Genomic DNA, 55,113 nt, shown 5'->3' with positions numbered 1-55,113 from the left:
CGACATCGGCGTGCAGGGCAACGTCGTGCTCGGCTTCCGCGCGATCTTCGCGCTGGGGCACGAGCACCGCAGCCGCCTCAACGGCCTCTACATGGCGACGTTCTTCACCGCGGGCGCGGCAGGCTCGGCGGTCGGCGCCTGGGCGTTTGCGCAAGGCGGCTGGACGCTCGCATCGGCCATTGGCCTCGCGCTGCCCGTCGCAGGCCTCGTCTATGCGGCCACCGAGTAGGGCCGGGGTGGCCCAAATTGTGCGATTCGGCCCGTTTACCAAGGCCGTCCGCAAGGAAACCTGGACGGCAATTTCCACCTCGCAGTTTCCCTGCCGCTGTAGTACTTTGGTCGCAAGCGAGCCTGGTTAACGGGCGGCAGGGGGAGGCTGATGAGGCGTGCGGGGCTGTTTGGCGTGCCGCGGGTACGACCATGGTCGTGGCAGGCGTTTCTGCTTGGATTCGTCGTTGTCGTAACGTCGGCTGCGCTCCAGGGCGTCTGTGTCGCGCTCGGCGCAAAACTCTATTTCGCGGCGTTCCTGCCCAGCCTGTTCGTGCTCGGCTTTGTCGCGGGCGCACCGGCGGCGGCGTTCGCCGCGCTGCTCACCATTCCGCTGGTGTGGTGGGCGTTCATTCCGCCCTTCTTCGAGTTCAATTCGCTGACCAGCGCGCATGCCGATTCGATCAAGCTGTTCTGCCTGCTCGCCGTGCTGCTGATCGGCCTTGCCGATCTCTGCCGCGAGACGATGGCGATCATCAGCGGCGGTGGGTTGAAGCCGCGGAGCGAGAGCGCGGCAACGAATTCGCAATAAATCGGCATTGCGCGGCCGCGCACGTTGCGCGCGGGCAACAGTCCGGAAACCATTCGCGCCCTTGTCGCGCGGCGCTAACTTTTCGAAAAAGATTTGGCCGCAATTTCTCCCCCGGGAATGACGAGGGAGTTTTCGGACATGAACGGCCAAATAACCGGTCACGCCATCTTGGAGAACGTGCGCCGCTACCGCGGTATCGCATCGCTCTATCGCCAGACCGCTGCATTCCGCCCGGGCCAGAGCTGGTCGCTGCTCGAGCAGGCGAGGGATTGGGAAGCGCGGGCGCTGACGGAGCTGGAGACCTATTTCGCCGCGCGTGCGGATTATGCCGGCCGGCTCGCGGCCTGATCGTTAACGATGGGCGCGGCCTTGGGCCGGCCCGCCGAACGCCCGGTCGTCGGATCGTGCACGGACACCACGTGGCGACTACGGAGTTGTCTCGAAGCCCGCGTGTGCTAGCAACGTCCGGATCGAGACATCCCAATTCGGCCGGGGCAAGTGATGACCACCTTCAACCGCATCTTCACGACCGAGCGCCTGCTCCAGATCATCGTCATTCTGGCGGCAACGGTCGCGATGAAGCTGATGGGCTGAATGTCGGCCGGCTATCGCGCGTCGAATTCGGGCAATTCGGGCAGGTAGTTCGACCCCTCCGAGCCCAGAAAATCGAACATTGCCTGGGCGGGTGGCAGCAGCACCTTGTCGCTGCGGCGGATCACGTACCATTGCCGCACGATCGGCAGGCCCGCGACGTCGAGCACGATGAGCCGGCCCTCGGTGAGCTCGTGCGCCACGGTGTGGGCCGAGATGAAGGCGATGCCGAGCCCGGCGATCACCGCCTGCTTGATGGTCTCGTTGCTGCTCATCTCCATGCCGATGATCGGCTCGAGATCCGACTTCTGGAACATGCCTTCCATCAGTGTCCGCGTGCCCGAGCCGGGCTCGCGCGTGAGGAAGGTCTCGTGCACGAGGTCGGTCAGGTTGAGGCCGGAATCCTTCTCCAGCCAGTGCCCCTTGCGCGCGACGATGATGTGCGGATTACGCCCGAGCTGACGCACGTCGACGCTGACGTCGGCCGGTGGCCGACCCATGACCGCGAAGTCGAGGTCGTAGCCGTGCATGGCTCCGCGAATCTCCTCGCGATTGCCGACGGTGAGCTTGATCTCGATCTTCGGATGCCGCTTCGAGAATGCCGCGATCGCGTGCGGCACGAAATATTTCGCGGTCGAGACCGCGCCGAGATGCACCGTGCCGCCGGTTCGCCCCGCAAGCAGGTCGAGCGAACCCTGGCAGTCGGCGATTGCGGCTTCGACGCGCTCGGCGAGCGCCAGCACCTCCTTGCCCGCCTCCGTCAGCAGCATGCCGTCACCGGTCCGCTGCACCAGCGGCAGTCCGGCGAGATCCTGAAGCTGGCGCAGCTGCTGGGTCACGGCCGGCTGCGTCAGGCCGAGCTGGCTCGAGGCTGCCGTGACGCTGCCCTTGGCCGAGAGCGCCGCGAGCGAGCGAAGCTGCCGGATCGTCAGATGCCGGAGCTTCGCTGCTGAATGGGCATTATAAGATAATTCTTTGGCACTCATTATGAATAGAAATTTTCCTTATTAAGCAGCCCCTGTCAATCTCATCGTTGTTGGCACTGACCGCACCGACCTCCAGCGGGGAGGGAACTGGATCCGGCACCAGCAAAGGGATGGACGCAGATGACCGGGCAAATCAGGCTGGACGACCACCTTCAACGGTATTCCGAGACGGCGCCGCATGCGCTGGCCGTGGCGGCCGCGGTCGACGCCATCGCGGCGGCCGCCATCGAGATCGCCGATCTGATCACCACCGGAGATCTCGCGGACGCATCGGGCCTGACCACCGGCCGCAACAGCGACGGCGACGTCCAGCGCAATCTCGACGTGCAGGCGGATGCGATCCTGCGCCGCTGTCTCGGCAAGCTGCCGATCGCGGCACTGGCGTCAGAGGAGATGCGCGAACCGCAGATCGGTGACCGCGCGGCGAAGATCTGCGTCGCGATCGATCCGCTCGATGGCTCTTCCAACATAGACATCAACATGACCGTGGGCACGATTTTCTCGATCCTGCCCGCGCCGGACGATCTCGCGCTCGCCTTCCATCAGCGCGGCTCGGCGCAGCTCGCGGCGGGGTTCGTCACCTACGGCCCGCAGACCTCGCTGGTGCTGACGCTCGGCGACGGCGTCGACATCTTCACGCTCGACCGCAAGTCCGGTTGCTTCCGTCTCGCGCGCAGCGCCGTGCAGATATCGGAGACGTGCGAGGAGTTCGCGATCAACGCCTCGAACCGCCGGCATTGGGAACAGCCGGTGCGCGCCTTCGTCGATGAATGCCTCGCCGGTGTGGAAGGGCCGGCCAACCACAATTTCAACATGCGCTGGGTCGGATCGCTGGTTGCCGAGGCCTATCGCATCCTCACCCGCGGCGGCGTGTTCCTCTATCCCTCCGATGCACGGCCCGGCTATGGCGACGGCCGCCTGCGCCTCACCTATGAAGCGCACCCGATGGCTTACATCATCGAGCAGGCCGGCGGGTCGGCTTCGACCGGGCGCGAGCGCATCCTCGAACTCTCAGCGCAGAGCTTGCATCAGCGCGTGCCGCTGATCATGGGCTCGAGCAACGAGGTGCAGCGCGTCGAGCAACTGCATTGCGATCCGCTGCTGGTCGCCAGCGTCTCCGCACCGCTGTTCGCGCGGCGCGGCTTCTTCCGGCTGTGAGCGAGGCATTCCATGTCCAGGAAGTATCCGATCATCTCCATCACCGGCTCCTCCGGCGCCGGCACCACGTCGGTCAAGAAGACCTTTGAGCAGATATTCTTCCGCGAGAAGGTCAACGCGGCCTACATCGAAGGCGATGCCTTCCATCGCTACGATCGCGCGCAAATGCGCACGCAGATGGCCAAGGAGGCCGAGCGCGGCAACAGGCATTTCAGCCATTTCAGCCCCGAGACCAATCTGTTCGAGGAGCTGGAGCGGGCGTTCCGCGACTATGGCGAGACCGGCACGGCGACGACGCGGCACTATGTCCACGATGCCGAAGAATCCGCGCTGCATGGCACCGCACCCGGCACCTTCACCGAATGGAAACGGCTGCCGGAGAGCTCCGACCTGCTGTTCTACGAGGGCCTGCACGGCGCCGTCGTTACCGACAAGGTCAATGTCGCGCGTTATGCCGACCTCAAGATCGGCGTCGTGCCCGTCATCAATCTCGAATGGATCCAGAAGCTGCACCGCGACCGCAGTGCGCGAGGCTATTCGACCGAGGCCGTCACCGACACCGTTCTGCGGCGGATGCCGGATTACATCCACTACATCTGCCCGCAATTCTCCGAGACCGACATCAACTTCCAGCGCGTGCCGACTGTGGACACCTCCAATCCGTTCATCGCGCGCTGGATCCCGACGCCGGACGAATCGATGGTCGTGATCCGCTTCAAGAACCCGCGCGGCATCGACTTCCCCTATCTGCTCTCGATGCTGCCGCAAAGCTGGATGTCTCGCGCCAATTCGATCGTGTGTCCCGGCGCGAAGCTCGATCTTGCCATGCAGCTCATCCTGACGCCGCTGATCATGCAGCTGATCGAGCGCAAGCGAAACCTGAAGTGAACAAGGGGAGTATCCGATGAACATCTCGGTTCACGCCGACGCCGACCTCTCGGCGGTCGCGCACAACGATCTCGCCAATGCCGTCCGCTTCCTCGCGGTCGATGCCATCGAGACCTCGCAATCCGGCCATCCCGGCCTGCCCATGGGGATGGCCGATGTCGCGACCGTGCTGTTCTCGCGGTTTCTGAAATTCGACTCGGCTCACCCCAATTGGCCGGACCGCGATCGCTTCGTGCTGTCGGCGGGCCATGGCTCGATGCTGCTCTATGCATTGCTCCATCTCACCGGCGGCGACGTCAGCCTCGATGACATCAAGGCGTTCCGGCAATGGGGCTCGAAGACGCCGGGCCATCCGGAATATGGCCATACGCCGGGCGTCGAGACCACGACCGGTCCGCTGGGGCAGGGGATTGCGACCGCGGTCGGCATGGCACTTGCCGAGCGGATGGGCAATGCGCGGCATGGCGACGGCCTCGTCGATCACTTCACGTATGTGATCGTCGGCGACGGATGCCTGATGGAAGGCATCAGCCAGGAGGCGATCTCGCTCGCCGGCCATCTGCAATTGTCCCGCCTGATCGTGCTGTTCGACGACAACGGCATATCCATTGACGGCCCGACCTCGCTCGCGACCTCCGACGACCAGCTCGCGCGCTTCGCCGCTTCCGGCTGGTCGGTGCGCCGTGTCGACGGGCACGATCCCGAAGCGGTTGCGCAGGCGATCGCCGAAGAGCGCGAGAACGCAAGGCCGTCGCTGATCGCCTGCCGCACCATCATCGGCTATGGCGCGCCGGATCGTCAGGGCACCGAGAAGGCGCATGGCGCGCCGCTCGGCACCGAGCAGACCGCGGCGGCGCGGCGAACGCTCGGCTGGGACTATCAGCCCTTCGTGGTGCCGATCCCGATCCTGAAAGCATGGCGGATGATCGGGCAGCGCGGGCAGGTCGAGCGGCTCGCCTGGCTCGATCGCTATGAATGCGCGACGGCCGAGCAGCGCGATCTGTTTGTCGAGGGCAGGGCGGTTGCCCTGCCGACCGCCTATGCCCAGGCCTCGGCGAAATTGCGCGAGCGCTTTGCCACCGAGCGTCCGAAGCTCGCGACGCGGCAGGCTTCGCAACAGGTGCTCGAGGCCATCGCTGGGACGATTCCCGGATTTGTCGGTGGCTCGGCGGACCTGACGCATTCGAACCTGACGCATGCCAAGGCGCAGACCCCGGTCAAGCGCGACGCGTTCGCCGGCGATTACATCCATTACGGCATCCGCGAGCATGGCATGGCAGCCGCGATGAACGGCCTCGCGCTGCACGGCGGCTTCATTCCCTATGGCGGTACCTTCCTCGCCTTCTCCGATTACAGCCGGCCGGCAATCCGCCTTGCGGCCTTGATGCGGATCCGCGTCATTCATGTGATGACCCATGACTCCATCGGCCTGGGTGAGGACGGCCCCACGCACCAACCGGTCGAGCATCTCGCAGCGCTCCGCGTCATTCCGAACTTGCTTGTGTTCCGTCCGGCCGACGCGGTTGAGACGCTGGAGGCATGGGATTGCGCGCTCGAAGCCGAAAATCGTCCCTCCGTGCTGTGCCTGTCCCGTCAGGCGCTGCCGACCTTCCGCAGCGATGTCCGCGGCAGGAACCGCGTCGCACGGGGCGCCTATCTCATCGTTTCGCCGGACGGCGGTCGCGACGTGACGCTCATCGCAACGGGTTCGGAAGTGTCTATTGCGCTGGAAGCGGCCCGCCTGCTCGCCACCGAGCACATCCGCGCGGCCGTGGTCTCCGCACCCTGCTTCGCGTTGTTCGAGGAGCAGCCGGAGGACTACCGCGCTGCCGTGCTCGGCACTGTGCCACGGGTGGGCATCGAGGCGGCAGTAGCTGGCGATTGGCATCGCTGGATCGGCACTGACGGCGAATTCGTCGGCATGCGCGGCTTCGGTGCTTCGGCGCCGGCCCCGGTGCTCTACCGCGAATTCGGAATCACGCCGCAAAGCGTTGCGGAAGCCGCCCGGCGGGCGATTGCCCGCACAAGCAAGCAATAACAGGAGGATTTGTCGTGGCCCGTATCACCCTTCGTCAGCTGCTCGATCACGCCGCCAGTCACGGCTACGCGGTGCCGGCGTTCAACATCAACAACATGGAGCAGGGCATCGCGATCATGCAGGCGGCGGCGGAGGTCGATGCGCCCGTGATCATCCAGGCCTCGCGCGGTGCGCGCAGCTATGCCGGCGACCTCATGCTCTCGCACATGATCGACGCGCTGGAGCGGACCTATCCGGACATCCCGCTCTGCATGCACCAGGACCACGGCAACGACGAGGCGACCTGCGCGTCCGCGATCGCCCATGGCTTCACCTCGGTGATGATGGACGGCTCGCTCAAGGCCGATGCCAAGACTGCGGCCGATTACGACTACAATGTCGCGATCACCAGCCGCGTCGTCGATCTCGCCCATTGGGTCGGCGCCTCCGTCGAAGGCGAACTCGGTGTGCTCGGTTCGCTCGAGCATGGCGGCGGCGAGCAGGAGGATGGCCACGGCGTCGAGGGCAAGGTCAGCCACGACCAGTTGCTGACCGATCCCGGCCAGGCGGTCGACTTCGTCCGCGCCACCAAGGTCGATGCGCTCGCGATCGCGATGGGCACCTCGCACGGCGCCTACAAGTTCAGCCGCAAGCCGGATGGCGACATTCTGGCGATGCGGGTGGTCGAGGAGATTCATCGCCGGCTGCCGAACACGCATCTCGTGATGCACGGCTCTTCCTCGGTGCCGCAGCCGCTCCAGGACATGTTCAACCAGTTCGGCGGCGAGATGCCGCAGACCTGGGGCGTGCCGGTCGAGGAGATCGTCCGCGGCATCAAGAGCGGCGTGCGCAAGGTGAATATCGACACCGACTGCCGGCTGGCAATGACCGCGGTGTTCCGCAAGGTCGCCGCGCAAACCCGCTCAGAGTTCGATCCGCGCAAATTCCTCAAGCCCGCGATGGATGCGATGCGCGAGCTCTGCCGCGAGCGCTTCGAGCAGTTCGGCACCGCAGGCCATGCAAGCCGGATCAAGGTCGTTCCCATGAGCGAGATGGCGCGGCGCTACCGCGCCGGCGAACTCGATCCGCGCATCGATGCCCGAGAGCCCGTCGCGGCCTAATCATTCAGAGAGAGAAGAGCAGGAGAGAGCCATGAACGCACATGCAGGAACCGTCCGCGGCAAGGAAAGATATCGTTCGGGCGTGATGGAATACAAGCGCATGGGCTATTGGGAGCCCGACTATGTGCCAAAGGACACCGACGTCATCGCGCTGTTCCGCGTCACGCCGCAAGAGGGCGTCGACCCGATCGAGGCGTCGGCCGCAGTCGCCGGTGAATCCTCGACCGCGACCTGGACGGTGGTGTGGACCGATCGCCTGACCGCCGCCGAGAAGTATCGCGCAAAATGCTACCGCGTCGATCCGGTGCCGGGCACGCCGGGCTCGTATTTCGCCTACATCGCCTATGACCTCGACCTGTTCGAGCCGGGCTCGATCGCCAACCTCTCGGCCTCGATCATCGGCAACGTGTTCGGCTTCAAGCCGCTCAAGGCCTTGCGTCTGGAAGACATGCGTTTCCCGGTCGCTTATGTGAAGACATTCCAGGGACCGGCGACAGGCATCGTGGTCGAGCGCGAGCGGCTCGACAAGTTCGGCCGGCCGCTGCTCGGCGCGACCGTGAAGCCGAAGCTCGGGCTTTCGGGCCGCAATTACGGCCGCGTCGTCTACGAGGCGCTGAAGGGCGGGCTCGACTTCACCAAGGACGACGAGAACATCAACTCGCAGCCCTTCATGCACTGGCGCGACCGCTTCCTCTATTGCATGGAGGCGGTGAACCGCGCACAGGCGGCCTCCGGTGAGGCGAAGGGCACCTACCTGAACATCACCGCGGGGACGATGGAGGACATGTACGAGCGTGCCGAGTTCGCGAAGGAGCTCGGGTCGTGCATCGTCATGATCGACCTCGTGATCGGCTACACCGCGATCCAGTCGATGGCGAAATGGGCGCGGCGCAACGACATGATCCTGCATCTGCATCGCGCCGGTCACTCGACCTACACACGGCAGAAGAGCCACGGCGTGTCGTTCCGCGTCATCGCCAAGTGGATGCGGCTCGCCGGCGTCGACCACATCCATGCCGGCACGGTGGTTGGCAAGCTCGAAGGCGATCCGAACACCACGCGCGGCTATTACGATGTCTGCCGCGAGGACTTCAACCCGACCAAGCTCGAACACGGCCTGTTCTTCGACCAGTCATGGGCGAGCCTGAACAAGATGATGCCGGTCGCCTCCGGCGGCATCCATGCCGGGCAGATGCACCAGCTGCTCGATCTCCTCGGTGAGGACGTCGTGCTGCAGTTCGGCGGCGGCACGATCGGCCATCCCATGGGCATCGCGGCCGGCGCGATCGCCAACCGCGTGGCGCTGGAGGCGATGATCCTCGCCCGCAACGAGGGGCGCGACTACGTCCATGAAGGTCCCGAGATCCTGGCCAGGGCGGCCGAGACCTGCACGCCGCTGAAAGCTGCGCTCGAGGTCTGGAAGGACGTCTCTTTCAATTATGAATCCACCGACACGCCGGACTTCGTGCCGACCGCGCTCGAAACCGTTTGAGGAGATTTGACATGAAGCTGACCCAAGGCTGCTTCTCGTTCCTGCCCGATCTGACCGACGACCAGATCACCAAACAGGTGCAGTATTGCCTGACCAATGGCTGGGCGGTGAACATCGAGTTCACCGACGATCCGCATCCCCGCAACACCTATTGGGAGATGTGGGGCCTGCCGATGTTCGATCTCCAGGACGCCGCCGGCGTGATGATGGAGCTCGCCGAATGCCGCAGAGTGTATGGCGACCGCTACATCCGCCTCAGCGGCTTCGACTCCAGCCATGGCTGGGAATCGGTGCGGATCTCGTTCATCGTCAACCGTCCACCGCAGGAGGCCGAGTTCGAGCTGGTGCGGCAGGAGGTGGGCGGGCGCGCGATCCGGTACAGCACCGTGCGCCGGCAGCCCGCGCACGCGCCAACCTAAGTCATCCTCCTCCGCGCGGAGCACTCCCTGCTCCGTTTCCTTGGCGGACCACTGCTTCGCCGCTCCCCCGCGGCGAAGCCCTTTTCTTCGAGGTGCCGATGCTGGATGTTCCCCACGCCATGACCACTGAGTCCGGCGAGACCAGTTTCGATCTCCGCAAGGAGGCCGAAGAAGCCGGTATCACCGGCACGCTGCACCAGCTCGAGCGGGAGCTGATCGGATTGAAGCCGGTGAAGAGCCGCGTGCGCCAGATCGCGTCGCTCTTACTGATCGAACGTATCCGGCAGCGTGCGGGATTGGCTTCGTCGCCGCCGACGCTGCACATGTCGTTCACCGGCAATCCCGGCACCGGCAAGACGACCGTCGCGCTGCGCATGGCAAAGATCCTGCACGGCCTCGGCTTCGTGCGGCGCGGGCAGGTGATCTCGGTGACGCGCGACGATCTCGTCGGCCAGTATATCGGCCACACCGCGCCGAAGACCAAGGAGATCCTGAAGAAGGCGATGGGCGGCGTGCTGTTCATCGACGAGGCCTATTATCTGCACCGGCCGGACAACGAACGCGACTACGGCCAGGAGGCGATCGAGATTCTGCTCCAGGTGATGGAGAACCAGCGCGAGGACCTCGTCGTGATCCTTGCCGGCTATGGCGAGCGGATGACGAACTTCTTCGCCTCCAATCCCGGCTTCCGCTCGCGGATCGCGCACCACATCGACTTTCCGGACTATGCGGAAGCCGAGCTGCTCGTCATCGCCGAGTTGATGCTGACGGAGCGGGGCTATCGCTTCTCGGCGGCGGCGCGCGAGGCTTTCGAGAAATACATCGCGCTGCGCCGGACCCAGCCGTTCTTCTCGAATGCGCGCTCGATCCGCAACGCCGTCGACCGCATCCGGCTGCGGCAGGCCGATCGCCTGGTGTCCGATCTCGACCGCATGCTCGATATCGCCGATCTCGAAACCATCGATCCCATGGACGTCCTGGCGAGCCGCGTCTTCAGCGGCGGTGCGGACGCGCAGAGGAGTGCGAAGCCATGACGAGAGAAATCCTCATCGCGCCTTCGATCCTGGCTGCGGATTTCGCGCGTCTCGGCGAGGAGATCGTGGCGATCGACGCGGCGGGCGCCGACTGGATTCATTGCGACGTCATGGACGGGCATTTCGTCCCGAACATCAGTTATGGCGCAGACGTCATCAAGGCGATCCGGCCGCTGACGAAGAGAATGTTCGACGTGCATCTCATGATCGCGCCGGCCGATCCCTATCTCGAAGCGTTCGCGAAGGCCGGCGCGGATCTCATCACGGTTCATGCCGAAGCCGGTCCGCACCTCGATCGCTCGCTTCAGGCCATCCGCGCTCTCGGCAAGAAAGCCGGTGTCAGCCTGTGTCCCGCTACTCCCGCAAGCGCGATCGAATACGTGCTCGATCGTCTCGACCTCGTCCTGGTGATGACGGTCAATCCGGGCTTTGGCGGCCAGTCCTTCCTCGAGTCCCAGCTCGAGAAGATCGGGCGCATTCGAAGCATGATCGGCGACCGGCCGATCCGGCTCGAGGTTGACGGCGGCATCACGCGCGACAATGCCGCTGCCGTGGCCGCTGCGGGCGCCGATACGCTCGTGGCGGGTTCCGCGGTGTTTCGTGGCAAGAGCAGCGCGGATTATGCCGGCAACATCGCGGCCATCCGCGCTGCTGCGGAAGCCGGCAGGGTTCCGAAGCTGCAACATAGTTCAGCGCATACGATGCGAGCCGGCGAGCCCGCGCTCATCCGGTAGACTACGGGGGTCATCGCGCGTGTGCAATTTACCTCCGGGGACTTACGGAGAATCGGGCGCAAACCGGCGAGCTATTTCATGCCGGGGTAACCAACGGTGGTGAAGCCGGCTCCCGGTTAACGGCGAGGCAATGCGCCGCGCCACAATCTGTGGTTCAAAGACCGCAGAAGGCGTGTGGGATGCAGATTCAATATCTCCACTGGAATGCTGCCCAGGGCTGGCGCGGAGCGAACGCTCTGCGCGAGCCTGCCCAGGTCGTGCTTTATTTCGGCAGCCGCGATGGATTGGCGGACGGTGGGCGTTATCGCGAGCTGCGCGGTCTCTATCCCGACAGCCATATCGTCGGTTGCAGCACCGGCGGTCAGATCCACGGAGACGATATCTCCGACGAAGAAATCGTCGCCGTCGCCCTGCGGTTCGCGCATACGCAGGTGCGCCTCGTCCACGAGACGCTCGAATCCCGCGATGCCTCGCGAGCCTGCGGCGTGCGTCTCGCGCGCCAGGTGGCGGCCGCGGATCTTGCGGGTGTGTTCGTCCTCTCCGACGGATTGAACGTGAACGGCAACGAGCTGATTGCCGGGATCACGGAGGTGCTGGGGCCGGACTTGCTGGTGACCGGCGGATTGGCCGGCGACGGCACCAGGCTGGAGCAGACATTGGTCGGGGCCGACGGCGAGCCGTCACCAAACCGAGTTGCCGCAATCGGATTCTACGGCGCCTCCTTCCGCATCGCGCATGGCTGCGCGGGTGGCTGGGATGTATTCGGCCCGCGGCGCAAGGTGACGAAGTCGAATGGTTCTGTGGTGGCGGAACTCGACGGCGAGCCGCCGCTGGACCTCTACACCCGCTATCTCGGTGAGGAGGAGGCCGCGGCGATGCCGAGCTCGGGTCTCGCATTTCCTTTGCGCATTCACGACGAAGCCGAGCCGGATCGGCAGATCGTGCGCTCCGTCTTTGCGGTGGACCACAGCACCCGCGCACTGACGTTTGCAGCGGACATTCCTGAAGGATGCACCGCGCAGCTGATGCGCGCCAATTTCGACAGCCTCGCCGCCGGCGCTGGCGAGGCCGGCAGGCAGGCGCGCAATGCGCTTTCCGGTGGGATTGGGGGCGACAAGCTCGCGATCCTGGTCAGCTGCACCGGACGCCGCAAGGTCATGGGGCAGCGCACGCAGGATGAGCTGGATGCCGTTGCCGCCGAGCTCGGCGAGGACGTCGTCCGGATTGGCTTCTACTCCTATGGCGAGATCGCGCCGCCCGCGGCGTCCGGCCGCTCCGAGCTGCACAATCAGACCATGACCGTCACGATGATCGCGGAGGCGGCCGTTTGACCATGCATCGCCTCTTGGCACGACAGATTCGCCAGGCGACGGACGAGTCCGGGCAGGTCGATCTGACCAGGCTCGGCGAGCTCGTCAGCGCTGCTTATGACGAGGGCGACAGCGATCGCCGGCGCACCGACCGTGCAATCACGCTGATGATCGATGAGCTCGAGCAGACGCACCAGCGCGCCGAGCAGGATCTGCTGCGGGCGCGCGAATTCCTCGACAGCATCATCGAAAACATCCCGATCGCGGTGTTCGCCAAGGATGCGAAGGACTCCCGCTACGTCCTGCTCAACCGTGCCGGTGAAGAATATTACGGAATGCCCCGCGAAGAGATGCTGGGCAAGATTCCCGAGCAGATTTTCCCGGAGGGGATCGCTCGCGTCGTCAGCGAGCAGGATCGCCGCGTCGTGGATAGCGGCACGCCGATGTTCCTGGAAGGGCATCTGCTCGAAGTCGGAGTCAAGGGACACGATCGTGTCGTCAATTCGCGCAAGCTGCTGATCAGGGACGGCAACGGCGCGCCGCAATATTTGGTCGGCGTGATCGAGGACGTCACGGAGCGGATCACGAACCAGGAGCGGATCAGTCATCTAGCGCATCATGATGCGTTGACCGATCTGCCGAACCGCAGCGCCTTCAACGCGGAGCTGAGCGAGCGGCTGGAGCGGGCGCAGAAAGCGCCGACCAGTTTTGCGGTACTGAGCCTCGATCTCGACCGCTTCAAGGAGGTCAACGACGTGTTCGGTCATCCCGTCGGCGACATGCTGATGCGGGCTGCGGCCGAGCGGCTTGCCGCGGAATCCGATGGCGCTTTCGTCGCCCGCATCGGCGGTGACGAGTTCATGATCCTGATGCCGGACGATGTCTGCCGCGAAGAGGTGCTGGGGCTCGGTGAACGCCTGGTCGAGGCGATCGGCAACGAGCTCGCGGTCGACGATTATCTCTCACGTGTCGGCCTGAGCGTCGGCATCGCACTCTATCCGGATGACGGCGCGGATGCGGCAACGCTGCTCGCAAACGCCGATTCCGCGCTCTATCGCGCCAAGCGCGAGGGCCGGGGCAGGGTGTGTTTCTTCGAATCCGAGATGGACCAGGAGCTCCGCGACCGCAGGTTGCTGGTGCACGATCTGCGGCAGGCGCTGGAGCAGAACCAGCTCCTGGTCTACTTCCAGCCGCAGGCGCGGATGGACGGCGAGGTCATCGGCTTCGAGGCGCTGCTGCGCTGGAACCACCCGACGCGGGGCTTCGTGCCGCCCGACCAGTTCATTCCGCTGGCCGAGGAGAACGGTCTGATCATTGAGATTGGCGAGTGGGTCCTGCGCGAAGCGTGCCGCGAGGCGGCGTCGTGGCCGCGGCCGTTGCAGGTGGCGGTCAATCTGTCGCCGGTCCAGTTCCAGGCTGGCGACCTCGAAGGCTCGATCCACCAGATCCTGCTGGAGACGGGGCTTGCCCCGACGCGGCTCGAGGTCGAGATTACCGAGGGCGTGCTGATCGGCGATTTCACCCGCGCGCTCAATCTGCTGCGGCGGCTGAAGGCGCTCGGCATCCGCATTGCGATGGACGATTTCGGCACCGGCTACTCATCGCTGTCCTATCTCCAGTCGTTCCCGTTCGACAAGATCAAGATCGATCGCAGCTTTATCTCCAATCTCGAGGCGAGCCCGCAATCGGCCGAGATCGTTCGCGCGGTTCTGAGCCTCGCGCACGCCCTGAATATGCCGGTCGTCGCCGAGGGGGTGGAAACGGAAGCTCAGCGTGCCTTCCTGGCGCGCGAGGCCTGCGAGGAGATGCAGGGCTATCTCATCGGCCGGCCCGACCTGATCGGGCGCTATCTCGATCTCGTCGGCGTCACCGTGGAGCGGCGCCTCTACGCCTAGCCATTGGCCCGCGGTAGGGTTCCGAAGCGTCGAGTCCGCGCGGATTGGAACTTTCGCCTGAATACCTACTTCCTAGAAACAACCGAGCAGGCGCGCTGCGGTCGCAGCAAATCTTTTGCACAACCGCCATCGCCCTGACGCAAAGAAGAGCAATAAGCTCTGTGAATGCGAGGGAGGGTCTCATGGAGAACGTACGTCGCTACCGCGCGCTGGCGTCCCTCTGTCGTCAGCAGGCCGCCTACCGGCCGCTCCAGAACTGGGAACTGCTCGGCCAGGCCGAACATTTCGAATATCTCGCCGAGATCGCGCTGAAGGCGCATTTCGACGCGTGCAATGCGCAACACGACGAGGACGCCATCGCAGCCGCGGCATGGGAGACTCCCGCCGCGGCGTGAAGACGTCCAACTTGCCGGCGGGTCATCGACGGACAACCTTTGGCACCGCTCAAGGACGCGGTTGCCAGCCCGAACGACAAGGGCTTGTGATGGCCCGACGTGGATCATCCCTCGATTAGTGCGACATCAGCGTCGGGACCGTCATGGCTTCGAGCATGGCGCGGGTGACGCCGCCGAGGACCCGCTCCTGCAATCGCGAATGGCCGTAGCCGCCCATGACCAGAAGATCGAGGCTCTCATCGGCTGCCAGCGACAGCATGGTCGGCTGAATGTCGGAGCGCGCCGCCGACAGGTTGACCGTGCGGGTCGACAGTCCGCGGCGGCCGAGATGCCTTGCCAGATTGCGCGTCGAGACTTCGTCGGGAACGGCATCTGTTTCGTTGATCGTGATGATCACGATCTCCTCGGCGCGGGCCAGGAACGGTGCGGCGTCGCGCATGGCGCGCGCGGCGAGGCGGCTACCGTCCCAGCAGATTCCGATCCGTTTCGCCTTGAATGTCCCATGGAAGGTGTAGGGCAGGAAAAGCACCGGGCCGCCCGCCTGGAACAGGATTTCCCGGGGCACGTCGTTGTCGAATGAGCTTTGCGCCGGATCAGGCTGGAGCACGATGCTGAGATCGTGTAGCCGCGCCATCTCGCCGAGCAAGCCGGCCGCGTCCGCGGGCATCGTCGCGAGCGGGTGGCATGTGTAGGAAATGCCGGCGTTCACAGCTTCGCTCTTGAACACCGCGAGCGCCGCCTCGGCCCGCGCCACTGCGCTTTCGCGCTCCATCTCGAACACCGCCGCCACGGCGGCGCCGCCCTCCATGACGTAGGCTGCACTGGTTGCCACATAACCAGCTGCGACTGCGTCGAGATGGGCGTTGAGGCCCGCTGCGAGCGAGATCGAGCCGTCGATCACCGGGCGCATCGGGCGCTCGGTGGGAATGTGGACGAGAATGTCTTTGTACATGACGCGCCTCCGATGGACATCATCCGGTGACCGCAATCTTTCACGGCGGGCAGGACCCGCGTTGAGCTACGTCAAATGTGCAGCCTCGACTTTTGGCCGTGTCGCCGGCTCCCGCCACTTTGCCAAGATTTAATCGCGTGGACGGGACGCCGTAAGGTGGCGACCGCCATGTTGGGGGCAAGGCGACTTACCCAACATGGACATATCGACATGAACGATCGCGTCAATTCCGACCCCACCGCGTCCCGCAAGATCCTGAGGCCGCGCCGGCTTGCGCTGCTCGGCACCGTGGCCGCGCTTGGCGTGGCCGTGCTGGCGACTGCTCCCGGCTCCTCGCCGTTCAGCGCGACCTCCTTCATCGCGACCGCCCAGGCCGCGGAGACTGCCGCGACACCGCCGGGCTTCGGCGATCTCGTCAGCAAGGTCAAACCCGCCGTCATCTCGGTGCGGGTCAAGATCGACCAGGACAGCGACAAGAGCGCGATGCTGCAACAGAACCGGATGGATTCGGACGAGGACGCGCCGTCCGACCAGTTCTTGCGGCAATTCGGCTTCCGTGGCCAGGGTGGCATGAACAGCATGCCGCGCCAGCGTCATCAGGTCATCACCGGTGAGGGCTCCGGCTTCTTCATCTCCGCCGACGGTTATGCCGTGACCAACAACCATGTCGTCGACCACGCCGAGTCGGTGCAGGTGACGATGGACGATGGTACGACCTACACCGCAAAGGTCGTCGGTACCGATCCGAAGACCGATCTCGCGCTGATCAAGGTCGAAGGCAAGAAGGATTTTCCGTTCGTCAAATTCTCCGACCAGAAGCCTCGCATCGGCGACTGGGTGGTCGCGGTCGGCAATCCCTTCGGCCTCGGCGGCACCGTGACCGCCGGCATCGTGTCGGCCAGCGGTCGCGACATTGGCAACGGTCCCTATGACGATTTCATCCAGATCGACGCGCCGATCAACAAGGGCAATTCCGGCGGTCCGGCCTTCGACATGAACGGCAACGTGATCGGGGTGAACACCGCGATCTTCTCGCCCTCCGGCGGCTCGGTCGGCATCGGCTTCGACATTCCGGCCTCGACCGCAAGGCTCGTCGTCGCACAGTTGAAGGACAAGGGCGCGGTGACGCGCGGCTGGCTCGGCGTGCAGGTGCAGCCGGTGACATCGGATATCGCCGACAGCCTCGGCCTCAAGGAAGCGCGCGGCGCGATCGTCGACAATCCGCAGGACGGCAGCCCGGCGGCCAAGGCTGGCATCGAGGCGGGCGACGTCATCACCGCCGTCAACGGCACCGCGATCAAGGATTCCCGCGATCTCGCCCGCACCATCGCCACCCAGGCGCCGGGCACGTCCGTGAAGCTCGATGTCGTCCACAAGGGCGACCGCAAGACGGTGACGCTGGCGCTCGGCGAGTTGCCGAACGAGAGGCAGGCCAAAGCCGACGAGGGCAAGACGCAGCCAGATGCCGGCACGCCGCGTCTCGGGCTCAGCCTTGCTCCGGCCGGCGACGTCCAGGGCGCCGGCCAGAAAGGCGTCGTCGTCACGGAAGTCGATCCGGAAGGTCCGGCCGGGCAGCGCGGCATCCAGACCGGCGATGTCATCCTCAATGTCGGCGGCAAGGCCGTCGCCAATATCGGCGACGTCCGTTCGGAGCTGGCGCAGGCGAAATCGTCCGGCAAGCGCAGCGTGCTGCTGCAGGTCAGAAGCGCGCAGGCGACCCGGTTCGTCGCGGTGCCGCTCGCATAAGGCGAACGTCGATCTGCGCAAATCCAAAAAGGCGGCCCTCGGGCCGCCTTTCCTGTTCGCCTTCAGGATTTCCACAGACCGCCGATAACATTCTCGTTAACGGCAGGGAGGATGACCCGGTTCGTCCGAAAAAGCCGTGTTCGCTCATCACAGTTCCGAGTCTCGTATGTACCCGGGGCAACGAAGCCGCCGGGATGTTTGCAAGCGTGGAACTTCGAACTTGCCGCTACTTGGCGCGGCTGGCCGGTAGTTCGCATTTGATCGGTGCCGATATGGATCGATTGAAGCTATCGCTGAGACGTGCGCTGCTGGTGGCGCCGTTCGTGCTGTGGGGCGGAAACGCTCTCGGGCGTGACGACGGCCGCTACGCGGACTCTCCCCTCAAGCCATGGTTCGACAGCCTGCGCAGCCATCTCGGTCCGTGCTGTTCGGATGCGGATGGGTTTGCCGTCGCCGATCCCGACTGGGACTCGCACAACGGACATTATCGCGTGCGTCTCGACGGCGAGTGGGTCGAGGTGCCGGACGAAGCCGTGATCACCGAGCCGAACCGGGCCGGCCGCACCATGGTGTGGCCGGTGAAGACCGCGTTCGGCGTCTCGATCCGCTGCTTCATGCCGGGCAGCATGATCTGACGGAGGTCAGCGCCACTATTTGGAAGATTTCCGTTTCGATGTTTTCTTCGAAGTCTTCTTGGACGCCTTCTTGCCAGTCTTCTTGGCAGACTTCCGCTTCGCGGCTTTCTTCGGGACCTTCTTGCCCTTCTTGCGCGCTTTCGACAGGCCGATCGCGATCGCCTGCTTGCGGCTCTTCACGCGTCCGCCTCGACCGCCAGGTCCGCTTTTCGCGGTACCCTTCTTGTAGCGTTTCATCTCGCTTTCGACGTCGCTGCCGGAGCTGCGCGAGTAGCGGCGCTTCTTTGCCTTGCGTGCCATGCATGCTCTCCCTTGGCCGGGGAAAACCATTCGATACAGGCATAGTTCCGAAAGCGGGCACGCAACGTCTGGATACGCAACGTCCTGGATACGCGAGTAGCCTAGAAGGAATCCGCCAGCTCGATCTCCGCTTCCAGCACCTGGATGCGTCGTGCTGCCTCGCTCGAGGACAGATCTCGCGCATATTGCGCGGGTTGATACGCCTCTTCGCTCAGCCGTTTCAACCGCAGGCCCTGCGCCCGCGTCATCTGCTCGGTGAGGAAAGCCTTGGCGTCGTATTTACCCTGAACCTGCATGTCGCTTCTCCGTCCTGAAATCATGGCTTGACTATATGTTCTTATTTTGTTCTAACAAGCAATGGACAATAGAATTAATGAAATTCGACGTAAAATCAGTGCCTTGAGGCTAGAAATGGCCGATGTCGAGGTGTCGGTGCGCGAGCTCGTCGACCGCGATCGCGACTGCACAGAGAAGGCCTTGGCGCAGATGGATCTGCGCCGAAAAATCAATCTGCTGATCGGTGAATGGAAGGCTGCAGGTGGCGGCGATGTCCTGCCGGATGTCCGCGACAGGATGCGTCTTCGTCCCGCGAAGAAAGTCGGGAATCCCGTGCGCGCTATCGCGCGCCATTGAGAGCTGTGGGAGCGTGCCGTGGAAGAAGACCCGGCACCGTATCGGATCTTGAGACTACGCGCCGAGATTCTCGAACTGGGCTCTGCCATCCGGCAGCTGCAACGCGAGGGGCTCGACGACGCCGCGGCCCAGCTCCTGATCGCGCGCAAGCGTGCACAACTCGATCATCTGGTGAAATCAGATCCTGCAGGCGTTCATCACGACATCACGGGCGGCCATCGTAGCTGAAGCGTGCGCGACACGACTTGCGGGGCTCGTCGATGCCGGATGTTGACGAAGCGGTCTGAGAAAGAGTTCGCTCGAACATCCAAAGCAAAAGGCCCCGCGATGGCGGGGCCCTCCGTGATTTCGGCGATCACCTACTTGGTGTTGCTCGTGCCGCTCTTGTTGTTCGTCATGGTTCCACCCTGGTCGGAGCCGGGGCCAGAGCCGCCCTGACCGGAGGGGTCAGCACCCTTGGAGGACTTGGTGTTGGCGCCCGTGGTGGTCTGCGTCGACGACGTCGAGGATTCGTGTTTCGCCTTGTGCGACTTGGCCTGCACGGCGAACGGTGCGGCGGCGAGGCCGGTTGTCAACATCACGGCAAGAGCGAGCTTGGTGGTCTTCATATACGGGAACTCCCTGAGTTGAATTGACGCAGGCAGCCAACCGCCATTCGTGGCGGGAGTTCCGAACAAAGCAGTTCCGGCGCATCACGCATGCTTCAAGATTGCTTGTCCTCTGCAAGGATGAATACGATGCCGGTGAGAGTCGCGCCGATCGCGAACGTCGTCACCAATGTGAGGGCGAAGACGACAACGGCCTGCTTTCCGCCGTGACTCAGCAGGTTGGCCACGGCAGGATTGGACAGCACGAGCAAGAGGCTGAAAGCGAGCCCGAGGGCTGCGCCCATCATCGCGTGCGTCATCAGCTTGACGAGCCCGCTGGGAGAGATCAGGTCCGACGACTTTTTCGCGCGCATGGAACTCTATCCCGATCTGCCATGCAACGTGTGCGACACGCGCCGGTTCCATCCGGATGAAGGATTTGTCATCGCCCGCTTCATCCAGCGTTCATGCCGGGCTTGCGAAAATGCACTTCACAACGGGAACCACACGGGAACATTCGATATGGGTAAGGTGGTCTTTCTTTACCGCTCGCTGGCTTATCGCAACGCCGCCGCGGATATCCTGAGCAAAGCGCGCAAGCTGCCCCGCGGCGCGGAGCGAAGCGCGGCGCGCCGCTATGCGAAGGCGCTGCGCGATCTCGCCCAAACGGAAGCCTGGCTCGAAGGGCGCGTCGCGCGCGAACCGCGGACGGCGCAACGCATGAAGAGTGCGGCGTCCGCTTAACCGGATGCCCGCTGCAATTCGGCGGAGCTGGCGGCTTCAAATTTTTCCGGTGCGGCCGTCGCGGCAGTCTTGCGGACCAACGGCACCTCCAGGCGGCACAACAGGCCCTCGGCGCGCCAATCGAAATGCGCCTGTCCACCGAGCTGGGACTCGACGCTCGCAAGCAGGCTGCGCGTACCGAAGCCGCGGGATTTCGGCGTCCCGACAAGCGGGCCGCCGGACTCCTCCCAGGTCAACGTGAGCAGCTCGTCCTCGACCTGCCAGCCGATCGCGAGCTGTCCCGCCCGCGTCGAGAGCGCGCCATACTTCGCCGAGTTGGTGAAAAGCTCATGCAGCGCCAGCGCCAGCGTCTGGGCGGTCGCCGGCAGCAACTGAACTTCGGACCCCGCCAGTTTGATCTGGCCGCCGAGGGAATAGGGCGCAAGCTCCTCGTCGATCAGCTTCGAGAGTTCGGCACCCTGCCAGCTCGACAGCGACAGGATCGTATGCACGCGCGCCAGTGCATTGATGCGTCCCTCGACGGCACTGACATAGGCCTTGACCTCGTCGGCGCGGGTGAGGCGCACGATCGATTGCGCCAGCGCCAGCGCATTCTTGGCGCGATGATCGACTTCCCGCGCCAGTAGATTCTGCCGTTCCTCGGCGCGCTTGCGTTCGGTGATGTCCACCGTCACGCCGCTGACGCGCACAACCCGACCGCTATCGTCGGCCGTGGCGGCGGCCGTGCCGACACACCAGCGCACATCGCCGTTGGGCCGCACGATGCGGAACTCCGTTTCATAGGAGCGAGTGCCCTTGTTGAATTCGGCGATCGCCTTTCGCAACTGATCGACGTCATCCGGATGCAACAGCGCCTGAACGTTGGCCGGGTTGACCTCGAAATTCTCCGGGACAACACCGAAGATGCGATATTGCCCCTCGTCCCACATCCAGTCGCCGGTGATCCAGTCCCAGTCCCAGGAGCCCATCTTGCCGGCGGCGATCGCCATGCTGCGCCGCCCCTCGCTCTCGCGCAGCTTTGCGGTGGAATTCTCCAGCTCGGCGGTGCGTGCACGCACGCGGTCCTCGAGATCCTGGTTCAGCCGTTCGAGCTCGCGCGTCTTGCGATAGAGCTCTGCAAACACCTTGACCTTGGCCCGCAGCACCTCCGGCACAACCGGTACCGGGACGTAGTCGACCGCGCCCATCTCGTAGCCGCGCAGGCGGTCGATGTCGCTGACTTGAATGGCAGAGATGAAGATCATCGCCGTCTTCTGGAAGCGCGGATGCTCGCGGATCATCGCGGCGAGCTCGAAGCCGTCGAGCTCGGGCATGCAGACGTCGACCAGGATCACCGCGATCTCGGTCTTGAGCAGCACCTCCAGAGCCTCGCGACCGGACGAGGCGATCACGAGGTTCTCGCCCAGATCCTTCAAGATCACCTCATAGGCGAGCAGCTTGGCCGGCTGGTCGTCGACGAGGAGGATGTTGACCTTTTCGTGGTCCATACGGGCATCCAGCTCAGCGGTGCAGCCACATGCGGATTGCAAGCAGCAATTGATCGGTGTTGACGGGTTTGGCGAGGTAGTCGGACGCGCCGGCTTCCAGGCATTTCTCGCGGTCGCCCTTCATCGCCTTGGCCGTCAACGCGATGATCGGAAGACGGGCGAAGGCCGGATTTTCACGAATGACGCCGATGGTCTGATAGCCATCCATCTGCGGCATCATGATGTCCATCAGCACGATGGCGATCTCCGGGTTGGATTCGACCAAGGTCACCGCCTCGTTGCCGGTCGTGGCTGTCAGCACCTTCATTCCGCGCCGCTCCAGCACGCTCGATAGCGCGAAGATGTTGCGGGCGTCGTCGTCGACGAGCAGGGCGGTCTTGCCGATGAGGTCCTCGTCGGAACTGTTCAGCTTCTCGAGCATGCGCTGCTTCTCGACCGGCAATTCCGTGATCACGCGGTGCAGGAACAACGCGGTCTCGTCAAGCAGGCGCTCCGGCGATTCCACGCCCTTGACCACGATGCTCCGCGCCATGGTGTGGAGCTCCGCATCTTCCTCGGCAGACAGCTCGCGGCCGGTGAAGACGACGACCGGGACGTTCGACAGCGCCTCGTCGTTGCGGATCTGGTCCAGCACCTCGAAGCCGCTCATGTCGGGCAGCCGCAGGTCGAGAACGACGCAATCGCAGGGGGCCTCACGCAGCATCGAGAGCGCGTCGGCACCGGTGCCGGTCGTCACGATCTCGATATCGTCGTGATGCAGGAGCTCACGGATCGAGAGCTGCTCGGCCTCGTTGTCCTCGACGATCAGCAGCCGCTTGCGTCGCGGCCGCGCATATTCCTTGATCTGCATCAGCGCGGCCGAGACGCCCTCGGTCGTCGTCGGCTTGTTGACGAAGGAGAAGGCGCCGCGCGCCAGCGCGTGCTGGCGATCCTCGTCGAGCGTGATGATCTGCACGGGGATGTGGCGGGTCAGCGGGTTGTGCTTGAGCTGGCTCAGCACGGTCCAGCCGAGCATATCGGGCAGGAATACGTCGAGCGAGACGGCCCTGGGCTGGTACTGCTTTGCAAGCTCCAGCGCCTCCGCGCCGCGGGCGGCGACCAGCACCTTGAATCCCTTGTCGCGCGCGAGGTCGACCAGCACGCGCGCGTAGTGCGGGTCGTCCTCGACGATCAGGAGGATGCTGTCGCCGGGTTCGAGGTTGAGGCGGTCGTCGGGGAGCTGCTCGATGACGCGCTGCGGTTCGGGCGCTGCGGCCTGCAGCGCCGGGGGCTGGCTGTGCTGGGGCGCAGCGCGAGGCGCCAGCGTCGGACCGGAATATTTCAGCGGCAGGTAAAGCGTGAAGGACGACCCCTTGCCAGGCAAGCTGCGCAGGTGGATCTCGCCGCCGAGCAGGCTTGCGAGCTCGCGGCTGATCGCAAGGCCGAGGCCGGTGCCGCCATATTTGCGGCTGGTGCCGGCATCCGCCTGCTGGAACGCCTCGAAGATCAGCTTCTGCTTCTCCAGGGGAATGCCAATGCCGGTGTCGGACACTTCGAATGCGATCACGGCCGGCGCCGAGTTCAGCACGGGATGATCCGTGCCCCAGCCGCCGACCGCGGCGGCGACCTTCAGGCGCACCTCGCCTTCGGCGGTGAACTTGAAGGCGTTGGAGAGCAGGTTCTTCAAAACCTGCTGCAGGCGCTTGGAGTCGGTGACGAGACTGCGCGCGAGATTCGGATCGACGTCGATCTTGAACGAAAGGTTGCGATTCTCTGCCTCGTGACGGAACGGCCGCCCGACCGTCTCGAGCAGGTTCGCGGTCAGGATTTCCTCGGCGTCGACCGTCACCGTACCGGACTCGATCTTGGAGAGATCGAGAATGTCGCTGATTAGATTGAGTAGGTCGGTGCCGGCGCCGTGGATGGTGCGGGCGAATTCGACCTGCTTGCCGGTAAGATTGCCGTCCGGGTTGTCGGTGAGCTGCTGGCCGAGGATCAGGATCGAGTTCAGCGGCGTGCGCAGCTCGTGGCTCATATTGGCCAGGAATTCGGACTTGTACTTCGAGGTCAGCGCAAGCTCGGTCGCCTTTTCCTCCAGTGCGCGGCGGGCCTGCTCGATCTCCTGGTTCTTGCGCTCGACTTCGACGTTGCGCTCGGCGAGCTGCTGCGCCTTCTGTTCGAGCTGGTCGTTGGTCTGCTGCAATTCGCGCTGCTGGGTCTGGAGTTCGCCGGCGAGCTGCTGCGACTGCTTGAGCAGACCTTCGGTCTGCATCGTCGCCTCGATCGAGTTGAGCACGATGCCGATCGAGTCCGTGAGCTGCTCCAGGAAGGTCATCTGCGAGGTCGTGAACGAGGTGAGCGAGGCGAGCTCGATGACCGCCTTGACCTGGCCTTCGAACAGCACCGGCAGCACCACGAGGTTCTTCGGCGCGACGCGAAGCAGCGCCGAATTGATCGGCACCACATCGGCCGGAATGTCCGCGATCACGCGCGGGCGCCGGTCGAGCGCGCATTGGCCGATCAGGCCGTCGCCGAATGGCAGCACGCGCGGATACGGATAGACGCCGTCGCCGGCATAGGAGGCAAGCAGCAGGAGCTGCGGATTGTCTTCGTTCTCGACCTGATAGATCACGCCGGTGTGGGCGTTCACCAGCGGCGACAATTCGGTCAGCAGCAGGCGACCGACGGTGGTGAGGTCGCGCTGGCCCTGAAGCATGTTGGTGAACTTCGCCAGATTGGTCTTCAGCCAGTCCTGCTCGGTGTTCACGTCCGTCGTGAGACGGAGGTTCGTGATCATCGTGTTGATGTTGTCTTTCAGCTCCGCGACCTCGCCGCGGGCGTCGACCTGGATCGACCGCGTCAGGTCGCCCTTGGTCACCGCGGTCGCCACTTCCGCGATCGCGCGCACCTGCGAGGTGAGGTTGGCCGCCAGCAAATTGACGTTGCCGGTGAGATCCTTCCATGTGCCCGCGGCCCCGGGCACGTCGGCCTGACCGCCGAGCCGGCCCTCGACGCCGACCTCGCGCGCCACCGACGTCACCTGGTCGGCGAAGGTTGCGAGCGTCTCGGTCATGTTGTTGATGGTGTCGGCGAGCGCCGCGACCTCGCCCTTCGATTTCACGGTGAGGTTCTGCTTGAGATCGCCGTTGGCAACGGCGGTCACCACCTTGACGATGCCGCGGACCTGCTCGGTCAGGTTCGCCGCCATGAAGTTGACGGTGTCGGTGAGATCCTTCCAGGTGCCGGCGACGCCGGGCACCTGGGCCTGGCCGCCGAGTTCGCCTTCGGTGCCGACCTCGCGGGCAACGCGCGTGACTTCGCCGGCGAACGCATTGAGCTGGTCCACCATGGTGTTGATGGTGTTCTTGAGTTCGAGGATTTCACCCTTCACGTCCACGGTGATCTTGCGGGACAAGTCGCCGCGCGCGACGGCGGTGGTGACTTCGGCGATGTTGCGGACCTGGGTGGTGAGGTTCGCGGCCAGGAGGTTGACGTTGTCGGTGAGGTCCTTCCAGGTGCCGCCGACGCCGGGCACGACGGCCTGGCCGCCGAGCCGGCCCTCGGTGCCGACCTCGCGTGCGACGCGCGTCACTTCGGCGGCGAAGGAGCGGAGCTGCTCGACCATGGTGTTCAAGGTGTCCTTGAGCAGCAGAATCTCGCCGCGCACGTCCACCGTGATCTTCTTCGACAGGTCGCCGCCGGCGATCGCGGTCGCGACCTCGGCGATGTTGCGGACCTGCGCGGTGAGGTTCGAGGCCATGAAGTTGACGTTGTCGGTGAGATCCTTCCAGGTGCCGGCGACGCCGGGCACCTCGGCCTGGCCGCCGAGCTTGCCTTCGGTGCCGACCTCGCGCGCGACGCGCGTGACTTCACCGGCAAAGCCGTTGAGCTGGTCCACCATGGTGTTGATGGTATTCTTCAGCTCCAAAATCTCGCCACGGACGTCGACGGTGATCTTGCGCGAGAGGTCGCCGCGCGCCACGGCGGTGGTCACTTCGGCGATGTTGCGGACCTGGGCGGTGAGGTTGCCCGCCATCGAGTTGACGCTGTCGGTGAGGTCCTTCCAGGTGCCGGCGACGCCGGGCACGTTGGCCTGGCCGCCGAGCCGGCCTTCCGTGCCGACCTCGCGCGCCACGCGCGTGACCTCGCCCGCGAAGCGGTTGAGCTGGTCGACCATCGTGTTCAGCGTGTCCTTGAGCTGAAGGATCTCGCCGCGCACGTCCACCGTGATCTTGCGGGACAAGTCGCCACCGGCGATCGCGGTCGCCACTTCGGCGATGTTACGGACCTGGGCGGTGAGGTTGCCCGCCATCGAGTTGACGCTGTCGGTGAGGTCCTTCCAGGTGCCGGCGACGCCGGGCACTTCGGCCTGGCCGCCGAGCTTGCCTTCGGTGCCGACCTCGCGCGCCACGCGCGTGACTTCGCCGGCGAAGGCGTTGAGCTGGTCCACCATGGTGTTGAGCGTTTCCTTCAGCTGAAGGATTTCGCCGGATACGTTGACGGTGATCTTCTTCGACAAATCGCCCTTGGCCACGGCGGTCGCGACTTCGGCGATGTTGCGGACCTGGCCCGTCAGGTTCGACGCCATCGAGTTGACGCTGTCGGTGAGATCCTTCCAGGTGCCGGCGACGCCGCGCACCTGGGCCTGGCCGCCGAGCTTGCCTTCGGTGCCGACTTCGCGCGCGACGCGCGTGACTTCGCCGGCAAAGGCGTTGAGCTGGTCCACCATGGTGTTGATGGTGTCTTTCAGCTCCAGGATTTCGCCGCGGACATCGACGGTGATCTTTTTCGACAGATCCCCGCCCGCGACCGCGGTCGTCACCTCCGCGATGTTGCGGACCTGCGCGGTCAGGTTCGAGGCCATCGAGTTGACGCTCTCGGTGAGATCCTTCCAGGTGCCGGCGACGCCGAGCACGTTGGCCTGGCCGCCGAGTCGGCCTTCGGTGCCGACCTCGCGCGCGACGCGCGTGACTTCGCCGGCGAAGGCGTTGAGCTGATCGACCATGGTGTTGAGCGTTTCCTTCAATTGAAGGATTTCGCCCGAGACGTTCACCGTGATCTTCTTCGAGAGGTCGCCGCTCGCGATGGCGGTGGCGACATCGGCGATGTTGCGGACCTGCGCGGTGAGGTTCGACGCCATGAAGTTGACGTTGTCGGTGAGGTCCTTCCAGGTACCGGCGACGCCCGGCACCTGGGCCTGGCCGCCGAGCTTGCCTTCGGTGCCGACCTCGCGCGCGACGCGCGTCACTTCCGAGGCGAACGAGTTGAGCTGGTCCACCATGGTGTTGATGGTGTCCTTCAGCTCCAGGATCTCGCCGCGCACGTCCACCGTGATCTTGCGCGACAGGTCGCCGCGCGCCACGGCGGTGGTGACGTTGGCGATGTTGCGCACCTGTGCGGTGAGGTTGCCGCACATCGCGTTGACGCTATCGGTGAGATCCTTCCACGTGCCGGCGACGCCTGGCACGATGGCCTGGCCGCCAAGTTTGCCGTCGGTGCCGACCTCGCGCGCCACGCGCGTCACTTCCGAGGCGAAGGAGCGGAGCTGGTCCACCATCGTGTTGATGGCTTCCTTGAGCTGAAGGATCTCGCCGCGGACGTCGACCGTGATCTTCTTCGAGAGGTCGCCGTTCGCAACTGCGATCGTCACCTCGGCGATGTTCCGAACCTGGTTGGTCAGGTTGTTCGCCATCGAGTTGACGCTCTCGGTCAGATCCTTCCAGACGCCGGTCACTTCCGGCACCTGGGCCTGGCCGCCGAGCTTGCCTTCGGTGCCAACCTCGCGCGCCACGCGCGTCACCTCGGAGGTGAACACGCCGAGCTGCTTGATCATGGTGTTGACGATGGTCGCCGACTGCAGGAATTCGCCGCGCAGGGGGCGACCATCGACGTCGAGCTTGACGGTCTGGAGCAGGTCGCCCTGCGCCACGGCTGCGACCGCGCGTGTCACCTCGCGCGTCGGCCACAGCAAATCGTCGATCAGCGTGTTGACGGAGCCTTCCATGTCGGCCCAGGAGCCGGAGGCGAGGCCGAACTTCACGCGCTGCCGCGTCTTGCCCTCGCGGCCCACCACCTGGCCAACCAGCTCGAGCTGCTGCGCCATGCGCTGATTGGCGGCAATGATTTCGTTGAAAGTGTCGGCGAGCTTGCCGTCGATGCCGAGATGATCGCCGCTCATGCGTACGGAGAAATCGCCGTTGCGCATGGCCTGCAGGGCGAGCAGCAATTCCGCCCGGGAATCCGGCTCCGACATGCCGTTGGCTTTTGGCTTTGGAACGCGACGACCGGAACGTGATGCAGCTCCGGGATCGAGGTCGCTCATAATTATTCCCCCGCAGGCGTCCACCGATTCCCAGGCAAGACGCGATTCAGCAAAATAGAGCGTCAGCCAAATTCGAAATCAAGCGCCAACGTAGCGGCGCGGGGAAATGGAACCTGCTTTGCTCAGCCCAAGTGATTTAATCGCGACCGGTCGGAATGGTTCCGTCGGGTTCCAATATTTTTCCGGCCGGAGGATGCGTTCGATGGGCCTGTTTTCAGGGACTTGGTCATCGCCTTTCCGGAACGGAGTGGCTCGGCCTGCCGTTAGCCCGCAAGTACAGGGAGAGCGCACATGAAAGCAGGATTTGCCGTCATCGGGACCGTGATGTTGTTGGCCGGAGCGGCGTTCGCGCAGGGCGGCGCGCCCAGCGGTCGCGGCGCCGTAACCGGCGATCCCGCCGCAAGCTCCGCCACCCCACGCGCGGATCCACCGACTACGGGGACGTCGACCCGGTCGAACCCCAGCGGTAGCGGCACATCGAGTTCGGGCGGCAAGGATGACAATGGGGATGCCGGCCGGGACAGGATGCCGGAGAGCGACCGCACCGTGCGGCCGGAGAGCCAGCAAAGTCATCCGCACGACAAGTAAACGGGCTACTTGTCCGCCGCTACTTGTCCGCCATGGTGCGCTCGGCGTCCTTGACCTGGGAGCGCAACATCGGGAGCTGCTCGCGCGCGAACGCTGCAAGCGCGGCATTGTCGGGCGCCTTGAGATAGCGTTCGAGTAGGTCGATCACCGATTCATACTCGGGAATCTGCGCGGCATAGAAGCTTTTGACGAAAGTCGGTCCGTCCGAGGTTTCGGGCTCGACCAGGCTCGCGCTCGCCGGGGTTGTCTTGGCGGCGCGCGGTTCGCTGCCGATCGCCTCCTGAATCTGCTTCAAGCCCTTGTCGCGCTTGGCCGCCTCTTCGGCGCGCAGGGCGGCGAGGTTCTTGACCTCGGCATTGCCCTTCAGGTCGGTGCTCTCCAGCAGGCCCTGCTGGAAGCGGCTGAAGGTGTAGAGGTCGCCGAGGACCTCGGTAGCGGTCGGCGTGCGGCCCGGCCTTCGCTCCCCGGCGCTGTCGGCAAGCGCCGCAGTGCTGATGAACGCCAAGACTATCGCGAGAAGAATCCGCATGGATGTCCAATGGCGGAGGACGGGCGAAGTTCCGCAGATGTTACGATCCGGTAAGGGCGGTTGCGAGGCGATGGTTCCGTCCCCAATTGATGTTGATGAAACAGTCTGAGATCTTCAGGGATAACGCCGACAACTGCCTTCAGCTCGCCGAGCGGGCCGAAGCACAGCCGGCACACAATCGTTTTTTGCGTATGGCGAACGCGTGGACGGCACTCGCGAACGAGCAGGATTGGCTCGACGGCGAGGTCCCGCCCGTTTCGGCCCGCATCCCTCAAAAGCAGGATGCGTGACACTCTTGTTTTCGTGAATCTGCGTGTTTTCGTGAATCTGGGTGTGAGATCGCTCACGGACGGCAAGCGGCCAATTGAGGATCATTCGTAACGTTCGATCGCGTTGATTTTCCGATTCCAGGAGGAGGTTCTTGCAATGGCTCCACGTCTGGCTCTTTTTTCGCTCATTCTTGCCTTTGGCGTGTCGGTCGCATTCGCCACGGTAACGACCGTGCGGCAGGTGCATCATGAAAATGCATCGGCCCCAGTGCACTCGGTGCACAGTTAGCCGCAGTCTCGTCTCGCGCGCCTGGAACCTTCGACGCTCCGGAGCGTAAGCGCTTCGAGACAGCAACGAGGCGAGAGCACATCATGGCACATTCCGACCAAGGCATCATCAGAGATGAGCGCGGTGAACAGCAGCCGCGAGACAAGCAGCGCGCGCAGACCGTGCACAAGTCGGAGTCAAAGGGCTCGCCCTCTCGTGAGGCCACGCGCGATCCCAAGCTGAACGACAACAGCAAGACACCCGGCTCCGGCATGGTGCCGGATGATTCCAGCGACGCACCGAGCGGCTAATTTCCACGAGGAACGAATCCCCGCGCGAAGAGTCGAGGGATTGCTTCCGGTTGTCATGCCCCCGGTGATCCGGAAGCATCTCCAAGGACGGCCCTGGCACTCTGTGCCGGGGCCGTTTGCTTGAGCATAAGGCTGGACTAATCCTCGGAGTCGCGCTCCAAATTCGGGTGCGTGTGGCCGTCCGGGCCGCGCCCGAAAACCCCGAACCTGCTCGATTTGATATTAGCCCCGGCATCGACCCCGGCGGCGGCCAGTCCGAGCTTGAGGAGCTCGCGTACCGCCGCGGCTCGCGTCGGCATGCGATGTTTGAATCGGAAGTCGTCCACCGCGGCCAGTTCTTCCGGTGACAGCATGACCTGGAGCCGCTCGGCGCGAAGGTCGTTCATGGTCAATCACCCAAAATGAGTAAGTTGAGCAGTCCACTCAACAAACTCATTGGGCTGCGGTTCCACAAGATTCGACAACGGCGCCAAGTGAGCAAAAAATATATTGAAATCAATAAGTTATGTTAATTTCAAAGCGGTGCGACGGGTGCATAATCCGGGCAAATGGGAGAGACGTCATGACGGACGAAGTCAAATTGCCCAGCAGATCCTCCGAAGAGGCCGAAGCGCCCAAACCGGTGCGCCCGAGCCACCAGAAGGTCATCGAGCAGGTAGAGCGCTGGGCCAACAGCCCGGGCCTTCAACCGCCGAGATTGCAGCCTTCGACGGATGCGAAAGCGGGCTAACGCTTCGCAAGGGGAGACCCTTTCGCCGATAGCGAATGGGCTGATCGGTGCGGTTTGCGGGAGACGATGCGAAGCTTGCGCCTGAGCCACCAGGCCAACACCGAAACGACGGCCCAGGCCAGCAACGCGGCAGCGAAAGCGCCCGGAACGCTCGCAGCCACGGTGAAATGAAAGACGGCGGCGAATGCCAGGAGACCGATGCTTCCCCAGGCGGCGCCAGCCGCGTCGAGCGCGGCGGCCTCTTGCCCGCGGCGCGTGCCGCTGAGGCCGGCCTTCTCCTTGGTGCGCCGCTCATGGCTTTCGACCAGCGTGGCGCTCGCGCAGAAGACGGCGGGAAGCGCAAGGAATAATCCGCCGACGGACACGCCGAAGCGCGCTCCCAGAACTCCCGTGAGCACGGTCGCGAGGCCACCGAGCAGGAAACGAATGCCGTATTCGTACCAGCGTGTCTGCTTTAGCGCGGAGAGCGACAGCTTGACCGGCATCAGGCCGCACCTCCGAAGCCGGCGAGCAGGCCGAAGGCGACCGCAAGCCACGCGACAACAGCGAGGACGGTCGCGGCCAGCGCTGACACGCGGTATCTGATCAGCAGATGACAGACGACGACGCTGTAGCAGCCGAGCGCGACCGCGCCATAGATCATCGTCCAGCTTTCGGCCGCGGCATATTGCGGGCCGTGCTGGACGACGGCGATGCCGAGCGTCGCCAGTGCGACTGACGGTGCGGCGCCGAGCAGCCCCGCAAAGCTCTTGGGTTTGAGCATATCGCCGAAGATCGCGAAAGCGGAGACGATGATGCCACCGGCGATGAAGCGCAGGACATACTCGGTCACGGCCGTCTCCGCCAATTGACTTGCTTGCGGAACGATTGCGTCAGTGTCCAGGGCCGCAAGAGTCTCTCCACGGCCGCGCCAAGCGCAAAGCCTGCGACCACGTCACTTGCCCAGTGCGCGAGCACCACGATCCGTGTCAGCGAAAGCGCGACCGCAACCGTGCGCACCCATCGACGCGGCGTCTTCGGCAACAACCCCGCCGCCGAGGCGAGGGCGCCCATATGGACCGCGTGACCGGACGGGAAGGCGTCGCGCGCCTGTCCTGAGACGGGCACTCCACGTCGGTGTCCGCTTATGGTCAGCCGGTCTGGCCTGATCTGATCGAATACGGATTTCAGGACATGCGGCAGGAAGGCCGTCGCCAGCGAGACGGCCAGAACGTGATTTGCCAGGGGCCGCTGTTGCGGCTGCCGGATATGAGTATAGAGCCACCCCGCCGCGGCCAGCGCGAGCAGCACGTGCTCGTCGGCGGCCCAGGTTAATGTCTGCGCGGTGTGCTCGATGCCTGAATTGGTGTGATCAGCGATCTCATCCGCGATTGCGGTGTCGATCCGGTTAGGTTTGACCTCTACTGATGCCATCGGTCTGCAAGCGTGATGTCCCTCATGACAGTTCTGTAAAACCCGGAGACAAAGAAGGTTCCTGAGCTCGACGTCGTGGCATCAGCCTGCGGCGAACGAGAGGACGCCGGTGGGGCCGGCGTCCTCCCAAGCCCATTGCTTACTTGACTTACTTGGACTGACCGACGCTCGGTGCCTTGCCGAGCTCCTTGGCCATGTCGAGGTGGTGCTTGAGCGCCGGCAACGTCTTGCCGGCCCAATTCTTCAACTCGGAATTGTCGCCGCCCTTGGCGTAACGCTCGAACAGCGAGACCGCGTCCTCATGGGCACTGACCTGGTATGAATTGTAATCCGAGCTGAAGTCCTTGCCATTCGCACTCTTGAGCTTGTCGAGCTTGCTCTGGTGCGAGCTGTCGAGTGCTGTCGGCAGGGTCGCCTGCACCTTGCCGCCGCTGACGAGGCCCTTGAGTTCGCCGCTGGTCTTGGTGTGGTCGGTCACCATCTGCTGCGCAAAGCTCTTCTCCTGCGCGTTGCCCTTCTGCGTGGCGAGCTTGCTCGACTCGATCTCGAACATGTCGCTGATGGCGACCTCCTTGACGAAGTCGGCGGTGGCAGGCGCGACGCCGAGCGCCGAGTTGACGCCGGTCTTCTCACCGAGCGATTGGGCGAGCGCGGGGCCTGCGAGAAGCACACAAGCGGCTGCGATGATGGTTCGTTTCATGGTTCGGTCCCTCCGATTGCGCGCGCAGCGTCTCGCCGCGCGACGTTGCGCCGACCAACACGTCGCAGGGGTCGAGGTTCCTAACGGCTAATCCGTGGGATGTCGCCCGGTGCGCGGATTGATGGGATCGGTCGGCTTGCGCCGAAGCCGTTCGGGCAGAAACGGCTCGGTCGGCGTGGCGGTGGCCTCGGCACGTACGTCTGCATGGCGTTGTGCCCGTTCATGCGGCGTCCGGTTGTCGTTGATCTGCCGCTTCACGTCGAGGCCATCGACGGGATCGTTGACGCCGTGCTGGATATCGCGGAAATCGCTCATGGTTCACCTCATCCTTGCAGGCAGGATCTTTTCCAACATGTGCCGTGCTGCCCCCTTGACCACTCCACGCCGCGATAGATGAAGTCGGCGCGGTCTGGGCCTCCTTGGGCCGGTCTTCGTTTCGAGGGCTTGGTTTCCAGTTCTTGAAGTCGAGAGAACCACCCGTTTCGGGCGATGTTCCTCAACTCACGCGGAACAAGCTGGAACGATAGCTCACTTATCCGGGTTGTCTCCAAACTGGCTGAGTGGAGAACTGAGATGTTGAATCAGGGCGAACTGGACCAAAACGAGATGGGCCGTTTGATCGGCAGCGACAAGGTCGAGGGAACATCGGTCTATGGCGCCGATCGCAACAAGATCGGCTTGATCGAACGCGTGATGATCGACAAGGTCAGCGGCAAGGTGTCCTACGCTGTGCTCGGCTTCGGCGGTTTCCTGGGCCTCGGCAACGACCATTATCCGCTGCCGTGGCAGTCGCTGAAATACGACACGGAGCTTGGCGGTTATGTCACCGGCATTACCACCAAGGAGCTGGAAGGCGCGCCGAAATTCGGCGAACGGAGTGATTGGAATTGGGGTGACGACGCCGCAGTTCGCGGCATCAACTCCTACTACGGCGTCCCCTTCGCGTAGGGGGTTTCATGGAAAGGTAGTTCGATGAGCAAGGAACGGCCTAACGACGATCCCCGGCGGCAGAGCGACTGGGGTTCGCACAAGCAGACGGACAAGCCCTGGAAAGGCAATCCGGAAAAGGAGCAGGGATCGGACGAGGTGAAGCCCGATCTCGAAAAATGGCATGAGACCAATACGCACTGACCAGGATGCTAACAGCGAACTCGCGGCAAGTTGGGCCTGGGTCCAACTCGCGGCAAGTTGGTCCTGGGCCTGTTCGAACTGCACCTAAGGGTATTGCCGGTCGCGGCCGCGTCCCATGATGGCGGTCGCCGACCAACCAGGCTTCCGCGCTGATCGACATCGCCCGAAACATCGGCGGCTCCATCGGCGTCACCCCGGCGCAGACAATTCTGACGCAGCCAACAATTCCATCAGAGCCGGGACCCTTGCGATTACCCTTGCGATTACCCTTGCGATTGTCGCGCGCTGATGATCCCGATGGCGGCCGTGCTTCGGCCCATCAATTCGATCGAGCCAAGACCCCTCCAAGAGCAAGGCCCCTCGGAGAGCAAGACCGCTCGGAGAGAAAGGGTGACCGCGGCGCAAAAGTCCGGCTAGACTGGTCCGAACACCAAGCAAAGTCCGGGAGGTAATGTAAGTGAAGACCGCGATCACCGAACTGTTCGGCATCGAGCACCCCATCATCCAGGGCGGCATGCATTTCGTCGGCTTTGCCGAGCTGGCGGCTGCCGTCTCCAATGCCGGCGGGCTCGGCATCATCACCGGTCTTACGCAGAAGACGCCGGAGCTGCTGGCAAAGGAGATCGCCCGCTGCCGCGATATGACCGACAAGCCGTTCGGCGTGAACCTCACTTTCCTACCGACCTTCGCCGCGCCGCCTTACCCGGAATACATCGCGGCCATCGTCGAAGGCGGCATCAAGTCCGTGGAGACCGCGGGCCGCAGCCCGGAAGCCTACATGCCCGCGCTGAAGGCCGCCGGCATCAAGGTCATCCACAAATGCACCTCGGTGCGCCACTCCTTGAAAGCCGAGCGCATTGGATGCGACGCCGTCAGCGTCGACGGTTTTGAGTGCGGCGGCCATCCCGGCGAAGACGACATTCCCAACATGATCCTGTTGCCGCGCGCGGCGGAGGAATTGAAGATCCCGTTCGTCGCGTCCGGCGGCATGGCCGACGGGCGTAGCCTCGTCGCGGCGCTGTCGCTGGGGGCGGCCGGCATGAACATGGGCACGCGCTTCATCGCCACCAAGGAAGCGCCGGTGCATCAGAACGTCAAGAACGCCTTGGTCGCGGCGACCGAGCTCGACACTCGCCTGATCATGCGGAGCCTGCGCAACACCGAGCGCGTGCTCAAGAACGCCAATGTCGACCGCCTGCTCGAGATCGAACGCGAGAAGGGCGACAAGCTGAAGATCGACGACATCCACGACCAGGTCGCGGGCGTCTATCCCAGGATCATGCTGGACGGGCAGATGGACGCGGGTGCCTGGAGCTGCGGCATGGTCGCGGGCCTCATCCACGACATCCCCACCTGCAAGGAACTCGTCGACAGGATCATGGCTGAGGCGGAAACCATCATCCGCAACCGTCTGATGGGGTTCCTCGAGGGGAAGGGAACGGCGAAAAAGGTCGCCTGACACCGCCAAACTTCTTAACCACGGCGGCAGCTGGCCGCTGGAATTGCGCGCGGCGCCTCCTAAATAGAGATAAATTACCTCTTAACAATCTATTTCAGGAGGCGTCCGTGATTCTGAAGAGCGCTCCTTTTGCAATTGCCGTTGCCCTCGCGCTCGCATGGGGCGGCATCGCGCGCGCTGACGACTACAAGCCAAACGAGTACCTCAGCCTCGATCTTTCGAAGGCGGTGTTGTCGCCGAAGCGGCTCGGGCCCGAAACCCAATTCGCGCCGGTCGCGCTGGAGGCGCGCGGCGGCAACGAGGCGCAGGCGCGCGCCGAGCCGGTCGACGTGCCGAAGAAGGTCGCCGCCGAACGCGTGCGCGTGTCGGAGCCGAAGGTTGCGCACGCCAGGCCCGCGCAGCTACGCGGCGCGGCGCGCACCAAGCTCGCGCATCGCCACGGCAACCCGCTCGACGCGCAGGCGATGGACACCCGCATCCAGACCTGGCCGTGCCGCAGCGGCGGCATCTGCAGCTGGAAGCATTAGGTCTGTTCCGAGCCGTCATCCGCACGTCGTAAAACCGTAGGCCCGGGGTCAAGAAACCGTAAGCCGGGAGTCAAACGACGCAGGCACCTTCCGTCGCGATTCGACGAAGGTTTCCTGAATGGCATCGCTCCGCGCCTCGCGCGCCTGGACCCGGCGGCAATTCCTGGTCCGCTCCACCTCCAGCCTCGCCGTCGCCGCGCTCGCAAAGCCACATCTCAGCCGCGCCGCGGATCGTCCGCAGATAGCAGGCGGCATCCAGTCCGGCGACGTCTCGGATGGCTCCGCCGTGATCTGGGCGCGCGCCGACCGGCCGGCGCGGATGCAGGTGGAATATTCCACCGTCGAAAGCTTCAAGACCGTCATTGCGTCGGTTTCGAGCGATGCGTCGCCCGATGCCGACTTCACCTCAAAATTGCTGCTGAATGATCTGCCTCCCGGGCAGGACATCTTCTATCGTGTGCGCTTCGACGACATCGCGACCGGCATCGCCGGCGAAAGCCGTATCGGCCATTTCCGCACTGCGCCGGCTGCCGGCCGGTCGATCTCGTTCCTGTGGTCCGGCGATACCGCGGGGCAGGGCTGGGGCATCGACACATCGCGCGGCGGCTACCGCAGCTATCGCACCATGCTCGACAATCGCCCGGACTTCTTCATCCACTCCGGCGATCACATCTACGCCGACTGCACGATTCCCTCCGAGCAGAAGCTGCCGAATGGCGAGATTTGGCGCAACGTCGTGACCGAGGAGAAATCCGAGGTCGCGCACACGCTGGCGCAGTTCCGCGGCAATTACAAATACAACCATCTCGACGAGCACTTCCGCGCCTTCCACGCCGAGGTGCCGATGTTCGCACAGTGGGATGACCACGAGGTCACCAACGACTGGTCGCCGACCGGCAGCTATGACGGGGCCGGTCATGAGGATGACGGCACCCCGCGCCTGGTCGCGCGCGCCCGCCGCGCCTTCTTCGACTTCATGCCGATCCGCGACATCGGTGCGCGAAAGGGGCGGGTCTATCGCAAGATCGCCTATGGTCCTTTGCTCGACGTCTTCATGATCGACATGCGCAGCTATCGGGACGATAGCTGGAACAAGGGCGACGATCACCGCGGCTGGATCCTGGGTGCCGAACAGCTCGCCTGGCTGAAGCGTGAGCTCGCCGCCTCGCGCGCGACCTGGAAGGTGATCGCGGCCGACCTGCCGATCGGCCTGGTCAGCCTCGATGCGGTTGCACTGGGGAATGGGCCGCCCGACCGGCGTGAGCACGAGATCGCCGATCTTCTCGCATCCATCAAGCGCGCCGGAATTCGCAACATCGTCTGGCTCACCGCCGACATGCACTACACCGCCGCGCACTATTACGATCCGAACAGGGCGCAATTTAGCGATTTCGAACCGTTCTGGGAGTTCGTCTCGGGGCCCTTGCATGCCGGCAGCTGGGGCCCGGGCGAGCTCGACGATACCTTTGGTCCGGTCGCGATGTATCAGAACGGGTGCAGTGAAGCGCAGGGCGAGAATCTGGCGCCCTGTTTCGGATTGCAGTTCTTCGGCAAGGTCGATATCGAAGGCCGAACCGGCGTCATGACCGTGACGCTGAAGGACGTCGACAACCGGGACCTCTGGTCGGTCGACATCGTGCCGCAGCCGCAGGCGCGTCCAGCCGTGGTGGCGCAGCATTCGTAGGTCGCTAACCCGATCTTGATTGGCCGCCTTGCGCCTCCCGCGCTATGCTGTCCGTCCCCGCCACCTCTTTTCCATCATCGAAGAGTTTGCTCCCGCAGCATCGCTGCGGGCCTCCGGCGGACTGAACGATGTCAGGAGCCTTTTCATGGACAATCTCAAGACACAGGGCATCAGCATGCCCAAGCTCGGCCTCGGTACCTTCCGCATGCAGGGCGATGCCTGCCGCGCGGCGGTCGAGAGCGCGCTGTCGATCGGCTATCGCCATATCGATACCGCCGAGATGTACGGCAACGAAGAACCGATCGGCGCGGCGCTCACCGCGGCCCGGCTGCCGCGCGGCGAGCTGCATGTCACGACAAAGGTCTGGCACGAGAATCTCAGCCCCGACGCCATCCGCCGCGCCTTCGACACCAGCCTGGCGAAGCTCCGGCTCGACCATGTCGACCTCTATCTCGTGCACTGGCCGTCCAGCGCGGCGAACTGGGGCGCGGTGTTCGAGACCTTGATGAAGCTGAAGGAGGAGGGGCGCACGCGGGCGATCGGCGTCGCCAACTTCACCACGGCACTGCTCAAGATCGCGGTCGAGGACATCAAGGCGCCGATCGCCTGCAATCAGATCGAGTATCACGCCATGCTCGATCAATCGAAGGTGCTGGCCTATCTCAACGCCAAGTCGGTCCCGCTGGTCGCCTATTGCCCGCTGGCGCAGGGACGCATTGCGTCGGATCCGGTGCTGGCCGAGATCGGCGCCAAGCACAATGCGACCGCAGCCCAGGTCGCGCTGAAATGGCTGCTCGACCAGGACGGTGTCGCCGCGATCCCGAAGGCGTCGCGCGTTGAGAGCCAGCAGGCCAATCTCGACGCGCTGAAGATCACGCTCGACGATGCCGACCGCAACAAGATCGCCGCGCTGCCGAAGGACAGGCGCTGCGTCAATCCCGGCTTCGCGCCGGCGTGGGACTGACTTCGCCGAACGTTTCGAGCACGCAAAGAAATGGCCCCGTGAGGGGCCATTTTCATATTGCGTTGCGCATTAGTCCCAATGGTGACGGTGACTGCGCTTGACCACGACGACCCGGTCGCGATGGTGCCAGCCGCGATGCCAGCCGTGGTCGCGATGCTCGCGCATTTCGGCGCGGGCGCCGTAACCGCCGTGATGACCGCGCTTGATCACCACCGTCTCCGCGCTGGCGAGCGTGGGCAATGCAACCGCGAGCGCGCCGACAGCGGCAAGCACATAACCAAGCTTCTTCATGATGTCCTCCTCCAATAGAATGCAAATCTAAACGGCGCATTCGCGTGAACGTTCCGGAGGAATCGCAGGAGAATTCTGAACAGCTGTTCAGACAGAGCAAGCTCGCAAGATGTGGCGCGGTTTTCCGAAGGATCGTGCGCAAAGGTGATGGTTAATCGCAGCGTTGCTGTGCCGGCGTCGGCGTTCCCGAGGCGACGTATTTGCCGTCCCTGATCGTGTACTCGCCGCGCTCGCTGCGATTGTAGATTGCGCGCAAGCTGCCTTGCTTTGAGAGTAGCAGACCGAACTCGCGCGTCTGCTGCAGCAAGGGGAAGTACACCATCACATTGAGCAGGCCGTCGGCATTGACCGTCGCCGATACCACTTCGTTTTCGTCTTTGGCCTCGCCGAAATTGCGCCGGTACATCACCCTTCCGTCCTTCCGGATTTCGTAAGTCAGGAGCGCGCCCTTGTCGCGGTCGGGCCGGGCCGCGCAGTCGACCGCCCATGAGCCGAGCAGGCCCCATTGCTCGACGGTCGCCGCAAGCGACTCGGCACCTGCCGCGGGCGTGAACGCGACCCACAGCACCGCTGCCGCGATCCAGCGGCTCAAACAACGCCTCATGTCCTGAAAAACCCCGCCTCGAAGAATTCCCAAGTGTAGCATCCTGCGCGTCATCGTCCACGGCGGCTTCCATTCGCGCGTGAATTTGATCCGCGTCAATGAGGCAGCCCGTTTCCCCGGTAGGATGGCGCTCCCGAAGGCGAAATTGGATAGACCGATGCTGAATCAAGTCAGGGATTTCGCAGGCGAGGTGCTGCCGGGGAGCTGTGCCGTGCCGCCTTATTCCGAGACCGCGTTTCTGGCCGAGCTGGGCGACCGCTTGAGGTCCTCGCGCATGCGCTGCGACCTGTCGCGGCGGGAGCTTGCCCGCCGCTCCGGCATTTCCGAGCGCTACATCGCCCAGATCGAGGCCGGCAAGGGCAACGTCTCGATCGTGCTGCTGCTGCGGCTGGCCTCCGCGATCCACGGCAGCCAGCCCCAGGCGGCTTGACGCTTGAGGTGAGCGCGATGGGGCGGCTCGTACTGGCAGCCAAGGTCACCCATGTCCCATCGCTGATGCTGTCGGAGAAGCCCGGCAGTCCCTTGCGCTCGGCGCGCGAGGCGGCCGTGGATTCGTTGCGCGAGCTCGGCCGGCGGGCGAGAGCGCGCGGCGTCACCACCTTCGTGGTGTTCGACACCCACTGGCTCTCCAATTTCGGCTATCACATCAACGCCAACGCGCGGCATCGCGCCTCGGTCACCAGCCACGAGGCGCCGCACATGATTCAGGATTTGAGTTATGATCTGCCGGGCGACACGAGGCTCGCCGAAGCAATCGCCGGCGAAGCCGGCGTTGCCGGTCTCGATGTCAACGCGCATCAGGTGCCGAGCCTCGGGCTCGAATACGGCACGATCGTGCCGATGCACTACATGAACCCGGACGGCTTCGCGAGGGTGGTTTCGGTCGCCTCGCCCCTGTTCACGTCGTTCGAGGAAAGCCGGACCCTCGGCGAGGCGACGCGCCGTGCCATCGAGAAATCCGGCGAACGGGTCGCAATCCTCGCCAGCGGTTCGCTCTCGCACCGGCTCTGGCCCAACAAGAAGTTGGGGCCGGAGGCATGGACGTCGGTCGCCAGCGAGTTCAATCGCCAGGTCGACCTGCGCGTGCTCGAACTCTGGCAGAGCCGTCGCTACCGCGAATTCCTCGACATGCTTCCGGACTATGCCACCAAGTGCAACGGCGAAGGAGGCATGGCCGACACCATCATGCTGTTCGCCGCGCTTGGCTGGTACGAGTACTGCGGCAGAGCCGAGCAACTCTGCGAGTATTTTCCGTCGTCCGGCTCTGGCCAGGTCGATGTGGAGTTTCACGTCGAGGCGTGAACAACAGTTCAGCGCTGATCGTACGGTTCGAAGATTCCATCGCGGCCTACTGACCAGGCTTCCGAATCTGATGGGAAGTACCGGATCGTCGTGACGATCTGATCTCCATTCGACCGATCCTTCCAAAGAAACCCATAGGTCCGTTCTGGCGATCTGATTCTTCGTGGTCCTTCAAACTGGTCGGGAGCGATCCCGCGTCTCGCACACTCTCGCCGAAAGGCAAGCAGCGCTTCTTCACGAGCGTTGGCTTCAGTGCTCGTTGCGAAGTCCAGGATTTCAGAAGCGACGAGCACCAGACCAAGAGCGACGAAGATTCCGAGTATCCACAACGAGATCCGTGGCGCCCGTCTCATCTACACCCGCGCCTCCACATTGGCGCTGCGTGCCGGCACGCCGAACTCCTTGCGGCAGATCTCGGCCAGCACGGCGACGCCCTCGCGGATCTGCTGATGCGAAGGGCTCGCAAAGCACAGCCGCAGTCGCGATCTGGAATGGTTCTTGTCGGTCGACCATTCCGGCCCCGGATTGATCGATACGCCGGCGGCAAGCGCGGCCTGATACAACTTTAGCGTATCGACCTGATCGGGCAGCTTCACCCACAGGAAGATGCCGCCCTTGGGCTCCTCGAACTCGGCGGCCGTCCCGAATTGCTCGTTGAGGGCCTCCATCAGCGTGTCGAGCTTGGTGCGCAGTGCCTTCGTCAGCGCCGGCACGTGGGTCGAAAAATGCGGCTTGCAATAGGCGGCAAGCACCATCTGCTCCAATGCGCCGGAGCCGGCGTCCGTCTTCAGCGCCAGCATTCGCGACATCACATCCCACGGCGCGACGATGAAGCCGACGCGCAGCGCGGGCGCGATCGACTTCGAGAACGAGCCGATATGGATCACGCCGCCGTTCGGGCTCATCGCATGGATTGCCGGCGGCCGCTGTCCTGACCAGACCAGATCGGCATAGCAGTCGTCCTCGAAGACAGGCACGCCGTATTCTGCCGATAGCCGCAACAGCTCCGTGCGGCGGCTCTCCGGCATGATGCTGCCGGTCGGGTTCTGCACGGTCGGAATGGTGTAGATGTATTTTGGCCGGATGCCGCGGGCCTTGAGGTCGGCCAGCGTCGTGGCCAGCACATCCATGCGCATGCCGTCCTTGTCGAGGGGGATGCCCACCACGTTGACTCCGAGCCGTGCCAGGCGGGTCAGCGAGCCCTGATAGCTGTCCTGCTCGAAGATCACGGTATCGCCGCGTGTCAGCAGCGTGGTGTTGACGAGGTCGAGCGCCTGCAGCGAGCCGGAGACGATCAGGAGATCGTCGACCGTGCAGTTGATGCCGGCATCGCGCTTGAGTTTTGTCACCAGGAATTCGCGCAAGGGCAGATAGCCCTGGGGACCATGTGCCAGCCCGTAAGTGGCGAGCGAGCGGCCTTCGCGTTGCAGAGCCAGATTGGCGGCTTCGATCAGTTGATCGAGCGGCAGCTGCTCGGAGTCGTTATTGCCGCCGACAAAACTGTATTTGGCAAGGCCCGTCCAGCGCGCAGAGGGCGCCGGCAGCCCTGCGGGAAACAGGGGCGCAAAATCGAAGCTGGACGGCATGGGAGCGTTCCTCGTTGTTTCTTGTTGAGCCCGCCGGCGTTGCGCCGGCCAGCCTATTTCTTTTTGCCCGCGTCCGGCGGGACAGACGGCCTTATTTCTTGCCGATTGTCCGGGTCGGACGGCCCTGGCTGATGAAAGCGTAATGCGCATTGGCGACGCCGCCAACCATCAAGGCCTCGACGGCAGGCTCGGCGATCTCGCTTGTTGCGGCCCAATCAACCAGGAAATTGGCTCCGGTCCCGCCGCGCACGTCGTCGGTCGGAACGAAGATCGAGATGGTGGCGAGCGGCTTCAGCGCGACCGGTGCCTTCAGATAGCTCTCGACCTGCTTGCCTGCGGTGTCGAAATAGCCGATGCGTTTGACCACCAGTGCTTGCGTCTCGGAGGCGTTGTGCACGCTCAAGGTCACCGAGAAGTCGACGCGCAGCTTGCCCTGGCTCATCGCCACGCTGGAATAGGCGGGCACGTAGAATCCGCCGGAGACGGCCAGTTCGTCTTTCGGCAGTGCGGTGAGGGAATCGGCAAAGCTTTGTTCGATGTTGACCTTGGGTTGAGCGGCCGCGGGCACGGAGGAGGCGAGGGGGCATAGCAGCATTGCAATGGCGAGCCCCATCCGCATGTGACGAATTGCTCGCTTGCCGCGCCGCACTCGATCACTAGGGTGCGGCAAAACGGACCAATCTGGCATGCACGAGCTCATTCGCGACATCACTCTCTGTATCCTGTTTGCCTGGATGCTGGGCCTGCTTGCCCACTTCTCCAGGCAACCGCTGATCCTGGCCTATCTTATCGCCGGTTTCTGCATAGGTCCATTTGGCGCCGGCTGGGTCAAGTCGCAGGAATCGATCAGCGTCATCTCCGAGCTCGGCCTGATCTTCATGCTGTTCATGATCGGCCTGGAGATCGACCTGAAGAAGATCGTGCGGGCGGGAAAGGTCATCCTGTTTGCGGCGGGCGGCCAGCTCCTCGGCGGCTGCCTGCTCGGGGTGCTGTTCTTCGTCGGAATCGGCCTGTCGCTCGGCGGCGGGCAGTTCGATGCGGTCTATCTCTGCGTCGCCTGCGCGCTGTCGAGCACCGTCATCATCGTCAAGGTGCTCTACGAGAAGCGCGAGCTCGACACGCTGCCCGGCCGCATCACCCTCGGCGTGCTGGTGCTCCAGGACATCTTCGCGATCCTGTTCCTGGCGGTGCAGCCGAGCCTTGCCAATCTGGAAATCAGCGTCATCCTGCTCTCGATCGGGCGCGTCGCGGTGCTGGTTGCGGCCGCGCTGCTCGTCAGCCGCTACGTGCTGCCGCGCCTGTTTCACCAGATCGCCCGCCGCCCCGAGCTGATCCTGCTCGGCGCGCTCGCCTGGTGCTTCCTGGTCGCCGAGACCGCCGAGCGGCTGTCGCTGTCGCGCGAGATGGGCGCCCTGATCGCCGGCGTCTCGCTCTCGACCTTTCCCTACGCGCTCGACGTCACGGCCAAGGTCACCACGCTGCGGGATTTCTTCATCACGCTGTTCTTCGTCGCGCTCGGCATGACCATTCCCGTGCCCGGCCTCTCCGTGATCGGGCTTGCCCTGATGATCGCGGCGTTCACGGTGGTGAGCCGCCTCGTCACCACCTTCGCCCCGCTCTATCTGATGAAGCAGGGCCTGCGCGCCAGCCTGTTGCCGGCCTTGAATCTCGCGCAGATCTCCGAGTTCTCGCTGGTGGTGATCCAGACCGGCGTCGCCGACCACCACATCGCAGCCGAGACGGCGAATGCGGCCTCCTTCGCCTTCGTGGTGCTGGCGGTGCTCTCGACCTTCGTGATGACCCGCAGCGACGAGATCACCCGCTGGGCGATCGGCCCCCTGAAGCGGATCGGCCTGCGCGATCTTGATCACGGCAATGGCCAAGGAGAGGAAGGGCACGAAGGCCATGGCGAGGCCCGCCGCATCGTCATCCTCGGCTTTTTCCGTGCGGCGAGCGCGCTGCTGGCCGAGATCGAACGGCAGGCACCGGTGCTGCTCGAGCAGATCACCGTGATCGACTTCAACCCCAATGTGTACCAGACGCTGCTTTCGCGCGGCCTGCACGTGATCTATGGCGATATCAGCAGCGCCGACACGCTGCTCCATGCCGGCGTCGGCAAGTCCGAGATGATCATCCTCAGCGTACCGGATGCGCTTCTGAAGGGTGCCAGCAACGAGAAGCTGGTCCGCCACGTCCGCACCCTCAACCCGACCGCCATGATCGTTGCCACGGCCGATCTGTTGTCGGATGTGGGCGAACTCTACGCGGCTGGCGCCAGCTATGTCACCGTGACCCGGCTCAGCGACGCCCATGAGTTGTTCACGGTGATCGAGGCCGCCCAAGCCGGCCTGTTGGCCGACAAGCGCGCCGAGATCGATCAGCGGCTCGGCGAGCGGCGCGAAGTGCTGCCCTGACCGCGGCGGGCCGGCTTCTCACCGGGCTTCTCCGCGCCCATATCCCCGGTATGCCCGGCGCAAGCCGCCGCCCCCCGGGCAGGGCTGCGGTCCGGCATATGTGGTTGCGCTGGGGACACTAGCGCCCCGGCCCAAGTCCGGCTAAGCCTCCGGGCCATAACCGATAGAGATTGGGAAATGCCGGATAACGTCCAGGAAGTCTTGCAGGCCTTTGCCCGGGGTGAGCTCGTGGTCGTCACCGACGACGAAGACCGCGAGGGCGAGGGCGATCTGATCGTCGCCGCCTCGTTCTGCACCGCCGAGAAGATGGCCTTCATCATCCGCCACACCTCCGGCATCGTTTGCGCGCCGATCACCACCGAGGATGCGCGCCGCCTGCGGCTCGATCCGATGGTGGCCCACAACGATTCCGCGCACACCACCGCATTCACGGTCTCGATCGACTACAAGCCCGACGGCGGCACCGGCATCTCGGCCGAGGAGCGCGCCTCGTGCTGCCGCGCGCTGTCCAATCCCAACGCCGGCGCCAACGACTTCGCCCGTCCCGGCCACATCTTTCCGCTGATCGCCAAGGACGGCGGCGTGCTGCTGCGCTCCGGCCATACCGAGGCCGCGGTCGATCTGTGCAAGCTCTCCGGCCTCCCGCCGGTCGGCGTCATCAGCGAGTTGATGAACGACGACGGCAGCGTGATGAAGGGCGAGCAGGTCGCCCGCTTCGCCGCCCAGCACAAGCTCAAGCACGTCACCATCGCCGACATGATCGCCTATCGCCAGGTGCGCGAGAAGCTGATCGAGCGGGTCTCGACCTTCGTCACCGAGAGCCCGATCGGTCCGCTTCAGGGCTATGCCTACCGCTCGCCGTTCGATTCCATCGCCCACGTCGCCTTCGTCTACAACGGCGTCGGCGACGGCAAGAACGTCCTGACACGCTTCCACAAGCCGAACATCGTCAAGGACATCTTCACAGGCCACAAGCGCATGGCGGCGGTGCTCGAGCACTTCAAGAAATCCGGCCGTGGCGTTCTGGTCTATCTGCGCGACGGCGCGGCTGGTGTCCCCGTGGCGCCGCTGCCCGATGAGAGCGCGACCGAGGCTGACCGCAACCGCCAGTGGCGCGAAGTCGGCGTCGGTGCACAGATCCTGCGCGATCTCGGCGTCACCTCGATCCGGCACCTCACCTCCTCGGTGCACGACTACAAGGGCCTTTCGGGCTTCGGCATCGAGATCGTCGCCAACGAGCAGCTCGAAAGCTAGCGCTGTCATCCGGGGGTGCGCGATGCGCATCCCCCGAGGTGCGCCTCGCGGGTCCCCGGGATTCACGCAGACCCATACATCTGCAACGCAATTGCACTTGTTGCCGCGGCGCTTTACTTTGTCGGGCAAATTTTGACGGAACCAGACGAAAGGACGTTTCATGACCGCGCGCCCTCAGGCCAAGGACAAGCCGACTTCGGCTGCTTTCCAGTGGGACGATCCGTTCCTGCTCGACGAGCAGCTCACCGAAGACGAGCGCATGGTGCGCGACACCGCGCGGGCCTACGCCCAGGACAAGCTTATGCCGCGCGTCGCCAAGGCCTATCTCGAGGAGAAGACGGATCGCGAGATCTTCAACGAGATGGGCGAGCTCGGCCTGATCGGCATCACGCTGCCGGAGGAATATGGCTGCGCCAATGCAGGCTATGTCGCCTACGGTCTCGTCGCGCGCGAAATCGAACGGGTCGATTCCGGCTACCGTTCGATGAACTCGGTGCAGTCCTCGCTGGTGATGTATCCGATCTACGCCTATGGCGACGAGAACCAGCGCAAGAAGTACCTGCCGAAGCTCGCCAGCGGCGAGTGGGTCGGCTGCTTCGGGCTGACCGAGCCTGACGCCGGCTCCGATCCGGCCGGCATGAAGACCCGCGCCGAGAAGGTTTCGGACGGCTATCGCCTGACCGGCAGCAAGATGTGGATCTCGAACGCGCCGATCGCCGACGTGTTCGTGGTCTGGGCCAAGTCGGCCGCGCACGACAACCAGATCCGCGGCTTCGTGCTGGAGAAGGGGATGAAAGGCCTGTCGGCACCGAAGATCGGCGGCAAGCTGTCGCTTCGCGCCTCCATCACCGGCGAGGTCGTGATGGACGGCGTCGTGGTTCCGGAGGACGCGCTGCTGCCCAACGTCTCCGGGCTGAAGGGCCCGTTCGGCTGCCTCAACCGCGCCCGCTACGGCATTTCCTGGGGCGTGCTCGGCGCGGCCGAGGACTGCATGCACCGCGCCCGCCAGTACACGCTCGACCGCAAGCAGTTCGGCAAGCCGCTCGCTGCGACCCAGCTCGTGCAGAAGAAGCTCGCGGACATGGAGACCGAGATCGCGCTGGGCCTTCAGGGCTCGCTTCGCGTCGGCCGCCTGATGGACGAGGGCAAGTTCGCGCCCGAGATGATCTCGATCATGAAGCGCAACAATTGCGGCAAGGCGCTCGACATCGCCCGCGTCGCGCGCGACATGCACGGCGGCAACGGCATCTCGATCGAGTATCACGTGATGCGCCACGTCCATAACCTCGAGACCGTCAACACCTACGAGGGCACCCACGACGTCCACGCGCTGATCCTGGGCCGTGCGATCACGGGCATTCAGGCGTTTTTCTAGGCACGTATTCCGTGGCCGTTGTTTTGCTCAGCTGTCATCGTCCGCCTTGTGCGCAATTGCGCACTGGGGCGGACGATCCAGTATCCCAGAGACCTCGCCTTCGCCACCGGCGCCACGGCGTACTGGATACCCCGCCTTCGCGGGGTATGACGGCGAGGGTTGGGGCTGCAGTGCACAGGAAGTCCCATGTCCGACAACGACGACGTCCCGTTCAACCGCAACTTTCCGCTGAAGCCCGGCATCGTCGAGGAAGTCCGCCCCGGCGTGCGGCGCGTGCTCTGTAACAATCCGAGCCCGTTCACTTTCACCGGCACGGTCAGCTACATCGTGGGCCGAGGCAACGTCGCGATCATCGATCCCGGTCCGGACGACCAAGCGCATGCGGCGGCGCTGCTTGATGCTGTCAGCGGCGAGACGGTGAGCCATATCTTCGTAACCCACACCCACCGCGACCATTCGCCGAACACCGCGCGGATCAAGCAAGCGACCGGCGCGCCTGTTTATGCCGAGGGCCCGCACCGCGCCTCGCGTCCGCGTTTCGAGAGCGAGAAGCACAACCCGGAATCCGGCGCCGACCGCGACTTCGCGCCCGATATCAGGATCGCCCATGGCGACGTCGTCGAAGGAGACGGCTGGCGGCTCGAAGCCGTGGCGACACCCGGCCATACCGCCAATCACCTCGCGTTCGCCTGGCCCGAGCGAAAGTTCAACTTCGTCGGCGATCACGTGATGGGCTGGTCGACCTCGATCGTGGCGCCGCCCGACGGCTCGATGATCGACTACATGGAATCGCTGGATCGTCTCGCCGCGCGCGAGGAGGATGTGTATTTCTCCGGCCACGGTCCCGAAATTCCGGACGGTCCGCGCTTCGTGCGCTTCCTGATCCGTCACCGCAAGGCGCGCGAGGCCTCCATCCTGCACCGCCTCGCCAAGGGCGAGACCGACATCCCGACCATGGTTCGGGCGATCTATATCGGCATCGATCCGAGGCTCACCACTGCGGCGGGCTACTCCGTGCTGGCGCATCTGGAAGACCTGGTCGCCCGCGGCGTCGTGGCAACGGACGGCGATCCCGTGATTGGCGGGACGTATCGGATGGCGAACGCCTAGCGTACCGCTATTTCTTCACCGTTTTCGCCGGCGCCTTGGGCGGCGCCACCGGCGTCTTCTTCACTGGCTTGAGTGCGTCGGCATCGGCGGCGGTGTTGAGATCGTCGATGAATTTCTTCACGCGCGCGGCGTTGCTGCCGAGGTCGCTCTCGAAATAGCGCGAGGCGGAGCGGATATCGACGCGGGAATCGTCGCCGTCGGGCACGACGCGGATCGCGATGTCCTCGCGGAACCCCATGATTGGCGAGCGCGCCACCGCCTCGATGCGGCCGATGCGGCGCGGTGGCTGCGGCGCGCGCTCGTCGATGACCAGCCATTTGCGCTTGTTGACGAGCTGAAGCGCGATCGCATAAGCGCGGTCGGCCGAAATCTCGAGTTCGATCGGCTCGATATCAGGATAAAAGTGACGCTGCTGCTCGGCCGAATAGAGGCCGGCATACACAGCGGTATTGGCGCCATCGCCGGTGCGCAGGCGGGCCAGTGCATCGAAGCGCGGCGGGTCGATCGGGTCGGTGGTGATGTCGTGGATCGCCGGCAGCTTGCGGTATTGCAGGCCGAGATAGGCGGGATAGGCGAGAATCGCGCCGTCGATCAGGAAGGCGAGCAGGATGCGCGCCATGCCGCGCGAGCCGTTCTGCCAGATCGCGGCAAACCCGGCGAGCCCGAACAGGATCGAGAGCGCGGCGATCCCGAGCCCGCCGAAGAAGGTCGCCAGTGCCGGCTTCATCTCTAGGAAGCCGAACCGGAGGATGATGATCGAGACCACCACCGCCACCACTGCGAACACGGCCAGATTCCGCGCCCAGCTTGCGAGGCTGGACACGGGCTCCGACTGGTAGGGAGCGGAAAACCTGCGGGCCATCGGGTGAGCTCTGCCGGGGTCTTGGGGGCGGTGCCGGCCGATTTGGCACGACTATGGCCGTTGAGACCACGGCCGGGGGCCAAATTCAAGGGTTCCGCATACCGTCGCATCGTCATGGCCGGGCTTGCCCCGGCCATCCACGCCTTTCTTGCCGCCAAGCTTGCCGCCAAGACGTGGATGCCCGGGACATCTGCCGCGAAGACGCGCTTCGCGCTTTCGCCCCGGGCATGACGGAGGTCGGAGCCTACGCAGCCGCGTTCGGGAAGCGGTATTCCTTGAACTGGTCGCGCAGCGCGGTCTTCAGGATCTTGCCCGTCGCCGTATGCGGGATGCCGTCGACGAAGGCAACGTCGTCGGGCATCCACCATTTGGCGATCTTGCCGTCCATGAACTTCAGGATGTCCTCGCGGCTGGCCTGCTGGCCCTGCTTCAGCTGCACGATCAGCAGCGGACGCTCGTCCCATTTGGGATGGAAGACGCCGATCACGGCGGCTTCCGCCACCGCGGGATGGCCGACTGCGAGGTTTTCCAGGTCGATCGAGGAGATCCACTCGCCGCCGGACTTGATCACGTCCTTGGAGCGGTCGGTGATCCGCATGTAGCCGGCCTCGTCGATGGTCGCGACGTCGCCGGTGTCGAAGAAGCCGTCCTCGTCGAGGATGTTGGCGTCGATGCGGAAATAGGCCTTGGCGACGGCGGGGCCGGAGACTTTGAGACGGCCGAAGGTCGTGCCGTCCCACGGCAGTTCCTTGCCCGCATCGTCGGTGATCTTCATCTCGACGGCGAATGGCGCGTAGCCCTGCATCTGGAGCACGTCGAGCCGCGCCTCGCCGGTCGCATTCTGGAACGGCGGCTTCAGCGCCGCGACGCTGCCGATCGGGCTCATCTCGGTCATGCCCCAGGCGTGGCGGACGTTCGAACCCATGTCGAGGAAGGCCTTGATCATCGAGCGCGGCATCGCCGAGCCGCCGCAGATCACCATCTTCAGGTCCGGCAGCTTCAGATTGTTGGCGGCCATGTGCTGGAGCAGCATCAGCCACACCGTGGGCACGCCTGCGGTATGCGTCACCCTCTCGGTCGAGAGCAGCTCATAGACCGAGGCGCCGTCGAGCTTGGCGCCGGGCATGACGAGCTTGGTGCCCTGCGAGGGCGCTGAGAAGGCGATGCCCCAGCTGTTGGCGTGGAAGAGCGGCACCACGGGCAGCATGGTCTCGGAGGCGCTGGTGCCGAGCGCATCGACATTGTTCGCCATCAGCGCATGCAGCACGTTGGAGCGATGCGAATACAGCACACCCTTGGGGTCGCCGGTGGTGCCGGACGTGTAGCACATCGCGGCCGCCGTGTTCTCGTCAAAGTCCTTCCATTTAAATTCGCCGTCAGCCTCCGCAATCCAGTCCTCGTAGGCGACCACGTTCTTCAGCGTCGTCTGCGGCATGTGCGCCTTGTCGGTGAGCACGACGTAGCGTTCCACGCTTGTCAGCTTGTCGGCGATCTTCTCCAGGACCGGAATGAAAGTGATGTCGGTCATCACGATGCGGTCCTGCGCATGGTTGATGATCCAGGCGATCTGCTCGGGGAAAAGGCGGGGATTGACGGTATGGCAGATGGCGCCGATCCCCATGATGCCGTACCAGACCTCGAGATGGCGCCAGGTGTTCCAGGCGATCGTTGCGACACGGTCGCCGAGCTTGATGCCGTCGCGTTCCAGCATCTGCGAGACCTTGAGCGCGCGCTTGTGGATCTCGGCATAGTTGGTGCGATGGATCGGTCCCTCGACCGAGCGCGTGACCACCTCCTGCTTGCCATGAATCCTGGCGGCGTGTTCGATGATCCGGTGGCAGAGCAGGGGCCAGTCTTGCATCAAACCAAGCATTCCGACGTTCCTCCGAGAAGCCGCTGGGCGGATTGTCGCTCTCAGCGTTGGGCCAAAGAATTGTCATGAGTTTTAGCCTGCCGGCCTTTCGCCGCAAATGGTCTTGTCGCGGCTATATGTCCGTCGGCGCGGCAATGGTTACCGTCGCGCTCGGGCTGCCGCTCGTGCTCGCGGATCGGGCCGAGGCACGCAAATATGCGTCCCCGCTGGATATCTTTGGTATTGCTGCACCACGGCCGCGCGCGACGGTTCATCCTGCCAAGGTCTCTGGCAAGATACCGCTCCCGAGGCCACGCCCCGGGGAGGCCCCCAAAGCATCGGACGAGGCCCCTCCGGAGACCGACGGCAAGTCTTCCGCGGAAAAGCCTTCCGCGGAAAAGCCTTCCGCGGAAAAGCCTTCTCCCGACAAGCCTTCCGCGGACAAACCCGGCGCCAACAAGCCCGCCGAGGCCGCGCCGCCGCCCGAGAAGCAGGCCTCGGCGTGCCGCCTCGCGCTGACCGAGGAGATCGCCATCGCGCCCTCGATCCCGGACATCCGCGGCCCTGGCGCCTGCGGTGGTGAGGATCTGGTGCGGCTCGAAGCCATCGTGCTGCCGGACAAGCGCAAGGTGGCGGTCAAGCCGGCGGCGATCCTCCGCTGCACCATGGCGTCCGCAATCGCCGATTGGGTGCGCAAGGACGTGGTGCCGCTGGCCGCGAGCCTCGGCTCGACCATCAGCGATCTCGACAATTTCGACAGCTTCGAGTGCCGCGGCCGCAACCGCGTTGTCGGCGCCATGCTGTCCGAGCACGGCAAGGCCAACGCGCTCGATGTCCGCGCCATCAAGCTGGTCAACGGGCAGTCGATCGCCCTGACCGACCGCTCCATGTCGCGCGACGTGCGCGAGCGCGTGTTGCATTCGGTCTGCTCGCGCTTTTCCACCGTGCTCGGCCCCGGCTCGGATTGGTACCACGAAGACCATATCCATCTCGACCTGGCGCAGCGGCGCAACGACTACCGGATCTGCCAGTGGAACGTCTGGGATCCGCTGCCGCAGGTTGCCCCGCTCCTGCCGGCGGAACGGCCCGAGGAGGCGCCGCCGCGTGAGGTCGCGGCCAAACCTGAGGCAAAGGAGGGGGCGGATGACGAGGCGGCGCAGAAACCCTCTTCACCTGCGGACAAACCGGCGGCCGACGGCAACAAAGCCCAGCCGCACAAGCCGGTAACAAAAAAGCGCCGGTGAAACCGGCGCTTTTGAATCTCAGAGCGATCAGGAGGGGATCAGTAGCTGCCCGCCTGGCCGGTTTGGCTGCCGCCGAGTGCGAGGCGAGAATTGTAGGGCGAATCGCCATGCTTCGGCTCGAGCACCACGACGATGGTGCCGACCTTGACGCGGCCATAGAGATCGATCGCGTCCTCGTTGGTCAGGCGGATGCAGCCCGACGAGATCGATGCGCCGATGTATTCCGGCTGATTGGTGCCGTGAATGCGGAACAGCGTGTCCTTGCCGCCCGAATAGAGATACATCGCGCGGGAGCCCATCGGATTGTCCGGACCGGGCGCGACGAAGGTGGGCACGCCCAGGCGCGAAATCTCGCCGGGGGTCGGATGCCAGGCCGGCCATTCGGTCATGCTGCCGACCTTGGCGATGCCGGACCAGGCCATGGCCTCTTCGCCGACGGTGATGCCGTAGCGGATCGCCTTGCCGCCATCCATCACCCAGTAAAGGTAATGGTTGTCGGAATCGACCACGATCGAGCCCGGCGATTCCTTGCGGTGATAGTCGACGATGGCGCGGCGGAACGGCTCTGCGACCGGGGTGTTCTCGTACCGAACCTTGGCAAGGAGTTCCTTGTCCTTCGGCTTGAAGGCCTTGGTGTCGGTCGCTTCAAAATGCGTGGCCTGCATGCAGCCCGACAGCATCAGGCCAGCGGCCAAAATACCCAGCGTAACTTTCAGCGACGACATGATTTGGTTCCAATCGACAACAACAAGCTTTCGTGGGGCTTGAGCAAGCCCAAATTCCACGATTCCGTTGGCTCCATTATCGTTGAAATCTGCCACAATTCCAGCGTTTCGAAGCTTTTCCCGCGCTGCAAGACCTTACCTGTGGCTTTTCTGCCGCAAGTTTTGCGGGCCAGAGACGGTTTCTGGGCAATGGTGGGCGAATGTGTCGATTCCGTGCCACAGTTGAGCCACGGCGCCGCCACAAATGCAAACGCTCCGTTAATGTGCTTGTCATCTTGAACTTGTCAGAATCGCGCTAAGGGCTGTCAGTCTGTCGCAGGCCCCTGCTGGAGTTGTGCATGTTTTCTGTGTTCGTTCCCTCCGAGGGCGCCCTCAAGAAGGCCGTGGTCGAGGATCTTGCGGCGTTGCCGGAGAACGCGGTCTGGATCGACCTGGTCACCCCGACCGCGGCCGAGGACAAGGCGGTTGAGCGGCTGGCGGGCATCGCCATTCCGACCCGGGAAGACATGCAGGAGATCGAGATCTCCAGCCGCCTCTATATCGAAAACAGCGCGCGCTACATGACTGCGACGCTGATGTGCCACTCCGATACCGACATGCCCCGGACCACGGCGGTGACCTTCATTCTGGGCGACCACCGTCTGGTGACGGTGCGTTACGACCTGCCGAAGCCGTTCGCTCTGGTCGAGGCCAAGCTGGCCCGTTCGTGCGCGCCCACGATCACCGGGGAGATGGTGCTGGTGGAACTTCTCGACGCGGTGATCGATCGCTGCGCCGACATTCTGGAGAAATGCGGCGCCGACATCGACCAGGTCTCCCACGACATCTTCGAGCCAGAGAGCGAGCGCCATGGCCACGCCAAGCAATATTCCCAGATCCTGATCTCGATCGGCCGCAAGGGCGATCTGACCTCGAAGGTTCGCGAGAGTCTGGTCTCGATCGGCCGTGTCGTCGCCTTCCTCTCGGCGGTGGTGGAAGGCGTGAAATGGTCGAAGGACATGCGCGAGCAGCTCAAGACCATGCAGCGCGACGTCGTCTCGCTGACCGACCACGCCTCCTATCTCTCCAGCAAGATCACCTTCGTGCTCGACGCCATGCTCGGCGTCGTCAATCTCGAGCAGAACAACATCATCAAGCTGTTTTCGGTCATGGCCGTTGTCCTGATGCCGCCGACGCTGATCGCCTCGATCTACGGCATGAACTTCAAGGCGATGCCGGAACTCGAATGGGCGCACGGCTATCCGTTCGCGCTGGTGCTGATGCTGATCGCGGCGATCGTTCCGTACTGGATCTTCAAGTGGAAGAAGTGGCTGTAATAGCTACCGAGACCTTACGCCGGACGCAGAGACACGGCGTCGGGTGTCGCAGAATAGAGCGGGATTGCGGCCGCACGGCGATGTGTGCTCGCCGCCCCAATTCCTCCGGTAAAATTTGAGCGGTGGGCTGAACGTTTGCGCGAAACTTGTCTGCGATAAGCAGAGTGTTAGCCGCGAGGAACAGCCATGGTTGAAAAACACATAACGTCGCCCCGCAACGTCATCGATCTGGCGAACTATCGTCAGGTCCTGGCGAGCGGCAAGGCGTCGTCGATGTCGGCACGCATGTGCCGGCACTGTGGTGCTCCGCTGCTCGACGGCGAGAACGACGACGACTGCTCGACTGCAATCAGCACGGCCGCTCCGCAGCCACGCGAGAGG

59 protein-coding genes (1 of these 59 cut by a window edge) are annotated in these 55,113 nt (G+C 64.2%); 37 read left to right on the top strand and 22 right to left on the bottom strand.

All coding sequences use genetic code 11. From position 1 onward, the window contains the following. From JQ591_RS17495 to JQ591_RS17485, 3 genes are all read left to right on the top strand, one after another. Window positions 1-229, top strand: the end of a protein-coding gene (locus tag JQ591_RS17495; protein ID WP_211397249.1) for an MFS transporter. It extends 965 nt beyond the left edge of the window; only the last 229 of its 1,194 coding nucleotides appear in the window; the start codon falls outside the window, past its left edge; its stop codon occupies window positions 227-229. Between the two features lie 150 nt (window positions 230-379). After that, entirely contained in the window at window positions 380-799 is a 420-nt protein-coding gene (locus JQ591_RS17490) for a DUF4118 domain-containing protein (RefSeq protein ID WP_211397248.1), read from the top strand. 138 nt (window positions 800-937) lie between these two features. Further along, a complete protein-coding gene (locus JQ591_RS17485) occupies window positions 938-1,147 on the top strand; it encodes a hypothetical protein (RefSeq protein WP_211397247.1) in 210 nt (69 codons plus the stop codon). A 257-nt stretch (window positions 1,148-1,404) separates the two neighbouring features. On the opposite strand, the gene JQ591_RS17480 is transcribed toward JQ591_RS17485, so the two are convergent. Next, the gene (locus JQ591_RS17480; RefSeq protein ID WP_211397246.1) at window positions 1,405-2,376 is read right to left on the bottom strand and encodes a LysR family transcriptional regulator; all 972 of its coding nucleotides are present in this window, start codon (window positions 2,374-2,376) and stop codon (window positions 1,405-1,407) included. A 120-nt stretch (window positions 2,377-2,496) separates the two neighbouring features. Between JQ591_RS17480 and JQ591_RS17475 the strand changes: the two genes are divergently transcribed. From JQ591_RS17475 to JQ591_RS17425, 11 genes are all read left to right on the top strand, one after another. Beyond that, entirely contained in the window at window positions 2,497-3,534 is a 1,038-nt protein-coding gene (locus JQ591_RS17475) for a class 1 fructose-bisphosphatase (RefSeq protein ID WP_211397245.1), read from the top strand. A gap of 12 nt (window positions 3,535-3,546) precedes the next feature. Beyond that, window positions 3,547-4,422 (top strand): phosphoribulokinase, encoded by an 876-nt coding sequence (locus JQ591_RS17470; RefSeq protein WP_211397244.1) that lies wholly within the window; start codon window positions 3,547-3,549, stop codon window positions 4,420-4,422. 16 nt (window positions 4,423-4,438) lie between these two features. After that, window positions 4,439-6,460 carry a transketolase gene (tkt, locus tag JQ591_RS17465; RefSeq protein ID WP_211397243.1) on the top strand — a complete coding sequence of 674 codons (2,022 nt, stop codon included), beginning with the start codon at window positions 4,439-4,441 and terminating at the stop codon, window positions 6,458-6,460. Window positions 6,461-6,474: 14 nt separating this feature from the next. Continuing rightward, window positions 6,475-7,560, top strand: a complete 1,086-nt coding sequence (gene fba / locus JQ591_RS17460) for a class II fructose-bisphosphate aldolase (protein WP_211397242.1) — start codon at window positions 6,475-6,477, stop codon at window positions 7,558-7,560. A 31-nt stretch (window positions 7,561-7,591) separates the two neighbouring features. Beyond that, window positions 7,592-9,052, top strand: a complete 1,461-nt coding sequence (locus JQ591_RS17455) for a form I ribulose bisphosphate carboxylase large subunit (protein ID WP_027516500.1) — start codon at window positions 7,592-7,594, stop codon at window positions 9,050-9,052. Window positions 9,053-9,063: 11 nt separating this feature from the next. Next, window positions 9,064-9,471 carry a ribulose bisphosphate carboxylase small subunit gene (locus JQ591_RS17450; RefSeq protein WP_211397241.1) on the top strand — a complete coding sequence of 136 codons (408 nt, stop codon included), beginning with the start codon at window positions 9,064-9,066 and terminating at the stop codon, window positions 9,469-9,471. 98 nt (window positions 9,472-9,569) lie between these two features. Beyond that, a complete protein-coding gene (gene cbbX, locus JQ591_RS17445) occupies window positions 9,570-10,505 on the top strand; it encodes a CbbX protein (protein ID WP_211397240.1) in 936 nt (311 codons plus the stop codon). After that, a complete protein-coding gene (gene rpe / locus JQ591_RS17440) occupies window positions 10,502-11,239 on the top strand; it encodes a ribulose-phosphate 3-epimerase (RefSeq protein WP_211397239.1) in 738 nt (245 codons plus the stop codon). The genes cbbX and rpe overlap by 4 nt, the downstream gene beginning before the upstream one ends. Window positions 11,240-11,418: 179 nt before the next feature. Then, window positions 11,419-12,570, top strand: coding sequence for an FIST signal transduction protein (locus JQ591_RS17435; protein WP_211397238.1), 1,152 nt, complete (start codon window positions 11,419-11,421; stop codon window positions 12,568-12,570). Between the two features lie 14 nt (window positions 12,571-12,584). Next, entirely contained in the window at window positions 12,585-14,444 is a 1,860-nt protein-coding gene (locus JQ591_RS17430) for a putative bifunctional diguanylate cyclase/phosphodiesterase (protein WP_249137111.1), read from the top strand. Between the two features lie 182 nt (window positions 14,445-14,626). Continuing rightward, window positions 14,627-14,839 carry a hypothetical protein gene (locus tag JQ591_RS17425; protein WP_211397236.1) on the top strand — a complete coding sequence of 71 codons (213 nt, stop codon included), beginning with the start codon at window positions 14,627-14,629 and terminating at the stop codon, window positions 14,837-14,839. Between the two features lie 115 nt (window positions 14,840-14,954). On the opposite strand, the gene JQ591_RS17420 is transcribed toward JQ591_RS17425, so the two are convergent. After that, complete coding sequence (locus JQ591_RS17420; RefSeq protein ID WP_211397235.1) at window positions 14,955-15,791, bottom strand: universal stress protein; 837 nt, start codon at window positions 15,789-15,791, stop codon at window positions 14,955-14,957. 210 nt (window positions 15,792-16,001) lie between these two features. Between JQ591_RS17420 and JQ591_RS17415 the strand changes: the two genes are divergently transcribed. Continuing rightward, on the top strand, window positions 16,002-17,537 hold the full coding sequence (locus JQ591_RS17415) for a Do family serine endopeptidase (RefSeq protein WP_211397234.1): 1,536 nt from the start codon (window positions 16,002-16,004) through the stop codon (window positions 17,535-17,537). Between the two features lie 272 nt (window positions 17,538-17,809). Then, window positions 17,810-18,172 carry a hypothetical protein gene (locus JQ591_RS17410; RefSeq protein ID WP_211397233.1) on the top strand — a complete coding sequence of 121 codons (363 nt, stop codon included), beginning with the start codon at window positions 17,810-17,812 and terminating at the stop codon, window positions 18,170-18,172. A gap of 15 nt (window positions 18,173-18,187) precedes the next feature. Here the strand turns inward: JQ591_RS17410 and JQ591_RS17405 are convergent, their stop codons facing one another. Continuing rightward, window positions 18,188-18,472: a DUF6496 domain-containing protein gene (locus tag JQ591_RS17405; protein ID WP_211397232.1), complete on the bottom strand. Its 285-nt coding sequence runs from the start codon at window positions 18,470-18,472 to the stop codon at window positions 18,188-18,190. Window positions 18,473-18,573: 101 nt separating this feature from the next. Further along, entirely contained in the window at window positions 18,574-18,768 is a 195-nt protein-coding gene (locus JQ591_RS17400; protein ID WP_211397231.1) for a DUF3072 domain-containing protein, read from the bottom strand. Window positions 18,769-18,883: 115 nt separating this feature from the next. Between JQ591_RS17400 and JQ591_RS17395 the strand changes: the two genes are divergently transcribed. Both JQ591_RS17395 and JQ591_RS17390 read left to right on the top strand, forming a co-directional pair. Next, window positions 18,884-19,105: a hypothetical protein gene (locus JQ591_RS17395; protein ID WP_211397230.1), complete on the top strand. Its 222-nt coding sequence runs from the start codon at window positions 18,884-18,886 to the stop codon at window positions 19,103-19,105. A gap of 18 nt (window positions 19,106-19,123) precedes the next feature. After that, on the top strand, window positions 19,124-19,333 hold the full coding sequence (locus JQ591_RS17390) for a hypothetical protein (RefSeq protein ID WP_211397229.1): 210 nt from the start codon (window positions 19,124-19,126) through the stop codon (window positions 19,331-19,333). A gap of 131 nt (window positions 19,334-19,464) precedes the next feature. Here the strand turns inward: JQ591_RS17390 and JQ591_RS17385 are convergent, their stop codons facing one another. Together JQ591_RS17385 and JQ591_RS17380 are read right to left on the bottom strand one after the other, a co-directional pair. Next, window positions 19,465-19,713 carry a hypothetical protein gene (locus JQ591_RS17385; RefSeq protein WP_211397228.1) on the bottom strand — a complete coding sequence of 83 codons (249 nt, stop codon included), beginning with the start codon at window positions 19,711-19,713 and terminating at the stop codon, window positions 19,465-19,467. 95 nt (window positions 19,714-19,808) lie between these two features. Then, on the bottom strand, window positions 19,809-20,066 hold the full coding sequence (locus tag JQ591_RS17380; protein WP_211397227.1) for a hypothetical protein: 258 nt from the start codon (window positions 20,064-20,066) through the stop codon (window positions 19,809-19,811). Here JQ591_RS17380 and JQ591_RS35345 point away from each other — a divergent pair. Then, a complete protein-coding gene (locus JQ591_RS35345) occupies window positions 20,065-20,436 on the top strand; it encodes a hypothetical protein (protein WP_249137110.1) in 372 nt (123 codons plus the stop codon). The genes JQ591_RS17380 and JQ591_RS35345 overlap by 2 nt on opposite strands. Here JQ591_RS35345 and JQ591_RS17370 read toward each other — a convergent pair. Beyond that, window positions 20,433-21,923, bottom strand: coding sequence for an HWE histidine kinase domain-containing protein (locus JQ591_RS17370; protein ID WP_211397226.1), 1,491 nt, complete (start codon window positions 21,921-21,923; stop codon window positions 20,433-20,435). The two genes, JQ591_RS35345 and JQ591_RS17370, sit on opposite strands and share 4 nt — an antisense overlap. A 13-nt stretch (window positions 21,924-21,936) precedes the next feature. Continuing rightward, window positions 21,937-28,224, bottom strand: a complete 6,288-nt coding sequence (locus tag JQ591_RS17365) for a HAMP domain-containing protein (RefSeq protein WP_211397225.1) — start codon at window positions 28,222-28,224, stop codon at window positions 21,937-21,939. 291 nt (window positions 28,225-28,515) lie between these two features. Between JQ591_RS17365 and JQ591_RS17360 the strand changes: the two genes are divergently transcribed. Beyond that, the gene (locus JQ591_RS17360; protein WP_211397224.1) at window positions 28,516-28,812 is read left to right on the top strand and encodes a hypothetical protein; all 297 of its coding nucleotides are present in this window, start codon (window positions 28,516-28,518) and stop codon (window positions 28,810-28,812) included. Window positions 28,813-28,831: 19 nt separating this feature from the next. Here JQ591_RS17360 and JQ591_RS17355 read toward each other — a convergent pair whose 3' ends face one another. Beyond that, window positions 28,832-29,341, bottom strand: coding sequence for a DUF4142 domain-containing protein (locus tag JQ591_RS17355; protein WP_211397223.1), 510 nt, complete (start codon window positions 29,339-29,341; stop codon window positions 28,832-28,834). 95 nt (window positions 29,342-29,436) lie between these two features. Between JQ591_RS17355 and JQ591_RS17350 the strand changes: the two genes are divergently transcribed. Together JQ591_RS17350 and JQ591_RS17345 are read left to right on the top strand one after the other, a co-directional pair. Further along, complete coding sequence (locus JQ591_RS17350; protein WP_211397222.1) at window positions 29,437-29,631, top strand: hypothetical protein; 195 nt, start codon at window positions 29,437-29,439, stop codon at window positions 29,629-29,631. Between the two features lie 351 nt (window positions 29,632-29,982). Beyond that, on the top strand, window positions 29,983-30,189 hold the full coding sequence (locus JQ591_RS17345; RefSeq protein ID WP_211397221.1) for a hypothetical protein: 207 nt from the start codon (window positions 29,983-29,985) through the stop codon (window positions 30,187-30,189). A 137-nt stretch (window positions 30,190-30,326) separates the two neighbouring features. On the opposite strand, the gene JQ591_RS17340 is transcribed toward JQ591_RS17345, so the two are convergent. Continuing rightward, window positions 30,327-30,575: a hypothetical protein gene (locus tag JQ591_RS17340; RefSeq protein WP_211397220.1), complete on the bottom strand. Its 249-nt coding sequence runs from the start codon at window positions 30,573-30,575 to the stop codon at window positions 30,327-30,329. A gap of 176 nt (window positions 30,576-30,751) precedes the next feature. Here JQ591_RS17340 and JQ591_RS17335 point away from each other — a divergent pair, with 176 nt between their 5' ends. Beyond that, complete coding sequence (locus JQ591_RS17335; protein ID WP_211397219.1) at window positions 30,752-30,919, top strand: hypothetical protein; 168 nt, start codon at window positions 30,752-30,754, stop codon at window positions 30,917-30,919. Here JQ591_RS17335 and JQ591_RS17330 read toward each other — a convergent pair. The 5 genes from JQ591_RS17330 to JQ591_RS17310 all read right to left on the bottom strand — a co-directional run bounded on the left by JQ591_RS17330 (window position 30,916) and on the right by JQ591_RS17310 (window position 33,347). Continuing rightward, entirely contained in the window at window positions 30,916-31,404 is a 489-nt protein-coding gene (locus JQ591_RS17330; protein ID WP_211397218.1) for a DUF3147 family protein, read from the bottom strand. The genes JQ591_RS17335 and JQ591_RS17330 overlap by 4 nt on opposite strands. Continuing rightward, complete coding sequence (locus JQ591_RS17325; protein ID WP_211397217.1) at window positions 31,404-31,751, bottom strand: DUF3147 family protein; 348 nt, start codon at window positions 31,749-31,751, stop codon at window positions 31,404-31,406. The genes JQ591_RS17330 and JQ591_RS17325 overlap by 1 nt, the downstream gene beginning before the upstream one ends. Then, the gene (locus tag JQ591_RS17320; protein WP_211397216.1) at window positions 31,748-32,332 is read right to left on the bottom strand and encodes a phosphatase PAP2 family protein; all 585 of its coding nucleotides are present in this window, start codon (window positions 32,330-32,332) and stop codon (window positions 31,748-31,750) included. Before JQ591_RS17320 ends, JQ591_RS17325 begins: the two co-directional genes overlap by 4 nt. 148 nt (window positions 32,333-32,480) lie before the next feature. Continuing rightward, window positions 32,481-33,032 carry a DUF4142 domain-containing protein gene (locus JQ591_RS17315; RefSeq protein ID WP_211397215.1) on the bottom strand — a complete coding sequence of 184 codons (552 nt, stop codon included), beginning with the start codon at window positions 33,030-33,032 and terminating at the stop codon, window positions 32,481-32,483. An 87-nt stretch (window positions 33,033-33,119) separates the two neighbouring features. After that, on the bottom strand, window positions 33,120-33,347 hold the full coding sequence (locus tag JQ591_RS17310) for a hypothetical protein (RefSeq protein ID WP_211397214.1): 228 nt from the start codon (window positions 33,345-33,347) through the stop codon (window positions 33,120-33,122). A 258-nt stretch (window positions 33,348-33,605) separates the two neighbouring features. Here JQ591_RS17310 and JQ591_RS17305 point away from each other — a divergent pair, with 258 nt between their 5' ends. The 6 genes from JQ591_RS17305 (at window position 33,606) to JQ591_RS17280 (ending at window position 38,797) form a co-directional block, all read left to right on the top strand. Further along, on the top strand, window positions 33,606-33,980 hold the full coding sequence (locus JQ591_RS17305; protein WP_211397213.1) for a PRC-barrel domain-containing protein: 375 nt from the start codon (window positions 33,606-33,608) through the stop codon (window positions 33,978-33,980). Window positions 33,981-34,004: 24 nt separating this feature from the next. Further along, window positions 34,005-34,163, top strand: a complete 159-nt coding sequence (locus JQ591_RS17300) for a hypothetical protein (RefSeq protein ID WP_211397212.1) — start codon at window positions 34,005-34,007, stop codon at window positions 34,161-34,163. 457 nt (window positions 34,164-34,620) lie between these two features. Further along, complete coding sequence (locus tag JQ591_RS17295; RefSeq protein ID WP_211397211.1) at window positions 34,621-35,622, top strand: NAD(P)H-dependent flavin oxidoreductase; 1,002 nt, start codon at window positions 34,621-34,623, stop codon at window positions 35,620-35,622. Between the two features lie 107 nt (window positions 35,623-35,729). After that, window positions 35,730-36,149 (top strand): hypothetical protein, encoded by a 420-nt coding sequence (locus tag JQ591_RS17290; protein ID WP_211397210.1) that lies wholly within the window; start codon window positions 35,730-35,732, stop codon window positions 36,147-36,149. A 118-nt stretch (window positions 36,150-36,267) separates the two neighbouring features. Next, window positions 36,268-37,833: an alkaline phosphatase D family protein gene (locus JQ591_RS17285; protein ID WP_211397209.1), complete on the top strand. Its 1,566-nt coding sequence runs from the start codon at window positions 36,268-36,270 to the stop codon at window positions 37,831-37,833. Between the two features lie 145 nt (window positions 37,834-37,978). After that, window positions 37,979-38,797, top strand: coding sequence for an aldo/keto reductase (locus tag JQ591_RS17280; protein WP_211397208.1), 819 nt, complete (start codon window positions 37,979-37,981; stop codon window positions 38,795-38,797). A gap of 69 nt (window positions 38,798-38,866) precedes the next feature. On the opposite strand, the gene JQ591_RS17275 is transcribed toward JQ591_RS17280, so the two are convergent. Next, window positions 38,867-39,088, bottom strand: a complete 222-nt coding sequence (locus tag JQ591_RS17275; protein WP_211397207.1) for a hypothetical protein — start codon at window positions 39,086-39,088, stop codon at window positions 38,867-38,869. A gap of 151 nt (window positions 39,089-39,239) precedes the next feature. Then, window positions 39,240-39,692, bottom strand: a complete 453-nt coding sequence (locus JQ591_RS17270) for a hypothetical protein (RefSeq protein WP_211397266.1) — start codon at window positions 39,690-39,692, stop codon at window positions 39,240-39,242. 157 nt (window positions 39,693-39,849) lie between these two features. Between JQ591_RS17270 and JQ591_RS17265 the strand changes: the two genes are divergently transcribed. Together JQ591_RS17265 and hpaD are read left to right on the top strand one after the other, a co-directional pair. Further along, window positions 39,850-40,122, top strand: coding sequence for a helix-turn-helix domain-containing protein (locus JQ591_RS17265; protein ID WP_106942832.1), 273 nt, complete (start codon window positions 39,850-39,852; stop codon window positions 40,120-40,122). A gap of 17 nt (window positions 40,123-40,139) precedes the next feature. After that, a complete protein-coding gene (gene hpaD / locus JQ591_RS17260) occupies window positions 40,140-40,994 on the top strand; it encodes a 3,4-dihydroxyphenylacetate 2,3-dioxygenase (RefSeq protein WP_211397206.1) in 855 nt (284 codons plus the stop codon). A 353-nt stretch (window positions 40,995-41,347) separates the two neighbouring features. Here the strand turns inward: hpaD and JQ591_RS17255 are convergent, their stop codons facing one another. Next, the gene (locus JQ591_RS17255) at window positions 41,348-42,580 is read right to left on the bottom strand and encodes a PLP-dependent aminotransferase family protein (RefSeq protein WP_211397205.1); all 1,233 of its coding nucleotides are present in this window, start codon (window positions 42,578-42,580) and stop codon (window positions 41,348-41,350) included. A 91-nt stretch (window positions 42,581-42,671) separates the two neighbouring features. Next, on the bottom strand, window positions 42,672-43,199 hold the full coding sequence (locus JQ591_RS17250) for a DUF3124 domain-containing protein (RefSeq protein WP_211397204.1): 528 nt from the start codon (window positions 43,197-43,199) through the stop codon (window positions 42,672-42,674). 67 nt (window positions 43,200-43,266) lie between these two features. On the opposite strand from JQ591_RS17250, the gene JQ591_RS17245 reads away from it, so the two are divergent. The 4 genes from JQ591_RS17245 (at window position 43,267) to JQ591_RS17230 (ending at window position 48,733) form a co-directional block, all read left to right on the top strand. Continuing rightward, on the top strand, window positions 43,267-44,994 hold the full coding sequence (locus JQ591_RS17245; RefSeq protein ID WP_211397203.1) for a cation:proton antiporter: 1,728 nt from the start codon (window positions 43,267-43,269) through the stop codon (window positions 44,992-44,994). Between the two features lie 177 nt (window positions 44,995-45,171). Next, window positions 45,172-46,248 (top strand): 3,4-dihydroxy-2-butanone-4-phosphate synthase, encoded by a 1,077-nt coding sequence (ribB, locus tag JQ591_RS17240; protein WP_211397202.1) that lies wholly within the window; start codon window positions 45,172-45,174, stop codon window positions 46,246-46,248. Window positions 46,249-46,408: 160 nt separating this feature from the next. After that, window positions 46,409-47,623, top strand: coding sequence for an acyl-CoA dehydrogenase (locus tag JQ591_RS17235; RefSeq protein ID WP_211397201.1), 1,215 nt, complete (start codon window positions 46,409-46,411; stop codon window positions 47,621-47,623). Window positions 47,624-47,809: 186 nt separating this feature from the next. Beyond that, window positions 47,810-48,733: an MBL fold metallo-hydrolase gene (locus JQ591_RS17230; RefSeq protein WP_211397200.1), complete on the top strand. Its 924-nt coding sequence runs from the start codon at window positions 47,810-47,812 to the stop codon at window positions 48,731-48,733. Window positions 48,734-48,740: 7 nt separating this feature from the next. Here the strand turns inward: JQ591_RS17230 and JQ591_RS17225 are convergent, their stop codons facing one another. Next, entirely contained in the window at window positions 48,741-49,595 is an 855-nt protein-coding gene (locus JQ591_RS17225; RefSeq protein WP_211397199.1) for a DUF1499 domain-containing protein, read from the bottom strand. A 244-nt stretch (window positions 49,596-49,839) separates the two neighbouring features. After that, a complete protein-coding gene (locus JQ591_RS17220; RefSeq protein WP_211397198.1) occupies window positions 49,840-51,468 on the bottom strand; it encodes a fatty-acid--CoA ligase in 1,629 nt (542 codons plus the stop codon). Between the two features lie 65 nt (window positions 51,469-51,533). On the opposite strand from JQ591_RS17220, the gene JQ591_RS17215 reads away from it, so the two are divergent. After that, window positions 51,534-52,691, top strand: coding sequence for an extensin family protein (locus JQ591_RS17215; RefSeq protein WP_211397197.1), 1,158 nt, complete (start codon window positions 51,534-51,536; stop codon window positions 52,689-52,691). A 38-nt stretch (window positions 52,692-52,729) separates the two neighbouring features. On the opposite strand, the gene JQ591_RS17210 is transcribed toward JQ591_RS17215, so the two are convergent. Next, window positions 52,730-53,416: a L,D-transpeptidase gene (locus JQ591_RS17210; RefSeq protein WP_211397196.1), complete on the bottom strand. Its 687-nt coding sequence runs from the start codon at window positions 53,414-53,416 to the stop codon at window positions 52,730-52,732. A gap of 338 nt (window positions 53,417-53,754) precedes the next feature. Here JQ591_RS17210 and JQ591_RS17205 point away from each other — a divergent pair, with 338 nt between their 5' ends. Beyond that, window positions 53,755-54,732, top strand: coding sequence for a magnesium transporter CorA family protein (locus JQ591_RS17205; RefSeq protein WP_211397195.1), 978 nt, complete (start codon window positions 53,755-53,757; stop codon window positions 54,730-54,732). The last annotated feature ends 381 nt before the right edge of the window (window positions 54,733-55,113 follow it).

The organism is Bradyrhizobium canariense, assembly GCF_018130465.1.
GTDB classification, from domain to species: domain Bacteria; phylum Pseudomonadota; class Alphaproteobacteria; order Rhizobiales; family Xanthobacteraceae; genus Bradyrhizobium; species Bradyrhizobium canariense_C.
Note: the sequence above shows the minus strand (reverse complement) of the source record. Positions and strands in the feature narration are given on the sequence as shown.

Coding starts and splice junctions, on each gene's coding strand:
- JQ591_RS17490 (WP_211397248.1), top strand. CDS start 380: ATGAGGCGTGCGGGGCTGTTTGGCGTGCCGCGGGTACGACCATGGTCG.
- JQ591_RS17485 (WP_211397247.1), top strand. CDS start 938: ATGAACGGCCAAATAACCGGTCACGCCATCTTGGAGAACGTGCGCCGC.
- JQ591_RS17480 (WP_211397246.1), bottom strand. CDS start 2,376: ATGAGTGCCAAAGAATTATCTTATAATGCCCATTCAGCAGCGAAGCTC.
- JQ591_RS17475 (WP_211397245.1), top strand. CDS start 2,497: ATGACCGGGCAAATCAGGCTGGACGACCACCTTCAACGGTATTCCGAG.
- JQ591_RS17470 (WP_211397244.1), top strand. CDS start 3,547: ATGTCCAGGAAGTATCCGATCATCTCCATCACCGGCTCCTCCGGCGCC.
- tkt (WP_211397243.1), top strand. CDS start 4,439: ATGAACATCTCGGTTCACGCCGACGCCGACCTCTCGGCGGTCGCGCAC.
- JQ591_RS17455 (WP_027516500.1), top strand. CDS start 7,592: ATGAACGCACATGCAGGAACCGTCCGCGGCAAGGAAAGATATCGTTCG.
- JQ591_RS17450 (WP_211397241.1), top strand. CDS start 9,064: ATGAAGCTGACCCAAGGCTGCTTCTCGTTCCTGCCCGATCTGACCGAC.
- cbbX (WP_211397240.1), top strand. CDS start 9,570: ATGCTGGATGTTCCCCACGCCATGACCACTGAGTCCGGCGAGACCAGT.
- rpe (WP_211397239.1), top strand. CDS start 10,502: ATGACGAGAGAAATCCTCATCGCGCCTTCGATCCTGGCTGCGGATTTC.
- JQ591_RS17435 (WP_211397238.1), top strand. CDS start 11,419: ATGCAGATTCAATATCTCCACTGGAATGCTGCCCAGGGCTGGCGCGGA.
- JQ591_RS17425 (WP_211397236.1), top strand. CDS start 14,627: ATGGAGAACGTACGTCGCTACCGCGCGCTGGCGTCCCTCTGTCGTCAG.
- JQ591_RS17420 (WP_211397235.1), bottom strand. CDS start 15,791: ATGTACAAAGACATTCTCGTCCACATTCCCACCGAGCGCCCGATGCGC.
- JQ591_RS17415 (WP_211397234.1), top strand. CDS start 16,002: ATGAACGATCGCGTCAATTCCGACCCCACCGCGTCCCGCAAGATCCTG.
- JQ591_RS17410 (WP_211397233.1), top strand. CDS start 17,810: ATGGATCGATTGAAGCTATCGCTGAGACGTGCGCTGCTGGTGGCGCCG.
- JQ591_RS17405 (WP_211397232.1), bottom strand. CDS start 18,472: ATGGCACGCAAGGCAAAGAAGCGCCGCTACTCGCGCAGCTCCGGCAGC.
- JQ591_RS17400 (WP_211397231.1), bottom strand. CDS start 18,768: ATGCAGGTTCAGGGTAAATACGACGCCAAGGCTTTCCTCACCGAGCAG.
- JQ591_RS17395 (WP_211397230.1), top strand. CDS start 18,884: ATGGCCGATGTCGAGGTGTCGGTGCGCGAGCTCGTCGACCGCGATCGC.
- JQ591_RS17385 (WP_211397228.1), bottom strand. CDS start 19,713: ATGAAGACCACCAAGCTCGCTCTTGCCGTGATGTTGACAACCGGCCTC.
- JQ591_RS35345 (WP_249137110.1), top strand. CDS start 20,065: ATGGAACTCTATCCCGATCTGCCATGCAACGTGTGCGACACGCGCCGG.
- JQ591_RS17380 (WP_211397227.1), bottom strand. CDS start 20,066: ATGCGCGCGAAAAAGTCGTCGGACCTGATCTCTCCCAGCGGGCTCGTC.
- JQ591_RS17370 (WP_211397226.1), bottom strand. CDS start 21,923: ATGGACCACGAAAAGGTCAACATCCTCCTCGTCGACGACCAGCCGGCC.
- JQ591_RS17365 (WP_211397225.1), bottom strand. CDS start 28,224: ATGAGCGACCTCGATCCCGGAGCTGCATCACGTTCCGGTCGTCGCGTT.
- JQ591_RS17360 (WP_211397224.1), top strand. CDS start 28,516: ATGAAAGCAGGATTTGCCGTCATCGGGACCGTGATGTTGTTGGCCGGA.
- JQ591_RS17355 (WP_211397223.1), bottom strand. CDS start 29,341: ATGCGGATTCTTCTCGCGATAGTCTTGGCGTTCATCAGCACTGCGGCG.
- JQ591_RS17350 (WP_211397222.1), top strand. CDS start 29,437: ATGAAACAGTCTGAGATCTTCAGGGATAACGCCGACAACTGCCTTCAG.
- JQ591_RS17345 (WP_211397221.1), top strand. CDS start 29,983: ATGGCACATTCCGACCAAGGCATCATCAGAGATGAGCGCGGTGAACAG.
- JQ591_RS17340 (WP_211397220.1), bottom strand. CDS start 30,575: ATGAACGACCTTCGCGCCGAGCGGCTCCAGGTCATGCTGTCACCGGAA.
- JQ591_RS17335 (WP_211397219.1), top strand. CDS start 30,752: ATGACGGACGAAGTCAAATTGCCCAGCAGATCCTCCGAAGAGGCCGAA.
- JQ591_RS17330 (WP_211397218.1), bottom strand. CDS start 31,404: ATGCCGGTCAAGCTGTCGCTCTCCGCGCTAAAGCAGACACGCTGGTAC.
- JQ591_RS17320 (WP_211397216.1), bottom strand. CDS start 32,332: ATGGCATCAGTAGAGGTCAAACCTAACCGGATCGACACCGCAATCGCG.
- JQ591_RS17315 (WP_211397215.1), bottom strand. CDS start 33,032: ATGAAACGAACCATCATCGCAGCCGCTTGTGTGCTTCTCGCAGGCCCC.
- JQ591_RS17310 (WP_211397214.1), bottom strand. CDS start 33,347: ATGAGCGATTTCCGCGATATCCAGCACGGCGTCAACGATCCCGTCGAT.
- JQ591_RS17305 (WP_211397213.1), top strand. CDS start 33,606: ATGTTGAATCAGGGCGAACTGGACCAAAACGAGATGGGCCGTTTGATC.
- JQ591_RS17300 (WP_211397212.1), top strand. CDS start 34,005: ATGAGCAAGGAACGGCCTAACGACGATCCCCGGCGGCAGAGCGACTGG.
- JQ591_RS17285 (WP_211397209.1), top strand. CDS start 36,268: ATGGCATCGCTCCGCGCCTCGCGCGCCTGGACCCGGCGGCAATTCCTG.
- JQ591_RS17280 (WP_211397208.1), top strand. CDS start 37,979: ATGGACAATCTCAAGACACAGGGCATCAGCATGCCCAAGCTCGGCCTC.
- JQ591_RS17275 (WP_211397207.1), bottom strand. CDS start 39,088: ATGAAGAAGCTTGGTTATGTGCTTGCCGCTGTCGGCGCGCTCGCGGTT.
- JQ591_RS17270 (WP_211397266.1), bottom strand. CDS start 39,692: ATGAGGCGTTGTTTGAGCCGCTGGATCGCGGCAGCGGTGCTGTGGGTC.
- JQ591_RS17265 (WP_106942832.1), top strand. CDS start 39,850: ATGCTGAATCAAGTCAGGGATTTCGCAGGCGAGGTGCTGCCGGGGAGC.
- hpaD (WP_211397206.1), top strand. CDS start 40,140: ATGGGGCGGCTCGTACTGGCAGCCAAGGTCACCCATGTCCCATCGCTG.
- JQ591_RS17255 (WP_211397205.1), bottom strand. CDS start 42,580: ATGCCGTCCAGCTTCGATTTTGCGCCCCTGTTTCCCGCAGGGCTGCCG.
- JQ591_RS17250 (WP_211397204.1), bottom strand. CDS start 43,199: ATGCGGATGGGGCTCGCCATTGCAATGCTGCTATGCCCCCTCGCCTCC.
- JQ591_RS17245 (WP_211397203.1), top strand. CDS start 43,267: ATGCACGAGCTCATTCGCGACATCACTCTCTGTATCCTGTTTGCCTGG.
- ribB (WP_211397202.1), top strand. CDS start 45,172: ATGCCGGATAACGTCCAGGAAGTCTTGCAGGCCTTTGCCCGGGGTGAG.
- JQ591_RS17235 (WP_211397201.1), top strand. CDS start 46,409: ATGACCGCGCGCCCTCAGGCCAAGGACAAGCCGACTTCGGCTGCTTTC.
- JQ591_RS17230 (WP_211397200.1), top strand. CDS start 47,810: ATGTCCGACAACGACGACGTCCCGTTCAACCGCAACTTTCCGCTGAAG.
- JQ591_RS17225 (WP_211397199.1), bottom strand. CDS start 49,595: ATGGCCCGCAGGTTTTCCGCTCCCTACCAGTCGGAGCCCGTGTCCAGC.
- JQ591_RS17220 (WP_211397198.1), bottom strand. CDS start 51,468: ATGCTTGGTTTGATGCAAGACTGGCCCCTGCTCTGCCACCGGATCATC.
- JQ591_RS17215 (WP_211397197.1), top strand. CDS start 51,534: ATGAGTTTTAGCCTGCCGGCCTTTCGCCGCAAATGGTCTTGTCGCGGC.
- JQ591_RS17210 (WP_211397196.1), bottom strand. CDS start 53,416: ATGTCGTCGCTGAAAGTTACGCTGGGTATTTTGGCCGCTGGCCTGATG.
- JQ591_RS17205 (WP_211397195.1), top strand. CDS start 53,755: ATGTTTTCTGTGTTCGTTCCCTCCGAGGGCGCCCTCAAGAAGGCCGTG.